Here is a 57,671-nt window from a genome sequence, read left to right on the forward strand (position 1 = left end):
CGCGTCAGCGGGAAGAGCGTCTCTCGTGGTCGAGGTGGCGGTCGTGATGCGGACGGTGTGGACGGGGCCGGTGCCACGACGCGTATGTGCCGGTGGTGCCGGCTCCGCGCCGGAGTCGGGTCCGGGACCGCGTGACCGACACCAGCCGGATCGGACCGTGCCGTGCGGCTACCGGCGGTGCATGGTTTCCAGGGCGGCGGCCAGTACGTGGGGGTCGTGGTGACCCTTGTAGACGGCAGGCGGCCTCTTGTCGAGGTGCAGGAGTTGAGCCACCGCCGTCCAGGCGGTGCGTACGGAGTACTCGACGGTGAAGACGACGTCGTCGGGCACCTCGGCGAACTGGCCGATGAAGGCGAGGTTGACCGACCCTTCGGGTACGACCTTGGGCCGGTCGTCGCGGCGGCGGGCCAGGAACTGGCTGGTGATGTACGGCATCAGGCAGGGCACGACGGTGGAGTCGGCCAGTACGCGGGCCGCGGTCTCCTCGTCGAGGTGCAGATGGTGGAGGACCTCTTCGAGGATCTCCCGGCCGGAGCACATCGTCATCGGTTTGGGCGTGTGGTTGCCCGCGCGGCCGGGGAAGAGGCCGTAGCCCCACCAGACCGAGACACCGTCGGGCTGGTCGCGGTAGACCGGCTGGCGGTTGGCGACGATGCTGAGGAGCCAGTTGGAGCCGGTGAACGTCATCAGGCCGCCCCTGCCGGTCTCGCGGCCACTGAACCTCTCCAGGGCGTCCAGGAAGGCGGGGTCCTTGGTGGTGACGGTGAACGACTCCCAGCGGGACTCCTTGACGTGCTTGTCGAAGGCGGCCGGGTCGCCGAAGTCGTCGCGGCCCCGGGCCAGGCGGTGCCAGAGCAGCCAGGCGTCCGAGCGGTGCGGAGCAGGTGGCGGAGCGGCGGTGTGCGAGCCGAGGCTCGATGCGTCGGTCATGGAGCCGTTGGTGACCAGGACCAGGTCCTCGGGGGACACCGCGATCTTCTCGTCGTGGCCGCCCCGGGAGAGACGGATGGTTTCCACCGTGGTGGTCCGGTGCCCGGGTGCGAGGTCGAGGTCGGTGACGTGGCAGCCGGTGTGGACGGTGACACCGCGCTCGCGGAGCCAGGCGGTCAGCGGTCGCACGATGGAGTCGTACTGGTTGTAGCGGGTCCGGTAGATGCCCGACATGGACGAGAACTCGGGGAAGAGGTGGATGAAGCGCCTCAGGTAACGCCGGAACTCGATCGCGCTGTGCCAGGGCTGGAACGCGAACGTGGTGCACCACATGAACCAGAAGTTCGTGGTGAAGAAGTGCTCGTCGAAGCAGTCCGTGATCCGCTTGCCGTCCAGGTGTCCCTCGGGGGTGGCCAGGCACCGCACCAGGGCCAGGCGGTCGTGTTCGGAGAACCCCATCGAGCGGGTTTCGACGATCTTGCCGTCGCCGTCGACGAGGCGTGCGATGTCGTCCCAGGCGAACTCCTCGTGTCCGGCCAGGATTTCCTGCGTCACGGACACCGAGGGGTCGTCGAGAGTGGGAATGCCGGCCAGCAGGTCGTACGTGCAGCGGAACTCGGCCTCGAACATCCGCCCGCCGCGCATGGTGTAGCCCGCGTCCGCCGTGCCGCCCGCGTCCAGGCTGCCACCGATGGTGCGCTGCCCTTCGAAGAGGTGGATGTCCGAACCCTGGAAACCGCCGTCGCGGATCAGGAACGTCGCCGCGGACAGTGCCGCGATCCCGCTGCCCACCAGATAAGCCTTCGCCATCACACAACTCCTCGTCCTCGCCCGTCGATCGGGAACCACGTCACCCACGGTCCCCTGTGTCGCGACGGCCGTCAGTGGGCCGATGGTCACCCCTCGCGGTCCGACCGGACCTGACCGCGGCGACCTGGACTCCGAGGCAGCCGCTCGCCGTACGCGCGCAGTGACGCGGAAGGGACCGCGGCCCGGGCCCCGGCGCGCGTGGAAGACGCGGCTGCCCGGCGTCGGGACCTCCGCCGCCGGACGGCCGATGCATGAGGGGCGGGTTCACCAGTGGCCGAGAATCTTCAGCCACACCGCGCCGACGCCCATCCAGATGACGATGTTGGCCGCGGCGGCGGCCAGTCCGGTGCGCCACCACTCTCCGAGGGTGACGTAGCCACCGCCGAACAGCACGGGTGCCGGGCCCGAGGCGTAGTGGGTCAGCCCTCCGTACAGGGAGCTGATGAAGCCCAGCACCAGCGCGGCCATCACCGGTGGCGCACCGGTGGCCACCGCAGCCGTGAGGAACGCGGCGTACATCGCGGCCACATGCGCGGTGTTGGAGGCGAACAGGTAGTGGGAGAACAGGTAGACCAGGGTCAGGGCCACGAAGGCGGCCTGCCAGCCCACGCCGGAGACGGCATCGGTGATCGAGTCGCTGAACCAGCCGATCACGCCGAGGTCCTGTAGCCGGCCGGCCATCATGACCAGGACCGAGAACCAGACCAGGGTGGTCCAGGCAGGCTTCTCGGCGACCAGGTCGTCCCAGGTCAGTACGCCGGTCACGAGCAGCAGGGCGACGCCGGTGAAGGCGGAGACGGTGGCCGACAGGTCCCAGGCCTGGCCGCCGACCGACCAGAGAAGGAGCAGCAGGACGAAGACCGCCGCCATGGTCCACTCGCTGCGGGACATCCGCCCGAGCTCGGCGAGTTGCTCGCGGGCCTGCCCCGGTGCCTCGGGAGTCCGGCGCAGTTCCGGCGGGAAGACGCGGTACAGCAGTGCGGGCAGGACGAGCAGGGCGACCAGGCCCGGGACGATCGCCGCGACGGCCCAGGAGGTCCACGTCAGGTGCACACCCTGGTCGGCGGCGAGCTTCTGCACCAGTGGGTTGGCGGCCATGGAGGTCAGGAACATGGCGCTGGTGACCGTGTTGACCTGCATCGCGGTCACGCTCAGGTAGGCGCCCAGCTTGCGGCGGCTCTCGTCGCCGGGGTGCGAGCCGGCGGTGGCGCTGAGCGAGCGGATGACGGGGTGGATGACACCGCCGGAGCGCGCCGTGTTGCTGGGCGTGGCCGGAGCCAGCACCAGGTCGGTCAGGGTGATGCCGTATGCCAGGCCCAGGCTGCTGCGGCCCAGTGCCCGGACGAACAGCAGCGCGATCCGGCGGCCCAGGCCGGTCTTGGTGAAGCCGAGGGAGATGAAGAACGCGGCCACGATCAACCAGATCGTGGGCTCGGAGAAGCCGCTGAGGGCGACGTCCGGCTCAAGTGTGCCCGTGATCATGGTGGCGGTGAGGCCGACCAGGGCGACGGCGCCCAGAGGCAGGGGCTGGAGGATCAGGCCGAGCACCGTCGCGGTGAAGATGGCCAGGACCGCCCACCCACCGGACCTGATCCCGTCGGGTTGCGGCAGCAGCCAGACGATCAGCCCGGCTGTGACGGGCGCGAGCCACTTCAGTGTCGTCCACGCGGTGTCCCTCCTGGATCTGGACCTGGACGTGGTGGGGTCCGGGGCGGACCCGGCGGGTGATCCTTCGGTATCCCGGAACGGGCTCATGTGTGTCTTCCCATGCGTAGGTCCCGGCACGCCTCGGAGTGCTCAGCCGGAACAGGTTCGGGCTTTCGCGTTCACGGTGACGGGCGGAGAGGAGTTCCGGCGCGAGGCGACCGGCCCCAGTCGCTGGGCCGAACGGCACTCCGGGGGACTCCCTGACGGCGCGGTGCACCGGGCCGCATGACGCCGGGTCGGCACAAGCACGGGAGCGTGCCGCGACGACCGTCGGCGTCGTCGTGTCGGCGTTCGCGGCCGGGAAGGTCGGCCGGTGACACCGGCGCAAGGGCCGACGGTTCCTGCTCGCGGGCGTGGTCCGGCGCAGGACCGGACGAGCCGATGGCCCGGCCGTCGGTGCCCGCCACCATGGTGCCGACCGGCTCCGGGAGCGCTCATCGACGACGTTCCCGGGCCGGTCGGGCGGCCTGTGGCCGTACGTCGGCGGAGCCGGGACGTCCGGTTCACCGGCAGCCGGTCCCCGATCTCATCGCCCGCAGGGCCCGTGCCTTCAGGAGGCCTTCTCCCCGGCGCGGGCACCGTTCCGGCGGGGACGGGGAACCGTACCGCCGCCACCGGCGGACCGGATGGTCTACCTGTCCGGTCATGTGAGTGTCCGGCAGTCGCACTACGGTGGTGGGTGACGGGTGTGTGAGGAGGGTGCGATGCCCCTGCGAGAGCTCGATCGGAAGACGGTGACCGCGCTGGTCGCCGCCGCCACGGCGGCTCCGTCCATGCACAACGCCCAGCCCTGGCGCTTCCGCTTCGTCGCCACCGAGCGACTGCTTCTGCTGCGCGGCGATCCCGAGCGGGCCATGCCCCGGTCCGATCCCGGCAACCGGGCGCTGCACATCGGCTGCGGGGCCGCGCTGTTCAACCTGCGCGTCGCCGCCGCGCACGCGGGCCTGATCCCGGAGGTCCGGCCGCTGCCCGAGCCGGGCGACCCGCTGCTGTTCGCCGCCGTCCAGTTGGCCGACCCGGCCGGGCGGCCGCGCGACGACGACCTGACGCGGCTGCACCAGGCGATCCGGCAGCGGCACACCAGCCGCCATCCCTTCGCCGACAAGGAACTGCCCCAGGAGGTGCGGGACGAGTTGAGAAGGGCCGCGACACGGGAGGGAGCCCAGCTGCTCTTCGCCGGTCCCTGGCATACCGAGACCGTGCTCGGCCTGGTGGACGACGCGGAGAGCCGGGATGTCCTGGACCCCGACCGCAGGGTCGATCTCGACCGCTGGACCCGGCTCGGCACGGAGGCGGACACCGCCGTGGACGGCGTCCCCGAATACGCTTTCGGCCCGCGCCGCCGCGACGGCAAGGCCCCGCAACGGGACTTCGCCGGCCGCCGACCAGTGGCCGACCGAGGCGCCACCACCTTCGAACACACCCCGCACCTGGGGCTGCTCAGCACCCCCGGCGACACGCCCGCGGACTGGCTGCGTGCCGGTCAGGCACTGGAGCGTGTCCTGCTGGAGGCCACTTCGGCCGACCTGGCCACCTCAGTCACTTCCCATCCGTTGGAGACCTCCGACCTTCGGCCGCTGGTCCGTGACCCGGTGGAGGGCAAGGGCCACGTACAGATGGTGCTGCGCCTCGGATACGGCCCCAGGGGCCCTGCCACGCCCCGCCGACCCGTCGGGGATGTTCTGGAGTTCGGGTAGTTCGGGCATGCTGACGCCACGTGTCCCGGCGCCAGCCGTGACGTCGTTCTCGACAAGCGTGACATCGGTCCTGCCAGGAACTGCTCCACCTGGTGCGGATGATCGGTGTCGGCCCGGCCCCGGACAGGATCTTGCGGAGGCCTCGGGTCCCGGCGTGGGGCGACCGTCCCTCTCGCCGCTCCGCCTCGGTCGAGGTCCGCAGGTGGGGACGGGTTGCGCTGCCGTATCGGAACGACCGGCGAGACGAAACGCGGGGGTTCCGGGCGTGGTCACGGCTCGTTGAGGTATCCGCATCCCCGGTCAGTGATGCGGGACGACCGCGACCGGTGCCGTGGCGTGGTGCAGTACTGCATGGGTCACGGGCCCGATACGAGCGCCGAGCGGGGCGTGGCGGATGCGCCGGCCGACGACGACCAGCGACGCGTCGGCCGAGGCGTCCACCAGGTGTCCGGCCGCGCTCCCGACCGCGGCCTGCTCGACGACCCCGACGCCGGGGAACTTCTCGCGCCACGGCGCCAGGACCGCCTCGACGGAGCCCTCCTCCTGGCGGTCCGGTCCACTGACCGGTCCCCGGTCCGTGGTGAGCCCGTGGGTGAAGTGAGGCGGCAGGCTCCAGCCGTGCACCACGCGCAGTCCCGCCCCGCGACGGGCCGCGGCCTCGAACGCGAAGGCGATGACTCCGTCGTCGGGGTTCTCGTGATCGAGCCCCAGTACGACGTCCCGGAAGGGTGTGGCGGTCGAGGGGTGGCCGTCCGCGTCCGGCAGGTGCTCGTGGTCTGCGCGTGCCCCGGAGCGTACGAGGACGACGGGCCGTTCGGTCTGCGCCAGGAGGCCGAGCCCGGTGGAGCCGACCAGGAAGCCGGTGACGCCGCTCAGGCCCCGGGAGCCGATGACCAGCGGGTCGGCGTCGCCGGACGCCGTCAGCAGCGCGGTCACGGGCGGCCGGCGGACCTGCTCCGACGTGATCTCCAGATCCGGGTGGCGTTCGTGCAGCCGCTCTGTCGCCTCCCGCAGGATGCGGCTGCCCCGGTGCCGGTGCGCCGCGTCGCCGGGCACCGGCTGGACGCGGGGCTGCCCGTCCCAGGCATGGATCAGGTGCAGGGCGAGGCCCCGCAGTTCCGCTTCGCGCGCGGCCCACTCCGCTGCGGCCAGGCTTTCGGGCGAGCCGTCCAGTCCGACAGTCACGGTACGGGGCATGGCGAGGACCTCCTTGGGGTGGACGGGGGCCCTGTGCGGCCCGGTGACACGGTGTCAGCCGGGGCTGCCGCGTCGGCAGGGCCGATCGGCCCGCTGTCCGGCGGCGTACGGCCCCGATGACCGGAAGGGAACGCACGGGCCGGATCTGCCGACGCGGCCGTCCCGCCCGTACGGCCGGGGTACCGGCCGGGCCGTCGCCCGGTGCGGGGACATCACCAGAGCCCCGGCCCACGAGGTCGGCTGCGACCGCACGCCGACCACGAAAACCCCGTCCGCCCGTCCCGGCGACACCTGCCGCCCTGACCACGCACAACCCGGCACCTGTCCGGCGGACCAGGTGACTGCGCCTGTCCTGGCTGTCCGACAGGCCCCGTGCAGGTGGCCGTTGCCCTCCCCGCGCCTGTCGGCCCACAGGGCCCACCGGCCCCGGTCGGGGACCTGTGGCCCCTGCACCGCAGACCCCCGCGACCACCAGGCTGGGTTCACATCCCCGTTCAGGAGGCAGAAACCATGGTCCGCAGTGTTGTCGTAGGTCTCGATGGTTCGGCCGAGAGCCGTGCCGCCGCCGAGTGGGCGGCCCGCGAGGCGAAGCGGCGTTTCCTTCCGCTCGAACTGGTCCACGTCTGGGAGGCGGTTCCCGCACCGATGGCCCTGGCGCCGCTCCTCGGTGTACCCCCGGCCGATGGGCGCGGGAGCATCCTGCGCGAGGCGGCCGAGGAAGTCCGGCTGCGGCACCCCGGGTTGGACGTGATCGTGGATCAGGTTCCCGGTCGGCCCGCCGAGGTGCTGACGAAGGCGGCGAAGGACGCCGCACTGATGGTCCTGGGCTCCCGAGGGCTGGGCGGTATCGGTGGATTCCTCGTCGGTTCCGTGGGCCAGGCCGTCGTGGCACAAGCCGAGCAGCCGGTGGTCCTGGTCCGTGCCGGGGAACGGCTCGCGGACGGGCATGCGACGGATCCGTCCGCGGTCCCGTTCGCCGGGACCCCGTTCGGGCCCGTGGTTCTCGGGCTCGACACCGACAGCCCTGACGACGCGGTGATCACCTTCGCCTTCGAGGCGGCGGCCCGTCGCGTCACACCCCTGCGGATCGTCCACGCCTGGAGCCTGCCGCCGTACTTCGCGTACGGTCTGCCCGCCGACCCCGAACTCGACGCCCTGCTGGCAAAGCAGGACGCTGCCGCGCTGGCCGAGGTGCTGCACCGCTGGAAGGAGAAGTACCCGGCCGTCACGGTCGTCGAGGAGTCCCGCGCCGGCAGTCCCGCCGTGCACCTGGTCGACGCCTCGCGGGAGGCATCCCTGGTCGTCGTGGGCCGACGGGTCCGCCGAAGCCCGCTCGGTGCACACATCGGCCCCGTCACGCACGCCGTCCTGCATCACGCCGCAGCCCCCGTCGCCGTCGTCGCGCACGACTGACACAGGGCCCCGAAGGTGTCCACCGGTGTGCCGCCGGAAATGCCGGAGTACGCGCTGGTGGGGGAGGGCCGGCACCCGGGCGCTCTTGCCCTGGGGACCCGTCACGACAACCGGGTGATGCCCGCGGTCCGCGGACACGTCGTCGTGGGTGTCGGCGACACCGGAACCGTCCGCGGCCGTGCGCTTCGCTTCGAGGAGGCGCGGGGCGTGGGGTTCCGCCGGCGGGCGTACGGGCCTGGCGGTGCCCCGCGCACCGGACCACCGGCCGTCCGCTGCCGGTAGGGAAACCCGCCCGAGCGTACGAGGAGCAGGCCACCGAGACGCCGGAGCGGCTGCGTGACACCCCCGCGAGCGTGGAAGTGCGGCGGCCCGCCATCAAGGGCCACGCCCCCGAAGGGCTGCCGGACGCCTCGTATGGGGCCCCGATCTGCTCGACGTCGGCGCCCGCCGCCGCGAGGCCACCTCGGGCTCCGGCCAGGCCGGGTCGCCCACGCGGTCCCGCACCATTCCGCCTGCCCGGTCGCCGTCGTACCCGAACCGGGGTGAGACCGGCGGCCGGCCGCACAGGGGCTACACGCGGGTTGAGATGTTCCGAGCCCCGTTCGGTGGCGCCGTCCTTGCCTGCCGTGTCCCGCCCCCGCGAAGACGACGACCGGGCGAGCGCCCTCCGCGCACACCCACACCCACTCCCGCGGTCCGACCAGGCGCAGTCGGCACGCGGGGCGCGCCGCCGCGCTCAGCGGGCGGCTGACAGGGTTCCTAGGCCCGCACCTGTTCTGCTGTCCTGCGCGGGGAAGGCGGTCCCTCCGGTCCGTATCCGAGGCGGAGCACCATCTGGGCGTGAGCGTGCCGGTCGCCGGGCGCGCGTCCGAGCCGGTCGCGCAGGTCGGGCCACTCCAGTGCCTGGTGCAGCAGGGATGCCCGTACACCGTGCGCGGTGGCCGTGAGCAGGACGCGTTCGAGCGCCTGGCCGGCTCGGAGCCAGTCGGCGCGCCGGTCGTGTCCCGTGGAGAGCACCATCAGGGTCGGCCGTGCCTCGAAGGGCCGGGCGGTCAGCACGGCCGGGTGCCGGTGGGCTCCGAAGTCCCGCATGGGGATCCGGTCCCGGAAGTCCTGCGGGCCCAGTGTCCCGGGCGGCATACCGAGGGCGGCACCGTTCGGTTCGTGCACCCAGCGGCGGCTCTCGGAGGCCCGGTCGGGGTCGGCCCTGTTGCGGTGCTCGGCCTCGCGGGTGAGCTGCAGCAGGTCGTCGGCCTCGCCCGGCCCGGGACGGCTCAACAGGGCGCCTTCGGCGTGCGCGGCCTCCGCGAGCTCGGTCAGGACGGCGCCGGGCAGCGGCCGCTCCGAATACGGGAAGCGGCTGCTGTGCCGACGCCACAGCGCGTCGTACAGGTGCGGTGTGGAGGAGGCGGCGGTGGGGCCGCCGAGCCGCACGGTCGCGAGCAGATCCGGCTCGTCGGGCCTGGGCAGCAGCCGGGTCACCGGTTCCCGCCCGAAGTGGGCCACCGCTACCCGGAGGTTGAGCACCGCGCAGCCCACGGAGAGGTGCAGGGCGCGCCCGGTCGGATCGATGTGCCGCAGCGCGCGCTCCGCTGCGGCACGGATCTCCAGCGTGACGGCGTCCGGAGCGAGTCGGAACCGCCAGGGCTGTGTGTTGTGGATCGAGGGGGCGGCCACGGCCGCGGAGACCAGGTCCTCCAGGTTCGGGACAGTGAGAACCGCAGAGCGCATCGGGAACTCCTCCCCGCCCTACGCCGACGGGGCGGCGGGGCTTGTCGTGAGCGGATCCCAGAGTGACCTCCACGTGCCTGGCATCAGGAGGGGCCGTACGGCCCTATCCGGTTCCGAAGGGCCCGACCTCACTTCGCGGGACGGCGCGGGCGGGCGCGTGGTCCGTCTGCGGACCCGAACGCAGGGCGAGGCCCGGCCGTCGGTCCGGTGGCCTTCCTGGTGTCCGGAGACGACGGGAGGCGATCCCGTGAGGCTGGTCAACTCCCGGGGTCAGGACGGCGGCCCGTTCTCGCTGACGCGGACGGCTGACGCCGGGGCGGGGAAGAGGTACGACACGACCTCCCGGCGGATTTCCTCCGCGATGTCCTCGTCCCTGCGAAGGAACACCTTCAGCAGGTCGGCGCGGCTGACGATGCCCGGCAGCACGCCCACGTCGTCGACGACGGGCAGTCGTCCGACCTTCGCGTGTGCCATGGTCCGTGCCTCCTCCTTGGGCAGCGGGTCCGCCTCGGAGACGGCCCCGACGACCCGTCCGTCGCCACCGCCGGCCTCGCGGCGGGCGGTGGCGACGGTCGTGCTCATGACGTCGCTCACGATGTGCGGGTTGCCGTGCATCGCCCCTCGCCGGGGATTCGGTTCCGGTGACGCGGTCACCGGAGACCGCCGCTGCCGAAGGGGGCGTACAGGTCCAGCAGTCGGGTCCGGGCCGAGCGCAGGCGGTGGGCGAGGATGTCCCCTGCCCACTGGGCGACGCTCTGACCGAGCGCGGGGTCGTCCTTGCACATCGACCGGATCGTGGTGGCGTCGAACTCGTATGCGCGTACCGGGCTGGTCGCCTCGGCACCCAGGTGCCAGGCGTGCGGAGAGAACAGCCAGGACCAGCCGATGAGTTCGTCGTGCCTGAGGGTCTCGATGACGGCCGCGCGGCGGCCGGGCACGTGCATGTCGAGGTCGACGGTGCCGCTGCGGATGATCCAGAACCGGTCCGCCCTGCCACCTTCCTCGAAGAGACGGGTGCCCTGGGAGAACGAGACCTCCCGGGCGAAGCGCATCAGCCGGTGCCGGTGCTCGGCGGGCAGCGCCCGCAGCATGCCGGCCGTGGCGGGAGCATTCACGACGTGCCTCCGATCGTGTGTACGAACCTGTCGGGTCCAGCGTCGTCTCGTGCCCCCTCACAGGCCATGGGCCACCCGGCCTTGGGGGGCCGGGACGCCCGGTACCCCGGCAGAGCCCTTGGGCCCCCTGTGCCGCAACGGGTCCCGCGGTTCGATGAAGTCGGGAGACAACCCGTCGGAAGGGGGTGTTCATCGTGGGTACGTCACTGACCCCGGAGTTCTGGAGGCTGTTCGCCGTCCTCCTGGTTACCTCCATGGCGGTCGCCTTCGTGCTCAGCGCCGCGCTCGACGCGCTGGTGGTACGGGCGCAGCGGCGCCGCATGCGTCGTCGGCAGACGGCCGCACGGACGGCCGAGGCGTCTCGTGAGCCTGTTCGGACCCTGGTCCGTCACTGAACCCTGGTCGTCCCTGAGCGGACGCCGGCACGCGTGTGAGCCCTCCGGACACGGGAGTGGGGCCGAAAGGGTCCTTGAAGGGCCTGTACGGCCCCTGCCCACAAGCCCGTTCCTGCGCAACGCTCGGACCGGAAGAGCAAGCAGGCTCGGACGGAGGAGGCAGGCGGCATGGTTCGGCAGGTCACCGCAGGAGTCGACGGTTCCACCGAAAGTCTCGCGGCCGCGCACTGGGCGGCCCGGGAAGCCCTGCGTCGCGGAGCCTCACTGAGGCTGGTGCACGCCTGGATGTGGCACCCCCACCCGTCCCCCTCCGTACCGGCGGACGCGAGTGAGGGCGATTGGGCCGAGAGGACCCTGGACCAGGCGGTGATGAGCGTCCGTGCCGCGCATCCCGGGCTGCGGATCGTCGACCGGCTGGTGTCCGGCTCCGCGGTCGCCGCTCTGCTCGAGGCGGCCGAGGAGTCGGAGTTGCTGGTGCTCGGCTCCCGCGGGCTCGGCGGGATCGCGGGGTTCCTGGTCGGCTCCGTGTCCCAGCGGGTCGTCGCAAGGTCCCCGCGGCCCGTGGTGCTCGTCCGTGCGGGCGAGGCCGCGGCCGATGAGCACCTGCCGGCCCCGGACGGTGTCTCGCCGGAGGAGATCCCGGGGATTCCGTACCGCGATGTCGTCCTCGGGCTGGACATCCGACGTCCCTGCGACGAACTGATCGAGTTCGCCTTCGAGGCGGCCCGCCGCTACGGCGCCGCCCTGCACGTCATCCACGCCTTCAGCGTTCCGTCGGCCGACGGCGCCGACCTTCGTGCGATCACGGACACCGGGCCGGAACTGCTCGCGGTCCAGGAACGCGCCGTCGTCGCGACGCTTCGTCCGTGGGCCGAGAAGTATCCCGGGGTCTCCGTGACCGAGACCGTCTCCGAAGGACGGGCGGCATCCACACTGGTGCGCGCGTCGTCCGGGGCCTCCCTGGTCGTGGTGGGGCGCCGTACACGGGACAGCCACCTCGGAACGCACATCGGGCCCGTGACGCACGCGGCCCTGCATCACGTCGGCTGCCCCGTCGCCGTCGTACCGCACGCCTGAACCGGCTCCCGAGGTGCAGCCGTCGGCGCCCGGCACCTGCCGGGCGCCTCGTGACCACCGAACCCGCCTGGACCGGGAACCGTTCGACACCCAGGGCCTCGACCGGCCGGAGATCACCGGCGAGGCCTTTCCACCGCCCACCCGAACCGTCTTCGACCAGGCGGAGAACCGGTTGCACACCATCGAAGCCGTGCTGGTCGCCACCCTGGAGGACTGAACCGTGCGCATCGTCATCGCCCTCGGCGGCAACGCCTTGCTGCGCCGGGGTGATCGTCCCGACACGGCAGTGCAGCAGGTGAACAGCGACCGGGTGGCCACCGCCGTCGCCGCCCTCGCCCTCGAACACGAGGTCGTCATCACCCATGGCAACGAGCGGCAGATCGGCCTGCTCGCCATGGAGAGCGCGGCGGACCCGGTCCTGACCGCCCCTCGTCCGCTGGACCTGCTCGGCGCCCAGACCGAGGGGCTGATCGGCTCGCTGCTGGCCCGGACCCTGCACGACGCGATTCCCGGCCGCAAGATCGTCGCGCTCGTCACCCACACCCTGGTGCGACCCGACGATCCGGCCTTCGCGCGGCCCACGAAACGCGTCGGTCCCGTGTACCCCGGGGATGTCGCCCGCTCCCTCGCGCGAAGGCGCGGCTGGCACATCGCCGAGGACGCAACCGGGTGGCGCCAGGTCGTCGCCTCCCCCTCACCCGAGGCCGTCGTGGAGACCGAGGCCATCCACGACCTGCTCACCTGCGGCGTGCTGGTCATCTGCGCCGGCGGCGGGGGAGTCCCCGTCACCGCCGACGACGACACGGGAGCGCTGCACGGAGTGGACGCGGTCATCGACAAGGACCTCACCGCGGCCCTGCTCGCCGAAGACCTCAAGGCCGACTTCCTGCTGATCCTCACCGACGTGCCGTACGTCTACGCCGGCTACGGCACCCGGCACCAACGGCCCATCCTGGACGCCACTCCGGCCGACCTGCGCCGTTGCGGCTTCCCCGACGACTCGATGGGCCCCAAGGCAGAGGCCGCGGCCCGGTTCGTCGAGCGGACCGGTGGCCTGGCCGCGATCGGTGCCCTCGACGCGGCATACGAGATCGTCCACGGGCGGTCGGGGACGCTCGTCCGTCCTGAACTGTCCATCGGCTGAAGCCCGTCGGGGCGGGGCCGGCGGGCCGAACGGCCCCATGGCCCAGGGACGGACGGCACCGTTCGCGGGCCCCCTCCGGCACTGCGCGCGAGCACGCCGGAAGACGAGCATCGGCAGTGAGAGACGCACGTGTGCGAATGACGCGCGTATGCGAACAGGGAGAGGACATCCGGCAATGACCACGACGGTGACAGCTGGCAGCCGAAGGACCGAGGCGTGGCGAGGCTTCGGCGGGACGCGCTGGCGCGACCGCATCGACGTTCGTGACTTCATCCAGACCAACTACACGCCGTACGAGGGCGACTCGGCGTTCCTGGCCGGTCCGACCGAGCGCACCCTCATGGTCTGGCGCAAGGTCAGCGTTCATTTCCCCGAGGAGAGGCGCAAGGGGATCTTCGACGTCGACCCGGGCCTGCCGTCCACCATCACCTCGCACCGGCCGGGATACATCGACCGCGACCGGGAGCTGATCGTCGGTCTGCAGACCGACGCCCCGCTCCGGCGGGCCATCATGCCGAACGGCGGGCTGCGCATGGTCGAGAACAGCCTGAAGGCATATGGCTACAAGGCGGATCCCTTCGTCACCCGCGTCTTCGGGACGTATCGCAAGACGCACAACGACGGTGTCTTCGACGCGTACACCCCCGAGATGCGCGCCGCCCGCAGGGCCGGGATCATCACCGGGCTGCCCGACGCCTACGGCCGCGGCCGGATCATCGGCGACTACCGGCGCGTCGCCCTGTACGGCACCGACCGGCTGATCGAGGCCAAGCGGGCCGAGAAGGCCCTGCTCGACTCCCGGCCGTCCACCGAGCACGTCATCCGGGACCGTGAGGAACTCGCCGAACAGATACGGGCGTTGGGCGAGCTGACGCGGATGGCGGCCTCGTACGGCTGTGACGTCTCCCGTCCGGCCGCCACCGCGCACGAGGCCGTGCAGTGGCTCTACCTGGGCTTCCTGGCCGCGGTGAAGGAGCAGAACGGCGCCGCGATGTCACTGGGCCGTACCTCCACCTTCCTGGACGTCTACGTGCAGCGGGATCTGGAGGAAGGCCTGATCGACGAGACGCGCGCCCAGGAGCTGATCGACGACTTCGTGATCAAGCTGCGGATCGTGCGGTTCCTGCGCACCCCCGAGTACGACGCCCTGTTCTCCGGCGACCCGACCTGGGTGACCGAGTCCATCGGCGGCATCGGCGAGGACGGCCGCACGCTGGTCACCCGCACGTCCTTCCGCTTCCTGCAGACGCTCTACAACCTCGGCCCGGCCCCCGAGCCCAACCTGACCGTCCTGTGGTCGCCCCGACTGCCGCCCGGGTTCAAGGAGTTCTGCGCCCAGGTGTCCATCGACACCAGCGCCGTGCAGTACGAGTGCGACGACCTGATGCGCCCGCGCACCGGCGACGACACCGCGATCGCCTGCTGCGTGTCGGCGATGGCGGTGGGCCGCCAGATGCAGTTCTTCGGGGCGCGGGTGAACCTTGCCAAGGCGCTGCTGTACGCGATCAACGGCGGTCGGGACGAGATGAGCGGTGAGCAGATCGCCCCCGAGTCCCGCCCGCTGACCGGCGAGTACCTGGAGTACGGGGAGCTGTCGGCCGCGTACGACCGCGTGCTGGACTGGCTGGCGCAGACGTACGTCAACACCCTCAACGTCATCCACTACATGCACGACAAGTACGCCTACGAGCGTATCGAGATGGCGCTGCACAACCACCCGGTGCACCGCTACATGGCCTGTGGCATCGCCGGACTGTCGGTGGCCGCCGACAGCCTCTCCGCCGTCAGGCACGCCCGGGTGAAGGTGATCCGGGACGCCACCGGGCTGGCCGTCGACTTCGAGACCGAGGGCGAGTTCCCGGCGTACGGCAACAACGACGACCGTGTCGACTCCATCGCGGTCGACCTCGTGAAGTCCTTCATGGCGAAGGTGCGCGAGTACCCCACCTACCGGAACGCCGAGCACACCCAGTCGGTGCTGACGATCACCTCGAACGTTGTCTACGGCAAGCACACCGGCAACACCCCCGACGGCCGGCGCGCCGGAGAGCCCTTCGCGCCCGGCGCCAACCCGATGAACGGCCGGGACCGGCACGGGGTGGCCGCCTCCGCCCTGTCGGTCGCCAAACTGCCGTACGAGCACGCCCGCGACGGCATCTCCCTGACCACGACCATCACCCCCGAGGGGCTCGGGCACAACCCGGGCGAGCGGCCGGGCCACCTTGTCGGCATCCTCGACGCCTACATGGCCTCCGGCGGCTTCCACATGAACGTCAACGTCCTGGACCGGGCGACCCTGGAGGACGCCATGGAACACCCGGAGAAGTACCCCGAGCTGACGATCCGGGTCTCCGGATACGCCGTCAACTTCGTCCGCCTGACCCGCGAGCAGCAGCTCGACGTGATCAGCCGCACCTTCCACGAATCGCTGTGAGCACCACAGTGTCGCCGGTGACGGGCCGGATCCACTCCTGGGACCTGTCCACGGGAGTGGACGGCCCCGGGACCCGGTTCGTCCTCTTCGTGAGCGGCTGCCCGCTGCGCTGTCTGTACTGCGCCAACCCCGACACCTGGCACATGCGGGACGGCCGGGAGGCCACGGTCGACGAGGTGACGGCGGAGATCGAGAAGTACCGGGGCTTCATCACCACGGCCGGGGGAGGAGTGACCGTCACGGGTGGCGAGCCGCTCCTCCAGCCGGCCTTCACCGCCGCGGTACTGCGCCGCTGCAAGGAGGCCGGGCTGCACACGGCCCTGGACACGTCCGGCTTCCTCGGCGCCCGCGCCACCGACGAACTCCTCGCCGACACCGACCTGGTCCTGCTCGACATCAAGTCCTTCGACGTCCGCGCCTACCGCGAGCTGACCGGCGGGGAACTCGCCCCGACCCTGAACTTCGCCACCCGCCTGGACCGGCTCGGCAGCAGGACGTGGATCCGCTACGTCCTGGTCCCCGGCCGGACCGACGACCCGGAAGCCGTCGACGGCCTCGCCGGTTTCCTCGCCGGCCTCGGCAACATCGACCGCGTGGAGGTCCTGCCGTTCCACAGACTCGGCACCGCGAAATACGACGCTCTCGGCCTGCCCTTCCCCCTCCGGGACACCCCGAGCCCGGGGCCCGAGCTGGTCCAGCGGGTCCGGGAACAGTTCCGGGAGCGGGGCCTGACCGCGTTCTGACGCCGACATCGCCGCCTGCGCCCGGCCGGGACCCACCGTGGGAACCGGTCGGGCCGACTGGTGGCCGGCTCGCCACCGTTCTCGGTCCTCTTCCGCCGGACATCCGGCACCCGAACACGGAACAGTAGGGAAGAGCACCAGGACGCTCCGCTGCGTGGCCGTCGGAGTGGACGGCTCACCGGTCGCCGTACGGGCGTTGGACCAGGCCTCGGACGAGGCGGCGCGGCGTGGTGTCGCGCTCCACGTCGTGTACGCCGGGTCCGACCACGACGAGGCGGGACCCGTCCTGGCATCGGCCGCTTCCACGGTCCGACAGCGTCACCCCGGCCCTGCCGGTGGTGGTGTCCGCCGCGCAGGGCGGCGCTGTGGAGGCGCCGGCGCGAGCGAGTGACGGCGCCGCGCTCACTGTCGTCGGCGCCCGCGGACCGGGCGGGCCCGCCCGGTCCGCTGCTCGGTTCGGTGAGCCGGCGTCCGGCCGTGGACGCGCCCGGTCCGCTGCCGGTCGTACGCGGTGATCACCCGTGCGGGGACGGCGGCGGAGTGCGGCCGGGCCTGGCCGACGACACCGACGCGGACGTGGCTGCGTACGCCTTCCGCAAGACGGAGCGTCGCGGCGCCCGACTGCGCGTCCTGCACTCCCGGACCCACCGGCACATCACCCCCGAACCGCCCTCGCCCATGCCCGCGACAAGCCCGGGTCGGCGGACTCCGGTGCCGCCGCCCGGGTCCTGCGCAGGGACGGGAGGTGGAATCCCGAGTGCCGTTGCCGTTGCCGGTGGTTGTGGACTGTCATGACGCTCGTCCCGGCCTGCGGCTCGCGGCCGTCGCCGGGACCGCGACGACGGCGCTGATGTGGATCGCGGAGTGGTCGGCCCGCCGAGCACCTGTCCGAGGGTGTGGCGAGCATGTCGATGAATCAGTTCATCGACCACCACCTGATCTGCGCCGTCGTCCTTGTCGCCCTCGCCCTCGCGGGAGCCGGCGCCACCTGGGGCCTGGGCAGGGTCTGGGCGCGGCTGCCGTTCGGGATGCCCGCCCAGGCAGCCGCCCGACGACCGCTCCTACTCGCCAGGCACGTCGGCGGGGCCGTAGTAGGCCGCCTTCATGAGCTGCTGCATGTCGTCGAGCATCGGCATGCGTGGATTGGCCGGCGCGCACTGGTCCTCGAAGGCGTTGAGGGCCTGTCGGGGCAGGGCGTCGAGGAAGGCGCGTTCGTCGACGCCGAGGGCCTGGAAGGAGGGCTCGATGCCGACGGCGGTCCGCAGCCGTTCCACCGCGGCGGCGAGGGACTCGACGCTCTCGGCGGGGGTGGCGGCGGGCAGGCCGAGGGTGCGGGCGATGTCCTGGAAGCGTTCGGGGGCGCGGTAGCTCTCGTACTTGGGCCAGCCGGTCAGCTTCGTGGGGACGGTGCCGTTGTAGCGGATGACGTGCGGCAGGAGCACGGCGTTGGTACGTCCGTGGGCGATGCGGAAGGTGGCGCCGAGAGTGTGGGACATGGCGTGGACGATGCCGAGGAAGGCGTTGCCGAAGGCCATACCGGCGATGGTGCCGGCGTTGTGAATCCTCTCCTGCGCCTCGACACTGCCCGCGCGGTCGTTCACCGCGGCGTCCAGGTTGTCGAATATGAGCCTGATGGCGTGCAGGGCGGGTCCGTCGGTGAAGTCGTTCGCGTACACGGACACATACGCCTCGATGGCGTGTGTGAGGGCGTCGAAGCCGCTGTCCGCCGCGAGAGCCGGGGGCAGGTCGGCGGTGAGCAGCGGGTCGACGATGGCGACGCTCGGGGTGAGCGAGTAGTCGGCCAGTGGGTACTTCTTTCCGGTGGCGGGGTCGGAGATGACGGCGAACGGGGTGACCTCCGCGCCTGTGCCGGAGGTGGTGGGGATGCACACCAGACGGGCCAGCCTGCCCAGGACGGGGAAGCGGAAGGCCCTCTTGCGGATGTCGGAGAACTTGTGCCGCATGTCGGCGAAGTCGACGTCCTTGCCCTCGGCCTGCTGCTCGTACAGCAGCCACATGACCTTGGCCGCGTCCATGGGGGAGCCGCCACCGAGAGCGATGACGGTGTCGGGGCGGAAGTCGCCCATGAGGCGGGCGCCGCGCCGGACGGAGTCGATGCTCGGCTCGGGTTCGACGTTGTCGATGACCTGGATGGTGACCGGCTCACGGCGTCGCCGCAGCACACGCTCGATCCGGTCCACGAATCCGAGGCGGGTCATGGTCGCGTCGGTGACGACGGTGACACGGTGCACGTCCGGCATCGAGGTGAGGTACCGGATGGATCCCGGCTCGAAGTAGATCTTCGGCGGGACCTTGAACCACTGCAGGTTGTTGTGGCGGGTGGTGACCCGCTTGATGTTCAGCAGCTGGGCGGCCGAGACGTTGTTCGACACCGACGTGCTTCCCCAGGAGCCGCAGCCGAGCGTCAGTGACGGCAGCAGACTGTTGTAGATGCCGCCGATGGCACCCTGCGAGGAGGGCGCGTTGACGATGACCCGTACTGCCTTCATACGGGTGCCGTACGCCTCGGCCAGCGCCTCGTCCCCGGTGTGGACGACAGCGGTGTGGCCCTGGCCGTGGAACGCCACCATGTCGGCGGCCAGGTCGAAGCCCTGCTGCTCGGAGCCCGCTCGCAGCACGGCGAGGACCGGGCAGAGCTTCTCGCGGGTCAACGGCTCGTGCGGGCCGACCCGTTCGGCCTCGACGAGGATGATCGAGGTGCCCTCCGGCACGCTGAAGCCGGCCTGTTCGGCGATCCACGACGGGCTCTGCCCGACGGCCGCCGCGTTGACCTTGGGCTCGCAGCCCTTGCCCGCGGCCTTGTCGGCCGGGAAGAGGAACGCCTCCAGCTTCGCCTTCTCCTCGGCCGTCGCCAGGTGGGCGTGCAGCGTACGGAACTCGGCCAGGGCCGCGTCGTAGATCTCACTGTCCAGGATGACGGCCTGCTCGGAGGCACAGATCATGCCGTTGTCGAACGACTTGGACAGCACCAGGTCGTTGACGGCCCGGCGCAGCTTGGCGCTCTTGTGCACGTACGCCGGGACATTGCCCGCGCCGACGCCGAGTGCGGGCTTCCCCGCCGAGTACGCGGCCTTCACCATCGCGTTGCCGCCGGTCGCCAGGATCAGCGAGACCCCGGGGTGGTGCATCAGCTGACCGGTCGCCTCGATCGACGGTGACTTGATCCACTGCACGCAGTGCTTCGGGGCTCCCGCGGCGACGGCCGCGTCGCGCACGATGCGGGCCGCCTCGGCACTGCACCGCTGGGCGGAGGGGTGGAAGGCGAAAACGACGGGGTTGCGGGTCTTGAGCGCCATGAGCGCTTTGAAGATCGTGGTGGAGGTCGGGTTGGTGACGGGAGTGACCGCGCACACGACGCCGACCGGTTCGGCGATCTCGATCATGTCGTCGATGTCGTCGCGGGCGATGACGCCGACGGTCTTCATGGGGCCCATGCTGTGCGTGACGTGCTCGCAGGCGAACATGTTCTTGGCGGCCTTGTCCTCGAAGAGGCCGCGGCCGGTCTCCTCCACGGCGAGCAGGGCCAACGCGGTGTGCTGGTCGAGGGCGGCGACCGATGCCTTCTTCACGATGTGGTCGATCTGTTCCTGCGTCAGTGCCTCGTAGTCGGAGAGCGCCTTGAGCCCGTTGGTGACCAGTCGGTCCACCGCGACGGCGGTCTCGGAGGGCGCGCCGTCAGGGGCGGCGGCTCGGGTTCGGGCGTCCTGTCGGGTCATGGGGATTGTGCCTCCGTTGTCGAGGTCAGGGGCCGGAAGACCGGCGACTTGCCGTACGGGAGGGGCATCGCGGGGGATCGGCACTGTGCGCCGCGGCGGCGCCAGGGACTAACGCTCGGGGAGCCAGTGGTGGGCGATCCGCCGCGACGGGTGCTTCTCGGGCGGGCGGGTGTCGTCCATGCGGAAGGTGAGGCTGTTCATCACGCCCACCACGCCGTCCACCCGCCAGACCAGCTGGACCACCAGCGGGATGTCGCTGCGGCGCTCCAGGCGTCCCTCCAGAGTGACCGTACCGTCGTGGACGGAGACGATGACCGTGTGGGGCGGCAGGCACATGGAGCGCGTCAGGACCTCGTCGATGATCTCCTGGCCGATCTCGTCGTCGGTGCGCAGGAAGACCCGCAACAGGTCGCGACGGGTGGCGATGCCGATCAGGCGGTCCTCCTCGTCCACCACCGGCAGCCGTTCGATGTGGTGGCGCTCCATGACCCGTGCGGCGTCCGCGACGGGCTGTTCCGGATGGACGGTGATCGCGGGTGTCGACATCAGCTGTCCGGCGGTCATGGCACGGGCCTTGGCGGCTGCGAACCGCACCTTCCGGCGCAGCGCCGGAAGCCGGAACCGGCGTCCCGGGTGGCCCTGTTCGGCCTGAGCCGCCTGCCGGCGTATCAGGTCCGTCTCGGAGATCACGCCGAGAACCTTGTCGTCGGCGTCCACCACCGGCAGGCCACTGATCCGGTGCCGGGCCAGCAGCTGCGCCACATCCTTGAACGGCGTCTCCCGGCGTGCTCCGACGACATCGGACGTCATCACCTCGCCGACTTTGGAGGTCTTCATGGAAGTTCCCTTCGCCGGTGGTGCGCACGGAGCGCAACCGGGTCCATTGCCTACGGCCCCTGCGGGCCGGCGGGTCCCCGCGGGGCTTCCTGCTCCTGCGGGTGGGCATCGGGGGCCGGTACTCGCGGGGTGAGTACGGCCGGTCCGACCGTTGCTGTCCCGTTGGACGGTCCCGGGTGGCCGTCCCCCCGATGCCCTTTCAGCCTCCCGCGTGCCGGCCTGACGGCGCAGGGGCCAACCGGTCCTTCGTCCCGGGCCGACCCGCCCTCTTCCCGGCCGCACCGGATCGGGGCACCGAACCGCCGCACAGCAGGTCAGGCGGTCGGCCCATCGTGCCGTGGGGCGACGAGAAGCGCGGCGTCGAGCGGGGAAGGACAGTCGCCTCGCCCACGGGCACGAGGGCGGCGGCAGCCACGCGAAGCGCGGTGGTTCCGCAGGTACGGGCGCGGTGCGCCGCCGCCGTGGTCGGGACCGGGGCGCCGTTCCAACGGTGGGGCGGTCCTGGCGCTGCCTGGATCCCCGCCCGGCAGGTCACACCGAGCCGGTGTCCCGCTGTCCCGCGTCGAGTCCGGCGGGGCCTTCGGTCGGCTGCCCGCCCCGCCACGGCGGGCTGACCGGCCGGTGGGCGTCGATGGCCCCGTGGGCCGCTCGCTCCACCTGACGGCGCAGCCGGTCCTGCAACTGGTCGGTGACTTCCTGGCTGGTGGCCTCCCGCGCGTGAACGACCACGACGGTGCGGCCCACCCGGAGGTCGGCCACGGCCGACCACGGGTGCTCGGCGTGATGGGCCGCGGCCTTGGCGATCCTCACCTCGCCGGTGACCGCCGGCAGCCCCGGCCGGTTCACGACAGCGCCGATCTTGGTCCGGGCGTACGCGAGGGCTTCCTCGCCGACCTCGCCTTCGGCCCGTACCAGGACAACGGCGGCGGTATCACGGGTTCCAGTGACCTTGCCGGTCATGCCGACCACTCCTTCTTGTTCTCGTTCTCAGTGGCCCCAGCCTTTCGCCCGGACCGGCCGCGGTCCCAGGGCCGATCGGCCCCGGCGGACGGGCCGTGAGTCCCGTCGTGATCACGGCCGGTCCGCTCGCGGGGCGGGCGCGCACAGGGGCGACTCGTCGTCTCGCTGCGCTGACGGGAGACGACGAGTCCTTGAGGACCGGCACCCCGAACGCGCGGGGGCACGGATGACGGGCGATACCGGTGACAGGCCTGTCGGCAGACCTTGACCGGCGGCCTGCCCGGAGGGCCGAGACCGGGCTTGCGGCTTCGGCCCTCCCGGGAGGTGTCACCTGCTGTCGCTGGCCTCCGTCCCGGTGAGCGTGGCCCGGCCCGCTTCCAGGCGGGCGACGGGGACCCGGAACGGTGAGCAGGAGACGTAGTCGAGGCCCGTGCCATGGAAGAAGCGCACGGATTCGGGGTCGCCTCCGTGCTCGCCGCAGACGCCGATCTTCAGGTCGGGGCGTGCGGCGCGGCCCTCGGCGACCGCGATCTCGACCAGGCGGCCCACGCCGTCGCGGTCGATCGTCTCGAACGGGGACACCTTGAAGATGCCCTTGTCGAGGTAGGTGGAGAAGAACGCAGCCTCGACGTCGTCGCGGGAGAAGCCCCAGGTGGTCTGGGTGAGGTCGTTGGTGCCGAAGGAGAAGAACTCGGCCTCCTCTGCGATCCGGCCCGCTGTGAGGGCGGCTCGGGGCAGCTCGATCATCGTGCCGACCGGGCACTCGACGAGGACACCTGATGCCTTGGAAACCTCGGCCAGTACTTGCTCCACCTCTTCGCGGACCAGCCGCAGCTCCTCGACCGTGTCGATCAGCGGCACCATGATCTCCGCCCGCGGGTCGCCGCCCGCCCGCTTGCGTTCGACGACCGCCTCCGCGATGGCCCGTACCTGCATGGCGACCAGACCAGGCGCCACCAGGCCCAGACGCACACCGCGCAGGCCGAGCATCGGGTTCTCCTCGTGCATGCGGTTCACGGCCTCCAGCAGCTCGGCGTCGTGCGCGCTGGGCGGGTTGCCGTGTGCCTCGGCGGCGGCGAGCCGTACGGCGAGTTCGGTGCGGTCGGGCAGGAACTCGTGGAGCGGCGGGTCGAGCAGACGGATGGTGACCGGCAGGCCGTCCATCGCCTCCAGGATCCCGATGAAGTCCTGCCGCTGGAGCGGCAGCAGCGAGTCCAGTGCCCGTTCACGTTCGGCGTCGGTGCGGGCCAGGATCATCGCCTCGACCAGTTGCCGACGGTCGCCGAGGAACATGTGCTCGGTGCGGCACAGCCCGATGCCCTCGGCTCCGAAGCGGCGTGCGCGGGCGGCGTCCTCGGGCGTGTCCGCGTTGGCCCGCACACCCAGCCGCCGTACACCGTCGGCCTGTCGCATGGCCCGGGCGACGGCGTCGACCAGGCCGGCGGAGTGCTCGCCCGTCTCGAAGTACCGCATCACTGCGGAGTCGACCAGGGGAGCGGGGCCCGGATAGACGGTGCCTTCGGAGCCGTCCACGGAGATGACCGCGCCCTCCTCGACGGTGGTGTCGCCCACGGTGAAGCGGCGTCCCTGCGGATCCACGGTGATCTCCTCGGCACCGCACACGCAGACCTTGCCCATGCCGCGGGCGACGACCGCGGCATGGCTGGTCTTTCCGCCGCGGCTGGTCAGCACCGCCTGGGCGGCGATCATGCCGGGCAGGTCGTCGGGGTTGGTCTCCTGCCGTACGAGGACGACCTTCTCCCCGGCGGCGGCACGGCGGACCGCCTCGGCGGAGTCGAACACCGCGGCGCCGACGGCGGCGCCCGGTGAGGCCGGGATGCCGTGGGTGAGCGGGGCTCCGAAGGCCGAGGTGTCGAAGCGGGGGAACATCAGCCGGGCGAGGCCGTCCCCACTGACGCGGGCCAGTCCTTCGTCCGCGCTGATGAGCCCCTCGTCGACCAGTTCGGCGGCGAGGGCGAACGCGGCCTCGGCGGTGCGCTTGCCGACCCGGGTCTGTAGCATCCACAGCCTGCCGTGTTCGATGGTGAACTCGATGTCGCACAGATCCCGGTAATGGGCCTCCAACGCCTCCATGTGTTCGCACAGTTGAGTGAACGCCGCCGGGTTCAGACGGCTCAGTTCGTCCAGCGGCACGGTGTTGCGGATGCCGGCGACGACATCCTCGCCCTGTGCGTTGGACAGGTAGTCGCCGTACACGCCCCGGGCGCCGGTGGCCGGGTCGCGGGTGAAGGCGACGCCGCTGCCGGAGTCGGCGCCGAGGTTGCCGAAGACCATGGTCTGCACGTTGACCGCGGTGCCCAGGTCGTCCGGAATGTGCTCGCGACGGCGGTAGAGCCGGGCGCGCTCGCCGTTCCACGACTCGAAGACCGCCAGAACCGCCCGGCGCAGCTGCTCCGCGGGGAGCTGCGGGAAGTCCTCCCCGGTTTCGTACTTGATCAGGCCCTTGTACGTCTCCACCAGCTGGGCGAGGTCGCCGGCGTCCAGGTGCAGATCGTCCGGGGCGCCGCGCAGGTCCTTGAGCAGCGTCATGGCCTGCTCGAACAGCGCCGGATCGACGCCCATCACGGTGCTGCCGAACATCTGTACGAGGCGGCGGTAGGAATCCCAGGCGAAGCGCTCGTTCCCGGAGGTCTTCGCGAGGCCGAGCACGGACGCGTCGTTGAGACCGATGTCGAGGATCGTGTCCATCATGCCGGGCATGGAGAAACGGGCGCCGGAGCGGACGGACAGCAGCAGCGGATCCTCCGCCTGCCCCAGCCGCCGCCCGGCGGCCTCCTCCAGGGCGGTCAGGTGGCCGGAGATCTCGTGGGCCAGCCCGGGTGGCTCGGCGCCCGTGGCGAGGAAGGCACGGCACGCTTCCGTGGAGACGGTGAACCCGGGCGGCACCGGTAGGCCCATCCGGGTCATCTCGGCCAGATTGGCGCCCTTGCCGCCGAGCAGGCCGGCCATGTCCCGGCTGCCCTCGGTGAACTCGTACACGTAGCGGACCATGACGTGTGCTCTCCTTTCCGATATCCGACGATGTCCGGTTGGACCCGCCGTACGAGGCCCGCCCGCCGCCTGTGGTCCCCTTCGGGACCCGGCGTGCGGCGGACAGGGCGGGTGTCTCACATCTCGAAGACGATGCGTGCCTTGATCCGGCCGTCCAGCACCTGGGCGCTGGACTCGTCGACCGAGTCCAGCAGGCGGGTCTCGTAGACCACCTTGGTGCGTCCGGTGGCGTGCGGCTGGAAGACCTCGTCGAGGTCCTGGCGGGTGCCGACGACGGAGCCGATGACGGAGGTGCCGTTCAGGACGGTGTCGAAGATCGGCACGCTGACGGTTCCGCCGGCCGGCAGGGCGACCATGTGTGCGGCGTGGATGTCGGTGTGGCACAGCCCGGACGCCTCCACCCGCACCCGGACCTGGCCGGGGCCGGGCTCGGGGTCCGGGCGCTCCTCGATCACCAGCGGCCGGCCGAAGGACCGGACGACTGCTGCCTCCATGTGACACTCCTCGGTTCTGTCTGATCGGTGCGGTTCCAGCGTCGAACGGGCCCTGGCGAGGCGGGCAGGTCCTGGACGTCCCCGCCTGTGGGGCCGCTCGGCCCTCGAGCCGTGCGGAAACCGGCCCTCAGTCGTGCGGGACGACGGCGACCGGGGCGGCGGCGTGGTGCAGGACGGCATGGGCGACCGGCCCGATGCGCATACCGAGAGCGGGCCGGTGCACCCTGCGGCCGACCACCACGAGACCGGCCTGGGCGGCGGCCTGTAGAACGACGCCTGACGCGCGGGCGAGATCGACCGTGCGGGCGACCGGGACCTGCGGGTACCTGTCGCGCCACGGCTTGAGGGCATGGGACAGCGCCTTCTCCGCCTGTTCCGTGGCCCCGTCCTCCCGGCCGGCAGGGAGCCCGACCGCGGGGCCGTATCCGTACAGCGGCGGCAGGCTCGGCGCGTGCACGGCGTGCAGTGTGGCCCCGCGGGCGGCGGCCGCGCGGAAGGCGAACTCCAGCAGCGGTCCGGCCGGGTCGCCGAGGTCCTGGAGTCCGACCACGACCTCCCTTCCGTCGTGTTCGGCGGCCGAGCGGGCGTTCGGCCGCACCATGACCACGGGGCTCTTCGCCCGGGCGAGGACATGCTGGCCGACGGAGCCGAGGAGGAACCCGGCGACGGCGCTGTGACCGCTGGAGCCCAGCACCAGCAGGTCCGACTTCTCCGCCCGGTCCAGCAGCACCTCGTACGCGGTGTCGGACAACTGCTCGGTGGTGACCGTCAGTTCCGGGTGCCGACCGCGCAGTTCCTCCTCGGCATCCCGCAGAACGCGCTGGGCCCAGCGCCTCTGCGTGGCCATGTCCTCGGCGGCGGGTACGTCGTGCGGCTGCCAGATCCAGGCGTGCACGAGATGCAGCGGCAGCTCGCGGCGCTGTGCCTCGCGGGCCGCCCAGTCGGCTGCGGCCAGGCTCTCGGGGGAACCGTCCAGGCCGACGGTGATGGGGCGAATCATGGGAAGGGACCTCCGTGTCCGTGACGGGACCAGCGGGCCGCGGACGGTTCCGCCGACCCTTGTCCTGAGCTTCTCGACAGGGCGGTCGCGGACTCCAGGGGCCGATGGTCCCGATCCGGACTGACCGGCCCTGTGGGCCGCATCCCCCTGTCCCGCACGGCGTTCGGCACCGCAGGAGGGGAAGGGGCGGACCGGCCCTGGCCCTTCGGCCCGGAATCACGGAGGATCTCTCACACGGAGGGACCGGTCCCGCCCACCGGGCGGATTCCGGCGCGCGACACCAGACGACGCAGGACAGGAGCCGTCGATGACGGGCAGTGAGCAGACCACCCCCAGGCCCCCGATTCGGGTCTTCCTGCTGGACGACCACGAGGTCGTACGGCGAGGGGTGCACGACCTGCTGAACGACGAACCCGACATCACCGTGGTCGGCGAGGCGGCCAACGTCGAACAGGCCCTGGCACGCGTCCCCGCCCTGCGCCCGGACGTCGCCGTCCTCGATGTCCGCCTCCCCGACGGCGACGGCATCTCCGTGTGCCGGGACCTGCGCTCGCGCATGCCGGAACTGGCCTGCCTGATGCTGACCTCGTTCGACGACGAGGAGGCACTTCTCGACTCGATCATGGCCGGAGCCTCCGGATACGTGCTCAAGCAGATCCAGGGATCGGACCTGGTCTCCGCCGTACGCACGGTCGCCACGGGCCAGTCCCTGCTCGACCCGAGCGCCACCACGAGACTGCTGGCCCGCCTGCGCAACGATCAGCAGAAGGAGGAGGAGCCGGACGCGCTGCCCGGCCTGACCGGCCGGGAGCAGGAGATCCTCGTCCTGATCGGTGAGGGACTGACCAACCGCCAGATCGGCCAGCGGCTCTTCCTCGCCGAGAAGACCGTGAAGAACCACATCTCCCGACTGCTGGCGAAACTCGGCGTGGAGCGGCGCATCCAGGCCGCGGTCATCGCCACCCAGGTCCAGGAGAGGCTCAAGCACGACGGGCCCTGACAGTCCGCACAGCATGGAGGTCCGCCGGGCCGAACGTCCCTCACCTGGTCCCCGGTCGGCCCAAGCCCGAACCGATCCCCTGCCACCAGGCTGGCAGCACACACCAGAAGCGGATCGATCGGGAGGACAACGGACATGAGCGTGCGCGTGGGCATCAACGGCTTCGGCCGTATCGGCCGCAACTACCTGCGCTGCGTGCTGGAGCGCGCGGAGGCCGGGGCGAGCACGCCTGTCGAGGTGGTGGCCGTCAACGACATCACTTCGCCGGCGGCCCTGGCCCACCTCCTGGCGTACGACTCGACGTACGGCCGCCTCGGCCGCACCGTCGAGCACGACGACGACTCGATCACCGTGGACGGGCACCGCATCGCCGTCACCGCCGAACGCGACCCCGCCGCCCTGGCCTGGGGCGAACTCGGTGTGGACGTCGTCATCGAGTCCACCGGCCGCTTCCGCACCCGCGAGGCCGCCGGACAGCACCTGAGGGCCGGCGCGCGCAAGGTGCTGCTGTCGGTGCCGGGCAAGGACGTCGACGCCACGATCGTCATGGGCGTCAACGAGGGAACGTACGCCCCCGACCGGGACCACGTGGTGTCCAACGCCTCCTGCACCACGAACTGCGTGGCTCCGATGGTGAAAGTGCTCGACGAGCGATTCGGTATCGACAAGGGGCTGATGACCACCATCCATGGCTACACCAACGACCAGGTGGTCCTGGACGGCCCCCACAAGGACCTGCGCCGTGGCCGCACCGCCGCGGTGAACATCATCCCGACCAGCACCGGAGCGGCCCGCGCGGTCGGACTCGTCCTGCCGGAGCTGTCCGGCACCCTGGACGGCATCGCCGTGCGCGTGCCCGTCGAGGACGGCTCCCTCACCGACCTGACCCTCGTGCTCGACCGGGAGGTGACCGTCGACGAGATCAACTCCGCGTTCCTGGAGGCCGCAGCCGGGCCCCTGAAGGGCGTCCTGCGGGTGTCCGACGCCCCGATCGTCTCGCGCGACGTCGTCGGCGACCCCGCCTCCTGCGTCTTCGACGCCCCGCTCACCCAGGCCCACGGAAACCTGGTCAAGGTCTTCGGCTGGTACGACAACGAGTGGGGCTACACCAACCGGCTCCTCGACCTCACCGAGTACGTCGCCGCCCGGCTCCCGTAGAGCTGACGGACCGAGAGGCGGCACGGGGCCGTCGGGGCGGACACCGAAGCCGGCGCCGCGCTCGGTGGGGCGCCCGTGAGCCCGGGCCGGAGTCACAAGCAACCCTGGTGCAGGGGCCGTTCGGACCCTGCACCCTGTCGCCGCACGCGGCGCCGTGTGGTCCCGATGCGTGGCCCGTGGGCGGGGACCGGACCTGGCACGCCGGAAAACCGGCCTTCCTTCGAGGGCCGATCGGCCCGCCTTGTGACCCGCACAGCCCATGGGGCTCCGCCCCGTTCCGCTGGACGCTCCGAGTGTCAAGGGACCTGGAGGAAACCCGCGACGAGGGACGACGCGTGCGGAGTCAGTGCGCTCGGTGGCGCGTACGCCTGCTGCCGCACGGGCCCCAGGACCACTCTCCGCGCAGGCTCCGCCGAGGAGGAACAGCCATGAAGCACAACAAGGTCGGCACCGTGATGACCACCGAGGTCGTCCGCGCCACATACGGCACCCCGTTCAAGGAGGTGGCACGACTTCTCGCCGAGCACCGCATCAGCGGGCTGCCGGTGGTCGATGAGGACGAGAAGGTCATCGGCGTCGTCTCCGAGACGGACCTGATGCTCCGGCAGGCGGCGACCCCCGACCCCTACGAGCCGAAGCGCCGTTTCCGCCTCGCCGGTCTGACGCGCCACGCGAAGAGGCAGGCGGAGAAGGCCGAAGCCCGCACCGCCGGCCGGCTCATGACCGAGCCGCCCGTCACGGTCCACGCCGACGACACCATTGTCGAGGCCGCCCGGACCATGGCCCGGCGCCGCATAGAACGGCTTCCCGTTCTCGACGAGGAACAGCGGCTCGTCGGCATCGTCACCCGGCGCGACCTGCTCCAGGTGTTCCTGCGGCCGGACGCCGAGATCCGCGACGTGGTCATCGACGAGGTCCTCGTCCGGGCGCTGTGGCTGCCGCCACGCGGCACAGACGTCTTCGTCACGGAGGGCGTGGTCACGCTGTCCGGCCAAATGGAACGCAAGAGCGAGACGGAGATCGCCGTCTCCATGACACGCCAGATCGACGGCGTGGTCGCGGTGGTCGACAAACTCACCTACCGGCTGGATGACACACACATCAAGCCCGACAGGCAGGCTCTGCACGGCGTCGCCGACTGATGGCCGCGCAGCGCCCCGGCTCGTGCCTGGTCCTCCCATGCGATCAACGGCGGAGGAGGCGATCACGGGAATGTGCGTCCGAAAAACGCCTCAGAGGGTGAGGAGAAGCGTCCCCGCACCGATGTCCCACCCTTGGGCATCGCGGGGCCGGTCCCGGCCCCGGCCGGAGACCCGCTGCTCACCGCGAAGCTCTCGATCCCGGCGACCGCTCCCCGCCGCGTACGGCGTGAGCGCCTGCTGAGCAAGCTCACGACAGGGGTGAACGGGCCGCTGACTCTCGTCACCGGCCCGGCGGGCGCCGACAGGACGACGCTCGTCGCGACGTGGGCGCGTGCGGGAACGGTGCCCGGCCCTGTCGTACGGCTGTCGCCGGACGGCGACGACACTCCTGGCGTGTTCTGGCCGTACGTGCTTGCGGCCTACCGGCACGCTCTTGTCGTTCCGGCCGGCGACATCGGTGCGCCGACCTGTGCCGACCGCGTCGACCATTCGCTGCTCGTGCGGCCCGGGGCACTGGAGCGCAAGCCCGGGCCGCTTGTGCTGGTACTCGACGGCCTGGACAAGGCGCCGGGCCGAGAGGTGGCTTCGGGCCTGGAATTCCTGCTCGACCGTGCCGGGACGTGTCTGCGGCTGCTCGTGATCAGCCGCACGGACCCGCTGCTGCCACTCCACCGCTTCCGGGCCGAGGACCGGCTGCACGAGGTCCGTGGCGCCGATCTGGCGTTCACCGAGCCCGAGGCCGCCGCTCTGCTGAGCGAGCACGGGCTGAAGCCGGGGACGGAAGCCGTCGCCGCATTCGGCAGACTCACCCACGTGGTCGACGGTGTACGACGGATCGCCCCTGACCCGCCCCTGCTCACACCCGTCGCCGACCTGATGCCCGGCGCCGGACGCGAGGAACTCGAACGAAGCCTGCGCGCGCTGATCGAAGGCTACGGGCACAGCCTCACCACCGAACGCCGACACCTTCTCGAACGCTTCCTACTGGTCGACATGGCGCGCAAGGTGGTCGGGGTCGGCAGCGTCGGAACCCGCTGCTGGATCGCCCTCATGCTGGGCCGGGACGAAGACGATCCGCTGCTGCTCCAGGCCAAGGAGGCCGGAGAGTCGGTCCTCGCTCCGTACCGGGCAGCCGGCGGGTACGACCACCAGGGGCAGCGGGGCGTCGTCGGGCAGCGGCTCATGCAGGCGAACAGCGACATACTCCTCGGCTGGGAACGCGTCACCGGCCTCGACGGGCAGCAACGTGACTTCTGTGTCAGGCAGCTGCGCGACTGGAAGCGGACACCCCAGCCCGAAACCATGGCGCCCGACATGCTGCGCGTCCACGGGGGCGTGTGCGGCGGCTCGCCGGCCCGTGCCCACGCACGCTCCGGCGATCCGGTCGCCATCGCCGCCTACCTCGGCACCGGCGGCTCCTTCGACCGGGCCATGGCGGAGTTCGCCGAGGCGTACGCCGAACAGAACCAACGCGACCACGAGACTGTGACCGAGGCCGCACAGGCGGACCGGATCACGGCCCGGGCTGCCCGAGATGCCGTCGCCCACCACCATCGATCACCCTTCCGGGGTGAGGACGGACCGGCCGGCCAGGCGGAAACTCGATCAGGAGTGGCCGTCGGCCGCGGCCGCACGAGAACCGGAGGTTCGCCATGGCCACCACTACCCATCACCACCGCTCAGCACGCTCTGAGGCGGTTGCCGGAGGCCTGACGGTCTTCGCGGCCGTCATGCTGTTCATCGCCGGGGTCCTCGACCTCTTCCGCGGCATCATGGCGATCGCCGAGGACGACGTCTTCGTCAGCACCCCCAACTACGTGTTCAAGTTCGACCTGACGAGCTGGGGCTGGATCCAGCTGGCGCTCGGGGTGATCGCCATGGTCGTGAGCATCGGACTGTTCTCGGCGGCCACCTGGGCGAGGGTCCTCGGGGTGGGCATCGCAGGGCTGCTGATCATCGCCAACTTCCTCTCCATCCCGTACTACCCCGTCTGGTCGCTCACGCTGATCGCCCTGTACGGGTTCGTCATCTGGGCACTGTGCGTGGTCAAGCGGGATTCCCCGACCGCATAGGGAGGCGGCAGAGGGAGCTCCGGACACCGCCGAGTGTCTGGTCCGCTCCCTCCGCTCCCTCCGCCGGCCATCACCGTGATGGCCGGACCCCAGATCATGTCGGCGATCATCTGCGTCACCACCCCGCGTCCTGTACGCGTGTCGCTGGCCTTTCTCCTTGGTGTCCTCATCGGGGCCTCGTCCGGTGTGGCGAGCTCAAGAACCCCCGACCGTGATGTCACGAGCGCGCCAAGGAGAAGGTGCTCGCCGGCTGACGGAGTCCGAGGAAGGGACCGCGTGCCGACACGCGCATGAGGAAAGGACCCGTGATGTTCCGCCGTTCGGTCGCCACCCAGGACAACCGCAAGCCTCTGCTCGCCGCGGTGGCCGGTGCCGTCGTTGCCGTCGGCACGGCGACCGCCGTTTTCAGGCCGGGCCGCCAGGCACCGAGCCGCGGAGACGGCCGCCGAGCAGTTGGCCGCCTGGCGCAACGACGTACATGCCGCGATCCAGGCAGAGCCGGTGCCTGCCCGCGTCGAAGAGGAGATTTCCCATCCCGAGCGTCTCCCACATCATGGCGAGCTGACCGCTGACCAGGATGCGGGCGCGCCTACGAGTGATCGGGCCGGGACGGCCCGAGCCACCGTACGAACGGCATCGAAACGGCAGCCAACTGGCCGAGGGCGATGCCCGCGACGATCACGCAACAGTCCGCGATCAGCCACGAGAGCAGGGCGAAGACGTAGCCCAGGGATCCGAACTGTGCCATGCTGCGCTCCATTGCCGCGGGCATGAACACACCCGACGCATACACGAACGTCACCATTCCGACGCCCGCGAGAACGCCTCCGGGCAGCAGGGGCATCCAGCCGACGCGACCACTGAGCAGCAGATGCTGGGTCCACCACCACAGCAGAACGGCGATCGGCAGCGAGAGCAGCACGCCGAGCCAGGTGCCGCCTCCGAATCCGTGCCGCAAGGGAGCCTGCAACAGCACCGCGGCCACCCACCCCGCCAGCCACGCCAGCCACCGCCAGGCGGTCAACCGCGCGCCGGCCCTGGGCAGATCCCAGCAGCGTTCGCAGACCCGCTGCAGCGCCCGACTCAGTGCGGTCGCCGAAATGAGCGTGACGACGACCCCGACAGCTCCGAAGGCGTCCTTCGTCACGCCCTGCGCGGTGAACGTCTCCTCGATGTTGTCGACCGGCGCGTCCTCACCGAACAGAGCGCGAACGGAATCGACCAGCACGTCCTTGACACCCTGCGGCGCGAATGCGGCCAGGACGATGAGCAGTGGCAGCGCGGCGAGGAACGTCTGGGCCGCCAGCCGCGCGCTGGCTTCCATCCAGTTCACGCTGATCAGTCGGCCGAGCATCCGCCCGACCACCGGCGTCCGCCGCGGGATCTCGCGCGCCGCCCTGGTCCAGTCCCCGAGCTGTTTACGAATCACAGTCCACTCCTCGCAATCCGAGCATGCAGCGCTCGACCGACCAGCTCGCCGGAGTTGCCGCGCGGCGCTTCGCGCGCCACGGGGGTCGGGTGCGCCGCCTGCGGACGGCCCGGCGGGGCAGCGTGCCGTTCTGTGCTGTCACCGCGATCGCCTCGCTCGTGCGGTACCTGCGCCGCCGCTGACTCATCCGCGTGACAACGCCAGGTCACGCAGTCGCCGCCAGTCCAGGCGCGACCGCGGCCGGGACACCCCGGGGGCGGTGACGCGGGACCCGCACGCGCAGCGCTCGGGGGCTGATCACGCAGCGCACGGGAGTCCGGAAGGAGAGTGCTTCGCCGTCGACGCCGGCCTGCACTTCGGGCCTGTCGGCGTCGATGACGACCTCGTGGGCGGTCAGAGCGGTGAGTCCGGACGCGTGCCTGCCGCGGAGCAGTTCGGCCGCCTGCACCGCGTTGTCGACCTTGATGCTCACCACCCCGAGGACGCCGCCGTCGAGTCCGTCCCGGAGTCCGAGGCCGGCCAGGTCGCCCATGCGGTAGGGATTGTTGCTCACGAGTACCGCCTGGGGGAGCTGATCCGGACTCCCGCGCCCTGAACGGTCAGGCGGGAGCCGAGGTGATGGGTCAGGACGTCCGGCAACATGCGAAGGATGGTGTGGATCTTGTCGCCGCGGTAGGCGGGGCTCTGTACCACCTCCGCGTGGGCGCCGAACGACACGTTGTCGACGAAGGTCCGCTCTCCGATGCGGCCGAGGTCGATGTGGAGTTCGACGCCGTCCGTGAGTGCGTGCAGACACCTGGACGGGTCCTCGCGGTCGAGTCCGAGATCGAGGGCGAAGTGATTCCGGGTTCCGGCCGAGATCGCCATGAAGGGGACTCCGTGCTCCGCCGCCACACCGGCGACGAGGGCCTGCGTGCCGTCTTCGCCGGCCACGCCGAGGAGATCCGCGCCGTCCGCCACAGCGGCGCGTGCGAGCGAGGCAACGTCCTGCGGACGCGCGGGGTCGAGCAACACGACCTGGGCACCCAGCGCTTCGGCCCGCTCCGCCCACCCGAACCTTCCGACCTTCCGGCCGCCCGAGCTCGGATTCATGATCAAGAACGGGCGCTCGGGCGGCGGGGTGCGGTATTCGCCCACAGCGGCCTGTCCGGTGTTCTCACCGAGTGCGGCCCAGCCGGCGAAACACACCACGGCCCACAGCGCCAGCATGACGATCACGACCCAGGGCAGGCCGACGGCGACGAACAGCGCGATCACTGCGGCCTGTGCGGCCACTGCCGGAGCCACCGCGAGCCACCTGATCAGGCCTCTGTGGCTGAGAGCCCACCACGCCCCGGCCGTGTTGACGACAAGCCCGGCCAGGCCCACGGCGGCCGGCCCCAGGCTCTTGAGACCGGCGACCACCAGCGGGAGAGCCACTGCGGTGCCCACCGCGGTGATCGCCGGTCGGGCCGCCCACCGTTGCGTCGTACGACCGTTGTACCTGGCGACGTCGTCGCCCATGATTCCTCCCTGGCTCGTCCGTGCACTATCGCGCGGTGGATGGGTGCCCGGCGTCTCTCTCCTCGGGCGCGCCCTCCCGTAGGCCAGCGGCCTTCCTGTGCCAGGCGCCGTACCGTTCGGACACAACGGCGGCAGACATTCCGTGCAGCAGGATGCTCAGCGCGACGGTGACCGCGATCACCCGGTCGAGGAGCTGGACCCCCGGGTCGTGTTCCTTCACCACGAGAAGCCCGAGGACGACGGAGGCGAGTCCGCGCGGTCCGAACCACCCGAAGCGGCCGACCGTGGGAAGGGCCAGACTGCTCCCGGTCAGGGAGAGGACGACCGGCAGCATCCGGACCACGGTGAGGCTCAGCACGGCATACGTGACGTTGCGCCGGTCGAGGTGCTCCAGCGCCGGACCGAGCAGGACGGCCCCGAAGGCCAGGAAGCTCAGGCACGCGAGCAACTCCGCCAGACGCTCCGCGAAGCGGGCGGTGTCCTCGCCGCCGGGCGAGAACCAGTCCGCACACCACTCCCAGACGTTGCCCCACATGTTGTTGAGGCCGTAGTCGTTCGGGGGATACGCGGTGACGGGAGCCGTGCCGTACCAGCCGTCCTCGGCGGTGTTGTGGTCGGGAAAGCCGCCTTGCCACTCGGCCTCGGTCGGCAACCGCTTCCCCGCCCAGGCGGCATAAGCCGTGGCGTCGTTCCACGAGACGTGGACGACCGGGTGGTCGGCGCGGTCGCGTACATCGGACGCGGGACCCTCGGGGTGGCGCCGGCACGCCCCGAGGACCTGGGCCACGAGGGGGCCTCGGCGACCGCCCGGGTTTCGGGGAAACCGGTCGCGATCCAGAAGGGTGTGAGCCCTACCGGGTGAACAGGCCGCTCTCCGCCGCCGATCACGACCCACTCGTCCTCCGCCCCCATCAGGAACAGACCGCCGGGCACGCGCACCATGCCGTCCGCTCGCGCGCCCGCCGAGGGTGTGAACGGCGCGGGCGCGGTCACGTGTTGTGTCGGCTCATCCCGGGACGGAGCACAACACCTCCCGAATGACCTATTTTCTGACATTAACTACCAATCAGGATCAAATCTGCCAAATCTCCATGATCGGACCTTGATACGTCCACGCCCGGCACCGACACGACGCGCCGCGGTCGACCGGGACTCTTCGGCCGCTGCGGCTCCTTGCCGTTCGCAGGGTGGGCACTCCGGAGGGCCCACACCGGGGTGCCGCATCCGCTCCGATCGGGAGGAATGGATACCGACGGCAGGCGGACAGCCGCGCCGCACTCCTGGAGGACGGATGACCAGCCCGCTCGGCCCCGCCCCGGAGGGTTCACCGTCGAGTGGCGGGTGGCACGTTGCCGGTGCGGGGAGACTCGCGCGGAAGACGGTCTCGGCGGTACTGCTCGTCCTCGCCTGTGTCCTCATCCCCGTGTCCGTATTGACGGTGTGGGTGCACGACATCGTCCTCGACACGGACCGTTACGTCGAGACGGTCGAGCCGCTCGCCTCCGACCCCGCGATCGAGGCCGCCGTACGTGGTCACATCGTCCGGGCCGTCGAGGTACGCGTCGATGCCAAGCGGGTCACCGCCGAACTCGCGACCTGGCTGGAGTCGCGGGGCCTGCCGCCGACGGCGGCCGGAGCGGTCGAGGGGCTGGCCCCGCAGCTGAACGCGGCCGTGACCGGTGCCGCGGACAGGGCGGCGAAGCGCCTCGTCGGGAGCGACAGCTTCGGGAAGGTGTGGGCCTCGGCCAACCGGGTCGCCCACTCGACCGTGGTGCACGCCCTGACCGGACGGGGCCGGGGGGCGGTCGGCGTGCACGAGGACACCGTGACCCTCGATGTCGGTACCGCTGTCGACCGGGTCAGGAAGGAACTCGTCGACTCCGGTGTGACGCCGGCCGCCGACATCCCGGACGTCGACAAGCAGATGGTGCTGTTCACGTCCGGCAAACTGGAGCGCATGCGGGGCGCCGCGCACGCCCTCGACGTGATCGGTACCTGGATGCCGGCGACGACGGTGCTCGTCGCGACAGCGGGAGTACTCCTCGCCCACCGGCGCAGACGCGCCCTGGCCAGGGCCGCCCTGGGCGCCGTCACCGCGTGCCTGATCGTCGCCGTCGGTCTTGCCGTAGCCCGCCGCTACTACCTGGATCACCTGCCCCCGCGGGTTCTGTCGGAGGCCGCCGCGGCAGCGGTCTTCGACCATCTCCTGCGCTTCGTACGGGCCACGTTGCGTACCGTGATCGTGCTCGGTGTGGTGGTCGCTGTCGGCGCCTGTGCCGTCGGTCCCGGGCGAGGGGCGCGCGCCCTGCGAGCCGCTTCCGAGCGCACCGCCGACTCCGCCGCCCGCTGGGCGGACGCCCACGACATGCACGCCGGGCGGGTGGGGACGTGGACGGCGGACCATCGACACCGGCTCACCGTCGGTGTCCTGCTCGCGGTGGCCCTGCTGTTCGCCCTCTGGAATCACCCCACTGTCCTGACGGTGCTTCTGCTGGTGCTCGTCCTGCTGGCGGTGCCGGCGTTGATCGCCCTGGTGGCGGCGACCGGCCCCAGGACACAGGCGTCAGGGTCCGCCTCGTCGGCGGACTCGGGACCGGCGGGTAGACGGCCTGCACTGTGAGGTCCGGGGCTGTCGGCGAGCGGGGCATGCATGTCCGGCCGGCGCTCGACGGGTCCCGTGCCGCATCCCGCACGCCTTCAGGGTGAGAGCTGAGCGCGACGCGGGGAGTCGGCGTCCGTGGTCGTGCTTCCGCTGTCGTCGACCTTGAAATCCAGGTGCTCGGAGACGTCGACCACCCCGTCCACACCGTGGCACAGCCGCAGGGCGACCGGTATGGCGCTCTTGCGTTCGACGACGCCGCGCAGGGTGACCCGTCCGTCGACGACATGCGCCGTCACAGTGGTGGGCGGGATGCCCAGCGTGCGCATCAGCACGTCACCGGTGATCTCCTCGCGGATGGCGCGGTCCCCACGGAGGAACACCCGCAGCAGGTCGGCGCGGCTGATCACGCCGACCAGCCGACCGGAATCGTCCACCACCGGCAGGCGCTTGACGCGGTTCTGCTCCATCGCCCGGGCCGCCTCGACCACCGTCCAGTCGGGGCGGGCGACGACGGCCGGACTGGTCATGAGCCCTGCCGCCGTCGTTGCGTCCGCCTTGGTGCGCTCTGCGGATTCCGGGTTCGGAGTGGGCAGGCGTCCCGTCGTTCGGAGTCGGCTCGTCTCTTTGCGCAACAGGTCCGCTTCGGAGACCACTCCGAGGGGCCTGTCGGTGTCGTCCACGACCGGAACGGCCGTGATGCCGTGCTCCGCGAGCAGTTTGGCGATCTCCGTGAAGGTCGCGTCCTGCCGCACGTTCACGACGTCCGTCGTCATCAGCTCGCTCACGATGCGGTGCCGCATGGCTGCTGCCTCCTTCGGTGTTGCCCTTCTCCACTTTTCCGGCAGCTTGGGCCGATCCCGTAGGGGCCAGTGGGCCCCACCTGTGGCCGACCGGCCCCGCTCGGCCTGGTCATGGGGACCGAGTGGCCCATGCGGCTGGCTGAGAGAACAGGGCAGGGAAGAGGCATCGTCATGCAAGCGCTGGTCCTTCGCGGCCCTGGACGGGCGGCGCGGGAGGAACGTCCCGGACCCTGGGATCGAGGGCGCGATCGGCCGTGCCGACGCCGTTACCGTCTGCGGTACGGACCTGTACGTCCGCAAGGGCGCTGTGCCGGAGGTACGCCCCGGCACAGCAAGGACGCCGGGCTGTCGGCCGACATCTCCCCACCGCTTATGAGGTGGGCGTGCTCAACGGGCGCGTACGGCGCGGAGACACGGTCGCAGTGGTCGGGGCGGGGCCTGTCGGGCTCGCTGCGATCGCCGCGGCATAGCTCTGCACACCACAGTGGATCACCGCAGTGGACCCCGCCCCGGCTGGACGCGGCCGGACAGCTCGGCGCGGACGCCGTGGCCGCCGCGGGCGAAGAAGCCGAACAACTGGTCGCCGCCCCACCGAAGGACTCGGCGCCGACGTCGTGATCGAGGCGATAGGGGTGCCGGAGAGCTTTGAGATGCGCGCGCGTACGGTGCGCCCCGGCGGGCATGCGGCCAGCGTCGGTACGCACGGCAAGCCCGCCGTTCCGCACCTCGAGAACCTGCTGGCGCACAGCGATCCTTGGGTGGGCGGCGAGCGCGCTCCATGGGTGCGCATCGACACCTGTGGGCATCACCGGGCGAGAGATCACCGTGCGTTGAATCCATGAGTGGGCCGGGTGAGGCAGGACGAGGTGACAAGGTTGTGTGCCAGCCCGAGGCCGCGGCTCTGGCCTGGTCCACGTGGAGTTGCCCGTAAAAGATCTAAGACGCCGCCACCGGCAGGGCGATCACGGCAGCACCTCCGGCTCGCTCGTTTCCGTCCCTCCCATGTCGAGTCGGAACGGCGGGTAGGCGTCGGTCAGCAGGGCGGCGTAGGCGGCGACCCGCAGCACCCATCGGTTGAGGCCGAGGATCAGGTCGAACAGGCTCTGGGGGTACTTCCCCGTGACGGTCATCGCCAGGGCGGCGATGACCGTCAGCACCGCGACGAGTCCGCCGTCCCACCATCCGAGGTGGTAACCGCCCAGGAAGAAACCGACGACGATGTAGTGCGGGACGGCCAGCAGCCACCACTTCACGAGCACCAGGCCGCGGGAGAGGCGTTCGGGATAGGCGATGTCCAGCCGCGCGGGGTAGTCCGGTTCCTCACCCAGGCTGAACGGTGGATACCGGTCGGTGCCCAGGGCGCCGTACGAGTAGTATGCGACCCGCCAACTCCAGCGCAGCACACCGAGGTTGAAGTCGAACAGGGTGCGTGGATAGCGCTCGGTGAACAGGATGCTGAAGAACGCGGCCACGCTGACCAGGGTGAATGCCACCCAGAGGAAGAACAGCACCACGTAGTGGGGGAAGGCCAGGATCCACTTCGCCAGCCACACCCACCGCGACAGCGGCGCGTCCAGAATCGCGTTCACCCGGACCGGGCTGTCCGGTGTTCCCGCCAGGGTTGTCATGGCGATCAACTCCTTCGACCCCGGCGGGTGCCCGCCGGTGGGGCCTGCTCGCCAGCGTGGCCGCCGACCGGGCATCGTCAGGAGGGCCGTGTGGGGTCGTTCCGGAGGCCATCGGTCCCGGCTGTGCCTCAATCGGTCGTTTCGAACGCACCGTGGCCGACGAGCTGAGCAGCCTGCTGCCGCAGTGTGATGTCACCTCTCCCGCGGACCTGGTCGCACCCGCGACGGATGGGCACTGCGTCAGATGCGGCCTCACGACGTCGGCACTCGAATGTTGATGAGCGGGATGCTCGCCGTCCATGCCACGTCATCGCCCCTCTTCAGCCCCGGCGTGCTGTCGCCCCAGGCCCGCTGCGAGCATCTGCCGGCAAATCCGACGACGATCACGCGAAATTACTAGAACGATTTAGCGTTCTTCCTGTAACATCGCCGCTTAATCGATCTGGCATTCGTTCCCCTGGCGGGGTGTGGGGTCAAGGAGGTTGCCGCAGATGTCAACCGTGCAGGGCGCCGCCGTAGGGCGGTCGAGAACACCCATGGGGCTGGAGGGGCTGGCGTGGCCGGGTCGACGCCTGTTCATGGGGATTCTCAACGCCACGCCCGACTTCTTCTCCGGCGGTGGTCTGTACGAGGGCGACCGGTGCGCCGTCGATCGGGGTCTGGAACTGACCGCTCAGGTTGCGGACATCGTGCACGTGGGCGGCGAGTCCACTCGGTCGGGTGTGCGACCCGCGGGCCCGGAGGAGGAGTTGGCCCGGACCGTACCGGTGGTGCGTGAACTCGCCCGTGCCGACGTGTGCGTGAACGTCGACACCATGCATGCGTCCGTGGCCCGAGCCGCCGTCGAGGCGGGAGCGTCTCTGGTCAACGACGTCAGTGGCGACCTGGTCGACCCGGCGGTGGCGTCGACCGTCGCCGCGGTCGGCGCTCCGTATGCCGCCATGCACTGGCGTGCGCCGAGCCCGGAGACGGACCGGCATGCGGACCACCGGGATGTCGTCGCCGAGGTCGGGGCCGAACTCGGCCGACATCTGAAGGAGTTGACGGAACGGAGAGTCGGCCCGTTCGTCGACGCGGCCCTCGCGGGTGTGTTCTGCGTGCGCGTGAACGATGTCCCCTCCACCGCCGATGCCGTGCGCATGGCATCCGCGCGCCTCGGCCACTGCAACCGCGACACCGGCCAGGTCCGCGCGGCCCCGGCCGGTGCGGGGTGTGGGCTGTACCCGTAAGTAGTCCGCAACCCGGCACTCGCTCGGGATCGGACCGCTCTGACAGCTTTCGCTAGATCGTTTTAGCAAATACTAGATCGATTTAGTTTTCTTGGGACAGATCGCGTGAACCGTGTGGATCACACAGATCCCTATGGGCAAAGGAACAAGGAGCCCCACATGACAACCCCCTCCCTCCAGGACGCCATCGACAAGGCCGGATCGCCGATCCAGCTGCTGTGGCGGCCGGGTGCAGAGCCGTGGACCCCCGAGGTCGTGGAGCGCGAGTACGCCGGCTGGAGCCGGGAGCAGGCCGCGTGGCACGAGGGCGTGGCGCTGCTCAACCTCTCGCACCACATGTACGACATGTGGATCGAAGGCCCGGACGCCACCCGGGTGTTGGCCGACCACGGCGTCAACAACTTCGAGAAGTTCGCGATCGGGCAGGCCAAGCAGTACGTGCCGGTGACCCGGAACGGCCACATCGTCACCGACGGGATCCTCGCCCGCGAGGGCGAGAACAAGTACTTGCTCAGCGGGATCCCGGCCGCCCAGCACTGGGTGCAGTACCACGCGGAGCAGGGCGGCTACGACGTCGGCTTCGTCACCGACCCGTCCTCCGCGTTCCGTCCGGGCGGCGGCGATCCGAAGCTGTTCCGGTACCAGATCCAGGGGCCGCTGGCGACGGAGCTCGTCGAGCGGGTCTTCGGCGGGCCGCTGCCGGAGACGAAGTTCTTCCACTCCAGCGCCGTCTCCCTCGACGGCCGCGCCTTCCGCGCCCTGCGCCACGGCATGGCCGGCCAGGCCGGATTCGAGTTCATCGGGCCCTGGGAGCACGCCGCGTACGTCCACGAGGCGTTCCTGAAGGCGGGCGAGCCGCTCGGTCTGGTCCAGGTCGGAGCCCTCGCGTACGCCACGCCGAGCGTGGAGAGCGGCTGGATCCCCTCGCCGGTGCCCGGCATCTACACCGACCCGGACCTGCTGGAATACCGCAGGTACCTGCCCCTGTTCGGCATCGAGGGCAAGCGCCCGCTGAACGGCAGTTACTTCTCGGAGGACATCGAGGACTACTACGTGTCCCCGTACGAACTCGGCTACGGGAAACTGATCCACTTCGGCCATGACTTCGTGGGCCGGGACGCCCTGGTGAAGGCCAAGGACGAGGTGCCGCGCGCCAAGGTCACCCTCGTCCTCGACCCCGACGACGTCCGCACCGTCATCGGACAGGGCGCGGACCCCGGCTTCGTCCTCAGCTACGCCCGGCACCGGGTGGAGAACGTGACCGGCATGGTCGGCATGACCATGCAGACGGCGTCCATCGACCCCGTCGGTGCGCTCCTGTCACTGACATTGATCGACAAGGAGTGCGCGGAGCCCGGCACCGAGGTCTGGGTGGTGTGGGGCGAGCACCCCGGTGCCGGTACCGACCCCGAGGCCGACCTCGGACTCCCGCGCATCCGCGCCACCGTCCGGCCCGCGCCGTTCGACCAGCACGCCCGCACCCAGTACCGCCGCGACCGCTGACGTGGGTCCCAGGACTCGGCCCCCGCAGACGAGAAAGCGAGACGCAAGACGATGAACCCCGCGAGCACGGTACGAACAGCGGTCAGTACGTCGCTGCTCGATGACTTCTCCCTGGAGATGACCGGGAAGGACGTCCCCAAACTGGAGGAGGCCCGCGACTCCATTCCGCAGGGCACCCGGATCAACGTCACCTTCCTCGGCAACGAGGACCTCTCGATGCGGCTGGACGCGGCCCGCGCGGTCAAGCGGCTCGGCTTCGTCCCCGTACCGCACATATCCGCCCGGCGCCTCGGGTCGCGCGACGACTTCGAAAGGTTCCTGGCCGGTCTGCACGCCGACGGCACGTCCGACAACGTGTTCGTCGTCGGCGGGGATCCGGCGCATCCCGAGGGGCCCTACGCCGACTCCCTGTCCCTGATCGACACGGGGCTGCTTCAGGAGCACGGCGTCCGCCACGTCGGCATCAGCGGTTACCCGGAAGGCCACCCCGCGATCGACGGCACCGCCCTGTGGTCCGCGCTGCGGGACAAGCACACAGCCCTCACCGCCCACTCCCTGGAGGGCGGCGTCATCACGCAGTTCGGCTTCGACGTCGACCCGGTGCTCACCTGGGTGGCAGAGGTACGGCGGCGGGGAATCGGGCTCCCTATCAGGATCGGGGTGCCCGGCCCGGCCGGAGCGCGCCGGCTCATGGCGTACGCCGCCCGGTTCGGCGTGGGGACGAGCGCGTCCGTCGTCAGGAAGTACGGGTTCTCCCTGACGAACCTGATGGGCACCGCGGGCCCCGACCGGTTCCTGCGTGACCTCGCCGCGGGCCATGACCCGGCCCGGCACGGCGAGTTGAAGATTCACTTCTATACGTTCGGCGGGCTCAGGGCCACCTCCGAGTGGGCCGCCCGCTTCCGCGAGGAGAGCCTGGCATGACCCTCACCCAAGACGCCCCGGCGCACACCACCACGGGCAGGCCGTCCGCCCCGCAGGCTTCGCTCATCGTGCAGGGCGCCGACGCCACGGGCATCGTCGCCGCCGTGACGTCGGTCCTCGGCGGCCACGGCGCGAACATCGTCTCCCTCGACCAGTACTCCGACAACCCGCAGGGCGGCGCCTTCTTCCAGCGCACCGTCTTCGGTCTCGACGGCCTCCAGGCCGCGCTGCCCGCCCTGCGGGCCGACCTGGACAAGCACCTGGTGGACGCGTACGGGCTGAGCTACACCCTGCGTGACCTGTCCGTGCCCAAGCGGGTCGCGATCTTCGCCTCGAAGTCCGACCACTGTCTGCTCGACCTGCTGTGGCGGCACCGGCAGGGCCAACTGCCCGTCACCGTCGCCATGGTGATCTCCAACCATCCCGATGTGGCCGAGGAGGTACGCGGCTTCGGCATTCCCTTCTTCCATGTCCCCTGCCAGGGCGCGGACAAGTCCGCCGCGGAGGCGGAACACCTGCGGTTGCTGAAGGGCAACGTCGACTTCGTCGTCCTGGCGCGCTACATGCAGATCCTCTCCGGCGACTTCATCGCGGACGTCGGCGTCCCGATCATCAACATCCACCACTCCTTCCTGCCCGCCTTCATCGGCGCGGGCCCCTACGCCAAGGCCAAGGAACGGGGCGTGAAGCTGGTGGGCGCCACCGCGCACTACGTCACCGAGGACCTCGACGAGGGCCCGATCATCGAGCAGGACGTCGTCCGCGTCACCCACGCCCACACCGCGACCGACCTCACCCGCCGCGGCGCCGACGTGGAACGCGCGGTGCTCTCCCGCGCCGTGCTGTGGCACGCCGAGGACCGGGTCATCCGCGACGGCAACCACACCATCGTCTTCGCCTGAGGCCAGACGGCGAGGCGGGGCCCATCGACTCCCACCGACAGGAAGACCGCCCGGTGCAGGGATGGCAGGGACAGCCGGTCCTGTCGTGCGCCACATCCCCGAACGACCGAGCCGGCCGTCCCGCCCCCAGGACGACCGGCTCGGTCCCGGCGCCGTACAGCACGCCCCCTCTCACCCGGGCGAGTCGTTCCCCATCACACGAAGGCGGTCCGCCACCATGACAACCAGGATCGACGGCACCGGGATCGCCCGGCGGATCCGTTCGCAGGTCGCCGAGGAGGTCGCCGCGGCCGCCGGTTCGGGACGCGCTCCCGGGCTGGCGACCGTCCTCGTCGGCGACGACCCGGCCAGCGTCGTGTACGTCGCCGCGAAACGACGCGCCATCAAGGAAGCCGGCATGCGCGACTTCCACCGCCATCTGCCCGAGCACGCGACGCACGACCACGTGGCCGCCGTACTCGACGAACTGGCCGCGGACCCAAGGGTGTCCGGCATCCTGCTCCAACTCCCGCTGCCCCGGCAGCTCGACGCGGCCACGCTCATCGACCGTATTCCGGTCAGCAAGGACGTCGACGGTCTCACCACCGCCAGCCTCGGCCTCCTCGCCCGCGGGGAGCGGGGGTTGCGCCCCTGCACGCCCAGCGGCGTCATCGAACTCCTCGACGCCGAGGGCGTTCCGCTCAAGGGCGCGAACGTCGCGGTGGTCGGCTGGGGCGAACTCGTCGGCAAGCCCCTGACCCAGCTGCTGCTGCGGCGCGGGGCGACCGTGTCGGTGGCCCACGAGTTCACCACCGACCTCGCGGCGGTCACCCGGCCCGCCGACATCGTCGTGGTCGCCACCGGTGTCCGCGGGCTCATCGGTCCCGAACACGTCGGGCCCGGCGCCGTCGTCATCGACGTCGGCATCCACCGGACGCCCTCGGGCCTGGCCGGAGACGTCCGCTCCGCCGAACTCGACGGCATCGCGGGTCGCATCACGCCCGTCCCCGGCGGGGTGGGCCCCATGACCATCGCGATGCTGCTGGTCAACACCCTGCGTGCCGCCCGATGGAACGCCGAACTCGAGGCCGTCGCGGCCTGAGGACCCGATCGACGGGGAGCCGCCCCCACCGAAGGAGGCCGGAAATGGGCCAGTTCCCTCCCATGGCTCTGCTCGGCGGACACCTCGCCACCGGCCTCGCGGACGTCACCGGCGACCCCTCGGCACTGGACTCCGCGGGCTTCTGGGCCGTGGCCGCGGACTTCGAGGGACACCTGACGTGCGCCCGCTTCCGCGACGTACGACAGATCGAGGACCGACGCGTCTCCACGACGTCCTGGCGCGGCCCGCGCCCCGACGCGTGGACCACCTCGCTGGACCGCCTCACCTACACGAACGGAGTGACACGCATCCGCGAGCACATCGCCGCCGGCGAGGTCTACCAGGCCAACCTCTGCCGGGTGCTGTCCGCCCCGGTCACGCCGGATGCCGATGTGACGGCGCTCGGCGGGCTCCTGGCACGGCACAACCCGGCGCCGTACGCGGGCGTCATCCGTCTCCCTCGGCAGGGGGTGGAGGTGGCCACCGCCTCCCCCGAACTCTTCCTGCGGCGCGACGGGAGCGAGGTGACGTCGGGTCCCATCAAGGGAACCGGCCGCACCGAGGCGGACCTGCTGGAGAAGGATCACGCGGAGAACGTGATGATCGTCGACCTGGTCCGCAACGACCTCGGCCGGGTCTGCGTCCCCGGTTCCGTCACCGTGCCCGACCTGTGCTCCGTGGAGAAGCACCCGGGGCTCGTCCACCTCGTGTCCACGGTGTCGGGGCGACTGCGTGCCGGCGTGGGCTGGCCCGGGCTGCTGGCGGCGACGTTCCCGCCCGGCTCGGTCACCGGGGCGCCCAAGGAGAGCGCCCTGCGGATCATCGAGGCGTTGGAGACCTCGCCCCGCGGCCCCTACTGCGGCGGCATCGGCTGGGTCGACGCCGATCGCGGACGCGGTGAACTGGCGGTCGGCATCCGCACGTTCTGGATCGACCGTGCCGAAGGGCTCCTGAAGTTCGGCACGGGAGCGGGCATCACCTGGGGCTCGGAGCCCGAACGGGAGTGGCGGGAGACCGAGTTGAAGGCACGTCGGCTGCTGGCCATCGCGAGCGGAGGCCCGACGTACCGGTAGACGGGGGAACGTCCCTGCCGTCGGATCGGAGTGCGCACCACGTGAGTGCCGGGAAGGGCTCGCAGACCGCACGGGTTCCGCGGGCCGATCGAGGCGCGTCCTCGTCCGGAGAGGTGAAACGATCTAGCGCGTAGAGTGAACTCCACGTGCTCGGACGTTCCACAGGCCGGCAGCCGGTCCCGGCCGACGGGGCGTGGAGCGTGCGGGGCTGACGGATGGGAGTGTGCCGACATGGGCCGTTCGGGCCGGGTGACGTTGAGCGACGTGGCCAAGGCGTCCGGCGTGTCGCGGGCGACGGTGAGTTTCGTGCTGAACGACGACCCACGGCAGACGATCTCCGCGGCCACCCGGGAGCGGGTCGTGGGGGCCGCCCAGGAACTGGGATACGTCCCGCACGGCATCGCCCGCGCCCTGCGCGAGGGCTCTTCGCGGATCGTCGTCCTCAACGTCGACTGGGGCATGGAGGGCAACTTCTCCCGCAGCTACGTCCGGGGCCTGGACGAGGAGTTGGCCGAACACGACCACATCCTGCTGGTCCGGCACGGCCACTCGATCCCGGAAGCCACACAGAAGGTGCTGGACACCATCGTGCCCCGGGCGGTGCTGCGCCTCGGCGAGGTCTACATGCAGGGCGACGAACCGCCCGAGCAGGACTGGGAGAACGGGTTCGCCGCCAACGCCGCGATGCAGATCGGCTACCTCGCCGAACGCGGGCACACCCGGATCGCGATGGCCATGCCCGACCACGAGTTCCCGCTCACCGAGGCCCGGCTGGGATTCGCCCAGGAGGCCGCCCGGCGCCTGGGACTGCCTCCGCTGGAACGCTTCGTCGTGCCGGGACCCCGGGAGGCCGGCGCGGCCGCCGTCGAGACCTTCCTGGCAGCCCACGCGGACGTGACGGCCCTGGCCGCCTTCGACGACGACATCGCGCTGCGCAGCCTCACGGCTCTGCGTGATCTCGGGCGGCGGGTCCCCGAGGACGTGGCGGTGATCGGCTTCGACGAGACCGAGTACGGCTCCCTGTCCACCCCCGCGCTCACCACCGTCCACATCGACGCCGAAGTCCTCGGACGGATCGCCGCCCGCAACGCCCTGGGAATCGACACCGGGGCGCTGGCGCCCGCGTCCGGCCGGATCGTCGTACGCGATTCGGCGTGACCGCCGCGCACCCGTGAACGGGTGAACGGCGGGCGGACCGCCGGGGTGACGCTGTCACGGACAGCAGCCGCACGCCCGTGCGCGGAACGGTCATGGCATATCCCTTTGTGACGTTTTGGGTTTCCGGGCCTCGCGGCTCCGGGCGGTCTCTGTTAACTTTGCTAGAACGATTTAGTAATGCTGGGTGTGCCGTACCACCCCATGTTCGACGCGGCCCGCAGGGACACCGGAGCCGTTGACGACCGGAGGACCCCCATGGACCGTCTGCTTCTCATGCGCAGCTTTGTCACCGTCGCCAACATCGGCAGCTTCAACGGCGCTGCCAAGGCGCTGAGTTCGTCGGGGTCGCTCGTCTCACGTCATGTCGCGGAGCTGGAACGGCAGATCGGCGTGCGCCTCGTCAATCGCACGGCCCGTTCGGTGAACCTCACGGAACAGGGTCTGCGCTATGCCGAGTTCGCCTCGCGCATCCTCAAGGAGATCGAGGCGGAGGACTCGAGTATCGCCCATCTGCACGACCGGGCCGAAGGCGCACTCAACATCATCTGCCCTAAATGGATAGGGAGCTATGATCTCGGCGACGCCATCGCCGCCTTCTCCGCCGCCCATGCGAAAATCCATGTGCGGTTCGAACTGGGAGGGCTGTCCGACCGGACCTATGACTTCATCGACGGTGGATTCGATGTCGCATTCCACACGCGCGATCTGAGGGATTCGAGTGTCCGCCTCAGGAAGATCGCCTCACTGCCCTTCGTCCTGTGCGCGTCGAAAAAGTACATCGACCGGTGCGGCCCCGTCTCCCATCCGAATGACCTGACCGCCCACGACTGCCTCGTGCACGTCAACGACCCGGTGTGGCGCCTCGGCCACGGACCCGCCAGCACGCTGCACAAGGTGCGCAACGTCGCTTTCTCGTCCAACTCCTATATCGCCCTCCAGAAAGCGGCCGTTCACGGGCGTGGCGTCGCCATGCTGCCGCAGCGGCTGGCTTACGACGAACTCGTGTCCGGCGCTCTGCGGGTCCTGCTGCCCCATGTGGCGGCACCCGACCGCCCCCTCTACGCGATCTACGGGCCCGATCGGAACACCCCGCGAAAGATCGCCGTTTTTCTGGAATTCCTTACCGAATGGTTCACGGAGAATCCGATTCCCACCATCGGGTACTGAATCATGTGCAGAAAATGATTTCGGTCACGGCCGGCTCGGCTCGGGCTGCGGCGGGGCGGCAGCCGAGACATACGGGAGCTTCTTCTTTGCTTGCAGAGCGCGTATCAACAGAGTCGTTGCACGGCTGTCGCTGAGGTCGGCACGATCTGTTAGCGTCCACTGAATCGATCTAGTGCGCTTGGTCGAGGATCAGTGGAAGGGCGACAGGAGGATCCGTCGCCTCGCAGAGTGGGAGTACGAAATGGATTTGGTCGCACAACAGCGCAGCACCTACGAAGCGGTCCTCCGACAGAACGACGCGCCGTTCATCACCGAGCGCCCGGCGTTGTTCAGCCCGGCCGCGGCTGCCCAGGACAAGGGCAACACACGGGGCACGTTCGGCCGCTTCGCGCAGATCCTGCTCCCCGAGGAGTATTCGGACTGGGTGGAGGAGAGCGTCGCCCACGTCGGGTCGTGCTACATCGGCGACTGGACCTCGCTGCACAAGGTGAAGGTGCACGGCCCGCAGGCGCTCGAGTTTCTCGACAGGCTGGGGATGCGGGATCTCTCGCGCTTCGAGACCGGGCAGGTCAAGCACCATGTGCAGCTCGACGAGAACGGCTGGATCGCGTCCGAGGGCGTGCTGTGCCGACTCGGCCCGCAGGAGTTCGTCTACACCGCGGGCAGTTGCGACTGGCTGCTGTGGCAGCTCGGCCGGGGCGGATGGGACGCGGCGGCGACCGACATCAGCCCCGAGGTGTTCATCTTCGGCGTCCAGGGGCCGGCGTCCCTGGCCACGCTGGAGAAGCTGACCGGGGACGACCTGCGCGACATCGGCTTCAGCCGCAGCAGGATGTCGACGGTCGGCGGGGTCCCGGTACGGGTCCTGCGCACCGGTATCTCGGGTGAACTCGGCTACGAGCTGCACGGGCCGACCGAACACGCCAACGAGGTCTGGGCGGCGGCCGTGGCGAGCGGGCAGGACGTCGGCATCCGCCAACTCGGCTTCCGCGCCCAGCCCGTTCAGCACATAGAGGCCGGTATCGCGACCAACGGGCTCGACTACCTGCCGGCGTCGATCCTCACGCCGGGTGCGCCGAGGCAGTTCCGCAAGGGTGCGCCCACGGGCAGTTTCGTCCCCGCAGGCGGGGTGACCGACTACTTCCGCAAGCCGGGCGAACTGGGCTGGGGGTTCCGCAAGGGCGTCCCCGATCGGGACTTCATCGGCCGGGACGCCCTCGTCAAGGACGCCGAAAGCGGTGTCCCCGCACGCAGGTTGGTGGGTCTGCGGTGGAGCGAACAGGATGTCACCGGCGTCCTCACGTCGCTCCTGAGCGGCGCCGAGCTGCCCGACCAGATGGAGATCCCTCGCTCGCGCGGTCCCCACTTCGACCATGTCCTGATCGAGGGCGACCCGGTGGGCGTGGCCACGGGCCGGACCGTGAGTCCGACCCTGCGGGCGATGATCTCGCTCTGTGTGATCGCCCCTGAACACGCGACACCCGGCAAGGAGGTCGTCGTCCTCTGGGGCCGTCCGGGCACCCCGCAGCGGGAGATCCGGGCGACGGTCACCACGCTGCCGTTCAAGCCGGACAACCGGCGAGCCGAGACCGCCAGGCTGTGACGGTCCCTCTCCCGGCTCCGCGCCGACCGGCCAGGTGACCACCGGCCGACGGGGGTCCGGAAACCTCCCCGCCGGAAGACGCGCCGGACATGCCCATGAGCGTCCAGCCCCGTCATGTGCAGTTCCCCTGTTCAGGGGGATGAGAACCTTGAGGGCTTCACGCAGGCAAAGGCTGCCACACTGAGGGACGTGGCCCGTGAGCAGCAGGCAAGAAACAACGGCACCGAACTCGGGCGCTTCCTGCGCGCCCGACGGGCGGAGATCGGTCCCGAAGAGGTCGGCATCACGGTGGGTCCGGGACCGCGCCGGACACCCGGGCTGCGGCGGGAGGAGCTGGCCACCCTCGCCGGGGTGAGCATCGACTACTACGCCCGCCTGGAACGCGGCCGGGAGATCCACCCCAGCCCGGCCGTCCTCGACGCCCTGGCCCAGGCGTTGCGGCTGGGGGAGGTCGACCACAAGCACCTGCACGACCTCGGTCTGCGTGCCGCCCGCAGACCGTCCCCGGACCGGAGCGCGCCCAGCCGCACCGTGGACCCCGGTACCGAGCTGCTGCTGGAGCGGCTGCGGCCCTTCCCCGCCCGGGTGCTCAGCCGCACCATGGATCTGCTCGCCGCCAACCCCGGAGGGCTGCGGACACTGGTCGGGATCGAACGCTGGCCCGCCGGGCGACGCAACATCGCGAAGTACGTCTTCCTGCACCCCGCGGCCCGCGAACTCTTCCCCGACTGGGAGGTGATGACCCGTGGCTGCGTCGCCCGGCTGCGCGCCCTGGCGGGCACCGACCCGGACGCTCCCGACCTCGCCGAACTCGTCGACGAACTGCTCCTCAAGAGCCCGGAGTTCGCGCGACAGTGGGAGTCCTACGACGTACGGGCGTTCGCCCAGGGCCAGAAGACCCTGCACCACCCCGACGTCGGCGCTCTCACCCTCCGCTACCAGTCCCTGCTGATCGAGGGCACCCCCGGCCATCGCCTGGTGGCGTACTACGCCCTTCCGGGCACTGAGGACCACGACGCCCTGGTCCGCCTCGACCAGATGGACCAGGGCAGCCACGGCGCACGACCCCCTGCCGAGCGGTTTCCGGGCTGAGGAGGGGGAGCGTGCCTCCGGGTCGCATCGATGGGCAACGTTTTCCAGAGGCGGGATCCAAGGTTCAGTCGAATGGTTCAACGATCCCGTCGTGACTCGCCCCTCGGGCCTACTCCGGTGGCGGGGCCGTGGTCCGGCGCGGTACCAGAGTCGGGGACAGGCGGACCTGCCCCGTGGGCTTGTGCCGGTCGGCGATCCGTTCCAGGAGGAGGCGGGCGGCGTTCCTGCCGATCTCCCGGCCCGCCTGGTCGACGCTGGTCAGCGAGATCGGGCCCAGCGCGGCGAAGGTGGTGTTGTCGTAGCCGGCCACGGAGATGTCGCCGGGAACGGAGAGCCCGGCCTCGCCCACCGCCTCCAGTACCCCCAGGGCCACGACGTCCGCACCGGCGAAGACGGCCGTGGGAACCCGGGGACGGGCCAGCAGCTCCTTCGCGCCCTCGTAGCCGCCTTCCTGGGTGTAGCTGGTGGAGACCACGTCGATCCACTCCGCGAGCCCCAGCCTCCGCATGGCCTCCCGATACCCCTCGGCGCGCCGGGCGTTGGGCATCTCCGCGAGGCGTGTCGGGTCGGTCTCGTGGTGCTCGATGTGGGCGATGCGGCGATGCCCGAGACCCGCGAGGTGGCCGACGGCCAAGGACGCCCCCTCGGTGTCGTCGTCGACCACCGTGTCGTACACCGGCGACGACCCGTGCCGTCCGACGACGACGGTCGGCACGGAGGAGGCGACGTGTTCGAGATGGGCGCGCGATGAGACGGGCGCGACCAGGACGAGGCCGTCCATGCCACGGTCCAGCATCGCCGCGGTGACCCGGGCCTCCTCCTTCTCCCCGTTGCAGCCCGGCCCCAGCAGCACCTGGTACTCCGTGTCCCCCAGCCATCCGGTGATGCCGTCGAGCACGTCGGGGAAGAAGGGATTGCGGATGTCGGGCAGCATCACGCCGATGGTGTACGTCTGCCCGCGCAGGCCCCTTGCCCCCGCGTGCGGCCGGTAGCCCAACTCGTCGATCGCGCGGCGGACCTTGGCGCGCATCTCGGGGCTGGCCCCGTACGCGTTGCGCAGCACCTTGGACACGGCGGTGGTGGACACCTGGGCGTGGCGTGCGACATCGACGATCGTGACGCGACGGCGCGGCGCGGGCTGCTCCATCCGATTCCTTTTCCCCTGGGGAACGCTGGCGCCGAGTCTACGGACGGGCCGGTGGCCCGGCGGACGTCCTGTGCTGCCGCGCGGTGCCGCCGTCGTAACAACCGTGCAGCGTGCGCGGCATCTTGACGTCACGCGTGACGCTCTCTAGGGTCTGGCCACACCCCGTGGGTAACGTTACCCACGATGTTGCCCACGACCTCCACGGCGCCATCGGCGGGCTTCGCCCCACCGCGACCCGGCGTTCGCCCCTCCATCCACCCGCTGACCGCGACCACCGCCCGCCAAGCCCCATTGAAACGATTCATGAAAGGAGGTGTGCCGGTGGCCCTCGCCCCGCACGAGCCGCATCCCGACCAGGACCGGCTGCCGGATGCCGCATCCGTCCCGGGCATCCGACGGGCGCGAACCACCCCGCCCTGGTGGTTCGCGCTGCCCGCGGCGCTGCTGTTCGCCTTCGTCGTCCTGGTGCCGAGCGTGCGCGGTGTCCACTACGCCTTCACCGACTGGGACGGCCTGGATCCCCACTTCTCCTTCGTGGGGCTCGCCAACTTCTCCGAGCTGCTCCACGATCCCGACGCGACACAGGCCATCCGGCACACCCTGCTGATCGCCGTGTCGATCACGGTCGTCCAGAACGCGCTGGGCTTGCTGCTCGCCCTCGGGGTCAACACGGCCATCAGGTCCCGCAACGTGCTCAGGGTCCTGCTGTTCGCCCCGGCCGTGATCACCCCGATCGTCACCGCCTACCTCTGGCGCAATCTGCTCGGCCCCGACGGCGCCGTCAACAGCCTGCTGGGCGCGGTCGGTCTGGACGGGCTGCGGCAGGACTGGCTGGGCAGTCCACGGCTCGCCCTGTGGGCGGTGGTCGGGGTGATCGTCTGGCAGTTCGCGGGCTACTCCATGGTGATCTTCCTGGCGGGACTCCAGTCCGTGCCCAAGGAGGTCCATGAGGCCGCGGCCATCGACGGGGCGGGGCCTGTCCGGCGCTTCTGGTCGATCACCCGGCCGCTGCTCGCGCCGGCCCTCACCATCAACCTGATGCTGTCGGTCATCGGCGGGATCAAACTCTTCGACCAGGTCTACGCGTTGACCGGCGGCGGCCCCGGCCACGCCACCGACACCCTCTCGACGCTCATCTACAAGGACGCCTTCACGCTGGGGGAGTTCGGCTACAGCATCGCGCTCGCGGTCGTCCTCACGATCATCGTGGCGGTCGTCTCGACCGGACAGTACGCCGTGCTGTCCCGCAGTGAGAGGGCCGCGTCGTGAACCGTTACCGCCGTCGGACGTTCGCCCTGGAACTCTCGATGATCGCCGTCGCCCTGATCGTCGGCTTCCCGGTGTACGTCCTGGTCAACCTGGCCGTGCGGCCGGCGTCGGACACCTCGTCACCGATCGGCCCGACCACCTCGCCCACCCTCGACAACTTCTCGCAGGCGTGGCAACAGGGCGCGCTCGGCGGGGCGTTGTTCAACAGCGCGCTGGTGACGGTGTGCAGCGTCGCGATCGTGCTGGCCGTCTCGTCGCTCGCGGCCTTCCCGCTGGCCCGCGTCACGGCCCGCTGGTCCCGGGGAACGTACCTGGGCTTCCTTCTCGGCCTGGTCCTCCCCTTCCAGCTCGCCGCGCTGCCGCTGTACCAGACCATGCGTGACCTGGGCCTGCTCGGCACACCATGGGCGCTGGTCCTCTTCTACTCCGGCCTCCAGGTGCCGTTCACCGTCTTCCTCTACGTCGGCTTCCTGCGCGCCCTGCCCCGGGACTTCGAGGACGCGGCACTGATCGACGGCTGCACACCGTTGCAGGGCTTCCGGCACGTGGTGCTGCCGATGCTCAAACCGGTCACGGTGACCGCCCTGGTGCTCAACGCCGTGGCCGTGTGGAACGACTTCTTCACCCCGCTGCTGTACCTCAGCGGCAGTGACCGGCAGACCATGCCGGTCGCGATCGCCGGATTCGTCGGCCAGTACGTCACCGACTGGAACCTCATCTTCGCCGCGCTGGTGATCAGCGTCCTGCCCGTCCTGCTCGTCTACTTCCTGCTGCAGCGCAGCATCATCAACGGCTTCGCGGGAGGGCTGCGCGGATGAACACGTGGCGCTTCCCCGAGGGGGACATCATGAAGGCACAACAACTCCCGGTCCTGATCGCGACGTTGACGTCCGTTGCCGTGCTGGCCGCGTGCAGCGGCGGTACGAAGGCGGGCTCCGAAGGCGGTTCGGGCGGGTCGAAGACGCTGACGCTCGCCTCGGTCGACCAAGGGTCGGTGGAGGACGTCGTGAAGGCGTTCGAGAAGGCGAACCCGGGCGTCAAGGTCCGCTACACCACCAGCGGCGCCGACCAGTACCAGCAGCAGATCCGCACCCAGCTGTCCTCGGGCACCGCACCCGACGTGATGTCGGTCTGGCCCGGCAACGGCAACCCGGCCGCCACCCACGTCCTGGCCGAACCCGGCTATCTGCGCGACCTCTCGGACCAGCCGTGGGCCGCCAAGATGCCCGACGCGATCAAAAGCGTCGCTCAGTACGACGGGAAGACCTACAACGCGATCTTCGGGCAGAACGGCATCGGCGCCGTCTACAACGAGCAGGCCATGACGAAGGCCGGACTCACCCCGCCGGAGACGTGGACCGACCTGCTCGCCTTCTGCCGGGCCGCGAAGGCCAAGGGCACCCCCGCCTTCGCCCTGGGCAACCAGGACAACTGGGTGACGCAGCTCGTCCTGTACGCGCTGGTCGCCACGACCGTCTACGGCGACGACCGCGACTTCGACCAGAAGATGCAGGCGGGACAGGCCACCTTCGCGAAGTCGCCGTGGACCACCGCCCTGGACAAGTACCTGACGATGGAGAAGACCGGCTGCTTCCAGAAGAACCCCCTGGGCACCAACTACGAGGCCAGCCAGCAACTCGCCGCCACCGGCAGGACGCTCGGCATCGTGCAGGGCAACTGGGTCATCGCCCTCCTCAAGGGCAAGAACCCGAAGGGCACGTTCACGCTCAAGGCACTGCCCGCCACCGACACCCCGTCCGAGACGCTCGTCCCGGCGGCGGCCGGGGCCGGCTACGGCGTCAACGCCAAGGCGAAGAACGAGGAACTCGCCCTGAAGTTCGTGAACTTCGTGATGTCGCCCGAGGGCATGAACCTGTTCGTCGGGAAGCAGGGCGGACTGCCCTCCCTGCCCGACACGGGCTTCAAGGCGGACCCCTCGCTCGCCGAACTCTCCACGTTCATCGGCTCGGACCGCACCGTGCCGTTCATGGACCAGCTCTGGCCCGACGCGAAGGTCCAGCAGACCATGCTCAGCGGCCTCCAGGAGATCTTCAGCGGTCAGTCCACCCCCAAACGGCTGCTCGACGAGATGGACGCCGACTACAGGGCCGGGAGCTGACTCTCCCGGCCCGCCGGAACCGAAAGGACGAATGCGTGAGCCATGAAGCGCGCAGTACGGATGGCGCCGACCGCGAGGCCGGTGAGGGGATTCCGCCCCGCGGGGACGGCACGGCGCTGCGGCGTCGGACCGTGCTCGCCGCGACCGCCGGTGCCGTGTCGCTGGGGGCCGGTGTCGTCGGAGGCGGAACGAGCGCGGCGGCGCAGGCGTCCCGCGGTGAGAGGGGCGGAGCAGTGCTCGGACTGACCGTGGAACACCGCGCGAATCCCCTGGGCGTGGACGCCGGCCGGCCCCGCTTCGGCTGGCGCATGCGGTCCACGACTCGTGGGCGGAGCCAGGGGGCGTACCGGATCCTCGTCGCGAGTTCCCCGGACAAGCTGACCGACGGCCGGGCGGACGTCTGGAACAGCGGGCGGGTCCGTACCGCCGATTCGGTGGCCGTCCGCTACGCGGGCGAACCCCTGCGCGCCTCGACCCGCTACCACTGGACCGTCACGGTCTGGGACGCCGAAGGCCGGTCGGTCGGTACCGCGGACCCCGCGTTCTTCGAGACGGGCCTGATGAGCACCGACGGTGTGGCCGGATGGGAGGGCGCGCGGTGGATCGGGATGAAGGGCAAGGCTCCCGACTCGGCCGGTGCGCCGATGCTGCGGAGGGAGGCAGCCCTCGAGAAGCGGACCCAGGTCAGTGCGGCGCGGCTGTACGTCTCGGCCCTCGGCGTGTACGACGCCTATGTCAACGGACGACACGTGACCGTGGAGCAGGACGGCGGCACCACGATCGAACTGCTGCCGCCGGGCTGGACCAACTACGACGTGCGCGTCAACTACCTGACCTACGACGTCACGGACCTCGTCGCGCGAAAGCCGGACGTCACGCTCGCGGTCGTCCTGGGGAACGGCTGGTACAACGGCCGTATATCCGAAGGCAGTACGTACTGGTCACCGGACGGCAACGCCCTGGCGGTCAAGGCCAAGCTGCTGGTCAGATACGCCGACGGGACGTCACAGACGGTCGTCACCAGGCCGGACGGAGGCTGGAAGGCCACCGACACCGGCCCCTACCGGGCCGACGACATCTACGACGGCCAGACCTACGACGCCCGGAGGGAACTGCCGGGCTGGACCTCGCACGGGTACGACGACTCGGCCTGGTCGGACGCGGAGCGCGTCGCCTTCGAGGACAGGTACCCGGGCGTGGAACTCCTCGCCTACCCGGCCGAGACCGCGCGCCTGATGGCGAAGTGGGACCGGCGGCCGATGTCGATCACCGTGGCCAGCGGTGTCACGGGACAGGACGACAGCGCCAACGGCCGGGGCCGGATCGTCGTGGACCCGGTCCGCACGGTGACCGACCCGGCGAAGGCGGCCACCGCCCCGGTCACCATCGGAGCGGGCGAGACAGCCGTCTTCGACCTCGGCCAGAACATGGTCGGGGTACCCCGCTACAGCCTGCGCGGCCCGGCCGGGACTCAGGTCGAACTACGGTTCGGGGAGATGCTCAACGACGACAGCGCGGGCGCGGACGGTCCCGAGGGCTCGGTCTACCGGGCCAACCTCCGCAGCGCCAGGGCCACCAGCACATACATCCTCAAGGGCGACCCGCACGGTGAGACCCACCAGGACTCCCTGACCTTC

Annotated in this window: 50 protein-coding genes and 3 pseudogenes (1 of these 53 cut by a window edge); 33 read left to right on the forward strand and 20 right to left on the reverse strand. The window is 70.7% G+C overall.

All coding sequences use genetic code 11. The annotated features are described in order from the left end of the window. Positions 1-168: 168 nt before the first annotated feature. Both OG787_RS47870 and OG787_RS47875 read right to left on the reverse strand, forming a co-directional pair. The gene (locus OG787_RS47870) at positions 169-1,743 is read right to left on the reverse strand and encodes an oleate hydratase (RefSeq protein ID WP_369029718.1); all 1,575 of its coding nucleotides are present in this window, start codon (positions 1,741-1,743) and stop codon (positions 169-171) included. A gap of 261 nt (positions 1,744-2,004) precedes the next feature. Then, the gene (locus tag OG787_RS47875; RefSeq protein WP_405539776.1) at positions 2,005-3,495 is read right to left on the reverse strand and encodes an anion permease; all 1,491 of its coding nucleotides are present in this window, start codon (positions 3,493-3,495) and stop codon (positions 2,005-2,007) included. A 656-nt stretch (positions 3,496-4,151) separates the two neighbouring features. Between OG787_RS47875 and OG787_RS47880 the strand changes: the two genes are divergently transcribed. Next, complete coding sequence (locus tag OG787_RS47880; RefSeq protein WP_405539777.1) at positions 4,152-5,144, forward strand: Acg family FMN-binding oxidoreductase; 993 nt, start codon at positions 4,152-4,154, stop codon at positions 5,142-5,144. Between the two features lie 300 nt (positions 5,145-5,444). Here the strand turns inward: OG787_RS47880 and OG787_RS47885 are convergent, their stop codons facing one another. Then, a complete protein-coding gene (locus OG787_RS47885) occupies positions 5,445-6,341 on the reverse strand; it encodes a universal stress protein (protein WP_369029715.1) in 897 nt (298 codons plus the stop codon). Positions 6,342-6,851: 510 nt separating this feature from the next. Between OG787_RS47885 and OG787_RS47890 the strand changes: the two genes are divergently transcribed. Both OG787_RS47890 and OG787_RS47895 read left to right on the forward strand, forming a co-directional pair. Further along, on the forward strand, positions 6,852-7,754 hold the full coding sequence (locus OG787_RS47890; RefSeq protein ID WP_405539778.1) for a universal stress protein: 903 nt from the start codon (positions 6,852-6,854) through the stop codon (positions 7,752-7,754). Positions 7,755-7,781: 27 nt separating this feature from the next. Beyond that, positions 7,782-8,036 carry a hypothetical protein gene (locus tag OG787_RS47895; protein WP_369029713.1) on the forward strand — a complete coding sequence of 85 codons (255 nt, stop codon included), beginning with the start codon at positions 7,782-7,784 and terminating at the stop codon, positions 8,034-8,036. Between the two features lie 477 nt (positions 8,037-8,513). Here the strand turns inward: OG787_RS47895 and OG787_RS47900 are convergent, their stop codons facing one another. The 3 genes and pseudogenes from OG787_RS47900 to OG787_RS47910 all read right to left on the reverse strand — a co-directional run bounded on the left by OG787_RS47900 (position 8,514) and on the right by OG787_RS47910 (position 10,600). Next, positions 8,514-9,485: an Acg family FMN-binding oxidoreductase gene (locus OG787_RS47900; protein ID WP_405539779.1), complete on the reverse strand. Its 972-nt coding sequence runs from the start codon at positions 9,483-9,485 to the stop codon at positions 8,514-8,516. A 294-nt stretch (positions 9,486-9,779) separates the two neighbouring features. Further along, positions 9,780-10,100, reverse strand: a pseudogene (locus tag OG787_RS47905) (CBS domain-containing protein); the annotation flags it as partial. Between the two features lie 35 nt (positions 10,101-10,135). Beyond that, positions 10,136-10,600, reverse strand: coding sequence for a Crp/Fnr family transcriptional regulator (locus tag OG787_RS47910; RefSeq protein WP_369029711.1), 465 nt, complete (start codon positions 10,598-10,600; stop codon positions 10,136-10,138). Between the two features lie 194 nt (positions 10,601-10,794). Here OG787_RS47910 and OG787_RS47915 point away from each other — a divergent pair, with 194 nt between their 5' ends. From OG787_RS47915 to OG787_RS47945, 7 genes are all read left to right on the forward strand, one after another. After that, positions 10,795-10,995 carry a hypothetical protein gene (locus OG787_RS47915; RefSeq protein ID WP_369029710.1) on the forward strand — a complete coding sequence of 67 codons (201 nt, stop codon included), beginning with the start codon at positions 10,795-10,797 and terminating at the stop codon, positions 10,993-10,995. Positions 10,996-11,163: 168 nt separating this feature from the next. Continuing rightward, positions 11,164-12,072 (forward strand): universal stress protein, encoded by a 909-nt coding sequence (locus OG787_RS47920; protein ID WP_369029709.1) that lies wholly within the window; start codon positions 11,164-11,166, stop codon positions 12,070-12,072. Between the two features lie 13 nt (positions 12,073-12,085). After that, positions 12,086-12,289 (forward strand): hypothetical protein, encoded by a 204-nt coding sequence (locus OG787_RS47925; protein ID WP_369029708.1) that lies wholly within the window; start codon positions 12,086-12,088, stop codon positions 12,287-12,289. A 3-nt stretch (positions 12,290-12,292) separates the two neighbouring features. After that, on the forward strand, positions 12,293-13,216 hold the full coding sequence (locus tag OG787_RS47930; protein ID WP_405539780.1) for a carbamate kinase: 924 nt from the start codon (positions 12,293-12,295) through the stop codon (positions 13,214-13,216). A gap of 175 nt (positions 13,217-13,391) precedes the next feature. Then, positions 13,392-15,650: a formate C-acetyltransferase gene (gene pflB, locus OG787_RS47935; RefSeq protein ID WP_405539781.1), complete on the forward strand. Its 2,259-nt coding sequence runs from the start codon at positions 13,392-13,394 to the stop codon at positions 15,648-15,650. Continuing rightward, a complete protein-coding gene (gene pflA, locus OG787_RS47940; protein WP_369029705.1) occupies positions 15,647-16,393 on the forward strand; it encodes a pyruvate formate-lyase-activating protein in 747 nt (248 codons plus the stop codon). Before pflB ends, pflA begins: the two co-directional genes overlap by 4 nt. Before the next feature lie 154 nt (positions 16,394-16,547). Beyond that, positions 16,548-16,784: a universal stress protein gene (locus tag OG787_RS47945; protein WP_405539782.1), complete on the forward strand. Its 237-nt coding sequence runs from the start codon at positions 16,548-16,550 to the stop codon at positions 16,782-16,784. Between the two features lie 11 nt (positions 16,785-16,795). On the opposite strand, the gene OG787_RS47950 is transcribed toward OG787_RS47945, so the two are convergent. Continuing rightward, entirely contained in the window at positions 16,796-17,041 is a 246-nt protein-coding gene (locus OG787_RS47950; protein ID WP_405539783.1) for a hypothetical protein, read from the reverse strand. Positions 17,042-17,201: 160 nt separating this feature from the next. Between OG787_RS47950 and OG787_RS47955 the strand changes: the two are divergent. Further along, a pseudogene (locus tag OG787_RS47955) lies at positions 17,202-17,415 on the forward strand (hypothetical protein); the annotation flags it as partial. Positions 17,416-17,454: 39 nt separating this feature from the next. Here the strand turns inward: OG787_RS47955 and adhE are convergent. From adhE to OG787_RS47985, 6 genes are all read right to left on the reverse strand, one after another. Then, positions 17,455-20,130, reverse strand: a complete 2,676-nt coding sequence (gene adhE / locus OG787_RS47960; RefSeq protein WP_405539784.1) for a bifunctional acetaldehyde-CoA/alcohol dehydrogenase — start codon at positions 20,128-20,130, stop codon at positions 17,455-17,457. A 108-nt stretch (positions 20,131-20,238) separates the two neighbouring features. After that, on the reverse strand, positions 20,239-20,967 hold the full coding sequence (locus tag OG787_RS47965) for a CBS domain-containing protein (RefSeq protein ID WP_369029703.1): 729 nt from the start codon (positions 20,965-20,967) through the stop codon (positions 20,239-20,241). Positions 20,968-21,498: 531 nt separating this feature from the next. Further along, a complete protein-coding gene (locus tag OG787_RS47970; protein ID WP_405539785.1) occupies positions 21,499-21,927 on the reverse strand; it encodes a hypothetical protein in 429 nt (142 codons plus the stop codon). 327 nt (positions 21,928-22,254) lie between these two features. After that, positions 22,255-24,939, reverse strand: a complete 2,685-nt coding sequence (gene ppdK / locus OG787_RS47975) for a pyruvate, phosphate dikinase (protein ID WP_405539787.1) — start codon at positions 24,937-24,939, stop codon at positions 22,255-22,257. 116 nt (positions 24,940-25,055) lie between these two features. Then, positions 25,056-25,433: an alcohol dehydrogenase catalytic domain-containing protein gene (locus OG787_RS47980; protein WP_405539789.1), complete on the reverse strand. Its 378-nt coding sequence runs from the start codon at positions 25,431-25,433 to the stop codon at positions 25,056-25,058. 127 nt (positions 25,434-25,560) lie between these two features. After that, positions 25,561-26,433 carry a universal stress protein gene (locus tag OG787_RS47985; protein ID WP_405539790.1) on the reverse strand — a complete coding sequence of 291 codons (873 nt, stop codon included), beginning with the start codon at positions 26,431-26,433 and terminating at the stop codon, positions 25,561-25,563. A gap of 307 nt (positions 26,434-26,740) precedes the next feature. On the opposite strand from OG787_RS47985, the gene OG787_RS47990 reads away from it, so the two are divergent. From OG787_RS47990 to OG787_RS48010, 5 genes are all read left to right on the forward strand, one after another. Next, complete coding sequence (locus OG787_RS47990; RefSeq protein ID WP_369029698.1) at positions 26,741-27,433, forward strand: response regulator; 693 nt, start codon at positions 26,741-26,743, stop codon at positions 27,431-27,433. 135 nt (positions 27,434-27,568) lie between these two features. Beyond that, entirely contained in the window at positions 27,569-28,591 is a 1,023-nt protein-coding gene (gene gap, locus OG787_RS47995; RefSeq protein ID WP_369029697.1) for a type I glyceraldehyde-3-phosphate dehydrogenase, read from the forward strand. Between the two features lie 428 nt (positions 28,592-29,019). Beyond that, positions 29,020-29,733 carry a CBS domain-containing protein gene (locus OG787_RS48000; protein WP_369029696.1) on the forward strand — a complete coding sequence of 238 codons (714 nt, stop codon included), beginning with the start codon at positions 29,020-29,022 and terminating at the stop codon, positions 29,731-29,733. Positions 29,734-29,865: 132 nt separating this feature from the next. Beyond that, positions 29,866-31,446, forward strand: coding sequence for a DUF2252 family protein (locus OG787_RS48005; RefSeq protein ID WP_405539792.1), 1,581 nt, complete (start codon positions 29,866-29,868; stop codon positions 31,444-31,446). Then, the gene (locus OG787_RS48010; RefSeq protein WP_369029694.1) at positions 31,386-31,805 is read left to right on the forward strand and encodes a hypothetical protein; all 420 of its coding nucleotides are present in this window, start codon (positions 31,386-31,388) and stop codon (positions 31,803-31,805) included. The genes OG787_RS48005 and OG787_RS48010 overlap by 61 nt, the downstream gene beginning before the upstream one ends. 589 nt (positions 31,806-32,394) lie before the next feature. Here OG787_RS48010 and OG787_RS48015 read toward each other — a convergent pair. Next, positions 32,395-33,159 carry a YhjD/YihY/BrkB family envelope integrity protein gene (locus OG787_RS48015; protein WP_405539794.1) on the reverse strand — a complete coding sequence of 255 codons (765 nt, stop codon included), beginning with the start codon at positions 33,157-33,159 and terminating at the stop codon, positions 32,395-32,397. 98 nt (positions 33,160-33,257) lie between these two features. Between OG787_RS48015 and OG787_RS48020 the strand changes: the two genes are divergently transcribed. Beyond that, positions 33,258-33,416 carry a hypothetical protein gene (locus OG787_RS48020; RefSeq protein WP_405539796.1) on the forward strand — a complete coding sequence of 53 codons (159 nt, stop codon included), beginning with the start codon at positions 33,258-33,260 and terminating at the stop codon, positions 33,414-33,416. A 23-nt stretch (positions 33,417-33,439) separates the two neighbouring features. Here OG787_RS48020 and OG787_RS48025 read toward each other — a convergent pair whose 3' ends face one another. From OG787_RS48025 to OG787_RS48035, 3 genes are read right to left on the reverse strand one after another with little or no spacing between them, the layout of a single operon-like run. Further along, entirely contained in the window at positions 33,440-33,787 is a 348-nt protein-coding gene (locus OG787_RS48025; RefSeq protein WP_405539797.1) for a hypothetical protein, read from the reverse strand. Next, positions 33,784-34,737 (reverse strand): diacylglycerol/lipid kinase family protein, encoded by a 954-nt coding sequence (locus OG787_RS48030; RefSeq protein ID WP_405539798.1) that lies wholly within the window; start codon positions 34,735-34,737, stop codon positions 33,784-33,786. The genes OG787_RS48025 and OG787_RS48030 overlap by 4 nt, the downstream gene beginning before the upstream one ends. A 25-nt stretch (positions 34,738-34,762) precedes the next feature. Next, positions 34,763-35,524 carry an SUMF1/EgtB/PvdO family nonheme iron enzyme gene (locus OG787_RS48035; RefSeq protein WP_405539799.1) on the reverse strand — a complete coding sequence of 254 codons (762 nt, stop codon included), beginning with the start codon at positions 35,522-35,524 and terminating at the stop codon, positions 34,763-34,765. Between the two features lie 504 nt (positions 35,525-36,028). Here OG787_RS48035 and OG787_RS48040 point away from each other — a divergent pair. Beyond that, positions 36,029-37,357 carry a hypothetical protein gene (locus OG787_RS48040; protein WP_405539801.1) on the forward strand — a complete coding sequence of 443 codons (1,329 nt, stop codon included), beginning with the start codon at positions 36,029-36,031 and terminating at the stop codon, positions 37,355-37,357. A gap of 77 nt (positions 37,358-37,434) precedes the next feature. On the opposite strand, the gene OG787_RS48045 is transcribed toward OG787_RS48040, so the two are convergent. Then, complete coding sequence (locus tag OG787_RS48045) at positions 37,435-38,139, reverse strand: CBS domain-containing protein (protein ID WP_405539802.1); 705 nt, start codon at positions 38,137-38,139, stop codon at positions 37,435-37,437. A 171-nt stretch (positions 38,140-38,310) separates the two neighbouring features. Between OG787_RS48045 and OG787_RS48050 the strand changes: the two are divergent. Further along, a pseudogene (locus OG787_RS48050) lies at positions 38,311-38,876 on the forward strand (zinc-binding dehydrogenase); the annotation flags it as partial. Positions 38,877-39,101: 225 nt separating this feature from the next. Here OG787_RS48050 and OG787_RS48055 read toward each other — a convergent pair. After that, the gene (locus OG787_RS48055; RefSeq protein WP_405539804.1) at positions 39,102-39,767 is read right to left on the reverse strand and encodes a DUF4389 domain-containing protein; all 666 of its coding nucleotides are present in this window, start codon (positions 39,765-39,767) and stop codon (positions 39,102-39,104) included. Positions 39,768-40,258: 491 nt separating this feature from the next. Here OG787_RS48055 and OG787_RS48060 point away from each other — a divergent pair, with 491 nt between their 5' ends. The 10 genes from OG787_RS48060 to OG787_RS48105 all read left to right on the forward strand — a co-directional run bounded on the left by OG787_RS48060 (position 40,259) and on the right by OG787_RS48105 (position 51,499). Further along, positions 40,259-40,996 (forward strand): dihydropteroate synthase, encoded by a 738-nt coding sequence (locus OG787_RS48060; protein WP_405539805.1) that lies wholly within the window; start codon positions 40,259-40,261, stop codon positions 40,994-40,996. A 159-nt stretch (positions 40,997-41,155) separates the two neighbouring features. Then, positions 41,156-42,499, forward strand: a complete 1,344-nt coding sequence (locus OG787_RS48065; RefSeq protein WP_405539806.1) for an aminomethyl transferase family protein — start codon at positions 41,156-41,158, stop codon at positions 42,497-42,499. Between the two features lie 51 nt (positions 42,500-42,550). Then, positions 42,551-43,423, forward strand: a complete 873-nt coding sequence (locus OG787_RS48070; protein WP_405539808.1) for a methylenetetrahydrofolate reductase — start codon at positions 42,551-42,553, stop codon at positions 43,421-43,423. Continuing rightward, positions 43,420-44,325: a formyltetrahydrofolate deformylase gene (gene purU / locus OG787_RS48075; RefSeq protein WP_405539809.1), complete on the forward strand. Its 906-nt coding sequence runs from the start codon at positions 43,420-43,422 to the stop codon at positions 44,323-44,325. Before OG787_RS48070 ends, purU begins: the two co-directional genes overlap by 4 nt. A gap of 217 nt (positions 44,326-44,542) precedes the next feature. Beyond that, on the forward strand, positions 44,543-45,406 hold the full coding sequence (locus OG787_RS48080) for a bifunctional 5,10-methylenetetrahydrofolate dehydrogenase/5,10-methenyltetrahydrofolate cyclohydrolase (RefSeq protein WP_405539810.1): 864 nt from the start codon (positions 44,543-44,545) through the stop codon (positions 45,404-45,406). Between the two features lie 44 nt (positions 45,407-45,450). After that, entirely contained in the window at positions 45,451-46,479 is a 1,029-nt protein-coding gene (locus OG787_RS48085) for a chorismate-binding protein (RefSeq protein WP_405539811.1), read from the forward strand. A 231-nt stretch (positions 46,480-46,710) separates the two neighbouring features. After that, positions 46,711-47,637 carry a LacI family DNA-binding transcriptional regulator gene (locus OG787_RS48090; RefSeq protein ID WP_405539812.1) on the forward strand — a complete coding sequence of 309 codons (927 nt, stop codon included), beginning with the start codon at positions 46,711-46,713 and terminating at the stop codon, positions 47,635-47,637. A gap of 255 nt (positions 47,638-47,892) precedes the next feature. Next, positions 47,893-48,804: a LysR family transcriptional regulator gene (locus OG787_RS48095; RefSeq protein ID WP_405539813.1), complete on the forward strand. Its 912-nt coding sequence runs from the start codon at positions 47,893-47,895 to the stop codon at positions 48,802-48,804. A 241-nt stretch (positions 48,805-49,045) separates the two neighbouring features. Next, the gene (locus OG787_RS48100; protein ID WP_405539814.1) at positions 49,046-50,407 is read left to right on the forward strand and encodes an aminomethyl transferase family protein; all 1,362 of its coding nucleotides are present in this window, start codon (positions 49,046-49,048) and stop codon (positions 50,405-50,407) included. 189 nt (positions 50,408-50,596) lie between these two features. Next, positions 50,597-51,499: a helix-turn-helix transcriptional regulator gene (locus OG787_RS48105; protein WP_405539816.1), complete on the forward strand. Its 903-nt coding sequence runs from the start codon at positions 50,597-50,599 to the stop codon at positions 51,497-51,499. 109 nt (positions 51,500-51,608) lie between these two features. Here the strand turns inward: OG787_RS48105 and OG787_RS48110 are convergent, their stop codons facing one another. Beyond that, a complete protein-coding gene (locus OG787_RS48110; protein ID WP_369029676.1) occupies positions 51,609-52,646 on the reverse strand; it encodes a LacI family DNA-binding transcriptional regulator in 1,038 nt (345 codons plus the stop codon). Between the two features lie 321 nt (positions 52,647-52,967). Here OG787_RS48110 and OG787_RS48115 point away from each other — a divergent pair, with 321 nt between their 5' ends. The 4 genes in view from OG787_RS48115 to OG787_RS48130 are tightly spaced (at most 35 nt apart) and all read left to right on the forward strand, a layout consistent with a single transcriptional unit that may run on beyond the window. After that, the gene (locus OG787_RS48115) at positions 52,968-53,915 is read left to right on the forward strand and encodes a carbohydrate ABC transporter permease (RefSeq protein WP_405539817.1); all 948 of its coding nucleotides are present in this window, start codon (positions 52,968-52,970) and stop codon (positions 53,913-53,915) included. Next, positions 53,912-54,733 (forward strand): carbohydrate ABC transporter permease, encoded by an 822-nt coding sequence (locus OG787_RS48120; RefSeq protein WP_369029674.1) that lies wholly within the window; start codon positions 53,912-53,914, stop codon positions 54,731-54,733. The genes OG787_RS48115 and OG787_RS48120 overlap by 4 nt, the downstream gene beginning before the upstream one ends. Next, positions 54,730-56,034: an ABC transporter substrate-binding protein gene (locus tag OG787_RS48125; RefSeq protein WP_405539818.1), complete on the forward strand. Its 1,305-nt coding sequence runs from the start codon at positions 54,730-54,732 to the stop codon at positions 56,032-56,034. Before OG787_RS48120 ends, OG787_RS48125 begins: the two co-directional genes overlap by 4 nt. 35 nt (positions 56,035-56,069) lie before the next feature. Beyond that, positions 56,070-57,671: the 5' portion of a family 78 glycoside hydrolase catalytic domain gene (locus tag OG787_RS48130; protein ID WP_405539820.1), read on the forward strand. Its footprint extends 1,581 nt past the window's final position; the window shows 1,602 of its 3,183 coding nt (coding positions 1-1,602); its start codon is at positions 56,070-56,072; the stop codon falls past the right edge of the window.

Origin of the sequence: Streptomyces sp. NBC_00075, from assembly GCF_045041225.1 — a bacterium.
Lineage (GTDB): Bacteria > Actinomycetota > Actinomycetes > Streptomycetales > Streptomycetaceae > Streptomyces > Streptomyces adonidis.

Coding starts and splice junctions, on each gene's coding strand:
- OG787_RS47875 (WP_405539776.1), bottom strand. CDS start 3,495: ATGAGCCCGTTCCGGGATACCGAAGGATCACCCGCCGGGTCCGCCCCG.
- OG787_RS47880 (WP_405539777.1), top strand. CDS start 4,152: ATGCCCCTGCGAGAGCTCGATCGGAAGACGGTGACCGCGCTGGTCGCC.
- OG787_RS47885 (WP_369029715.1), bottom strand. CDS start 6,341: ATGCCCCGTACCGTGACTGTCGGACTGGACGGCTCGCCCGAAAGCCTG.
- OG787_RS47890 (WP_405539778.1), top strand. CDS start 6,852: ATGGTCCGCAGTGTTGTCGTAGGTCTCGATGGTTCGGCCGAGAGCCGT.
- OG787_RS47900 (WP_405539779.1), bottom strand. CDS start 9,485: ATGCGCTCTGCGGTTCTCACTGTCCCGAACCTGGAGGACCTGGTCTCC.
- OG787_RS47920 (WP_369029709.1), top strand. CDS start 11,164: ATGGTTCGGCAGGTCACCGCAGGAGTCGACGGTTCCACCGAAAGTCTC.
- pflB (WP_405539781.1), top strand. CDS start 13,392: ATGACCACGACGGTGACAGCTGGCAGCCGAAGGACCGAGGCGTGGCGA.
- adhE (WP_405539784.1), bottom strand. CDS start 20,130: ATGACCCGACAGGACGCCCGAACCCGAGCCGCCGCCCCTGACGGCGCG.
- OG787_RS47965 (WP_369029703.1), bottom strand. CDS start 20,967: ATGAAGACCTCCAAAGTCGGCGAGGTGATGACGTCCGATGTCGTCGGA.
- OG787_RS47970 (WP_405539785.1), bottom strand. CDS start 21,927: ATGACCGGCAAGGTCACTGGAACCCGTGATACCGCCGCCGTTGTCCTG.
- ppdK (WP_405539787.1), bottom strand. CDS start 24,939: ATGGTCCGCTACGTGTACGAGTTCACCGAGGGCAGCCGGGACATGGCC.
- OG787_RS47980 (WP_405539789.1), bottom strand. CDS start 25,433: ATGGAGGCAGCAGTCGTCCGGTCCTTCGGCCGGCCGCTGGTGATCGAG.
- OG787_RS47985 (WP_405539790.1), bottom strand. CDS start 26,433: ATGATTCGCCCCATCACCGTCGGCCTGGACGGTTCCCCCGAGAGCCTG.
- OG787_RS47990 (WP_369029698.1), top strand. CDS start 26,741: ATGACGGGCAGTGAGCAGACCACCCCCAGGCCCCCGATTCGGGTCTTC.
- gap (WP_369029697.1), top strand. CDS start 27,569: ATGAGCGTGCGCGTGGGCATCAACGGCTTCGGCCGTATCGGCCGCAAC.
- OG787_RS48000 (WP_369029696.1), top strand. CDS start 29,020: ATGAAGCACAACAAGGTCGGCACCGTGATGACCACCGAGGTCGTCCGC.
- OG787_RS48010 (WP_369029694.1), top strand. CDS start 31,386: ATGGCCACCACTACCCATCACCACCGCTCAGCACGCTCTGAGGCGGTT.
- OG787_RS48015 (WP_405539794.1), bottom strand. CDS start 33,159: ATGCTCGGCCGACTGATCAGCGTGAACTGGATGGAAGCCAGCGCGCGG.
- OG787_RS48020 (WP_405539796.1), top strand. CDS start 33,258: ATGCAGCGCTCGACCGACCAGCTCGCCGGAGTTGCCGCGCGGCGCTTC.
- OG787_RS48030 (WP_405539798.1), bottom strand. CDS start 34,737: ATGGGCGACGACGTCGCCAGGTACAACGGTCGTACGACGCAACGGTGG.
- OG787_RS48040 (WP_405539801.1), top strand. CDS start 36,029: ATGACCAGCCCGCTCGGCCCCGCCCCGGAGGGTTCACCGTCGAGTGGC.
- OG787_RS48045 (WP_405539802.1), bottom strand. CDS start 38,139: ATGCGGCACCGCATCGTGAGCGAGCTGATGACGACGGACGTCGTGAAC.
- OG787_RS48055 (WP_405539804.1), bottom strand. CDS start 39,767: ATGACAACCCTGGCGGGAACACCGGACAGCCCGGTCCGGGTGAACGCG.
- OG787_RS48060 (WP_405539805.1), top strand. CDS start 40,259: ATGTCAACCGTGCAGGGCGCCGCCGTAGGGCGGTCGAGAACACCCATG.
- OG787_RS48065 (WP_405539806.1), top strand. CDS start 41,156: ATGACAACCCCCTCCCTCCAGGACGCCATCGACAAGGCCGGATCGCCG.
- OG787_RS48070 (WP_405539808.1), top strand. CDS start 42,551: ATGAACCCCGCGAGCACGGTACGAACAGCGGTCAGTACGTCGCTGCTC.
- purU (WP_405539809.1), top strand. CDS start 43,420: ATGACCCTCACCCAAGACGCCCCGGCGCACACCACCACGGGCAGGCCG.
- OG787_RS48080 (WP_405539810.1), top strand. CDS start 44,543: ATGACAACCAGGATCGACGGCACCGGGATCGCCCGGCGGATCCGTTCG.
- OG787_RS48085 (WP_405539811.1), top strand. CDS start 45,451: ATGGGCCAGTTCCCTCCCATGGCTCTGCTCGGCGGACACCTCGCCACC.
- OG787_RS48090 (WP_405539812.1), top strand. CDS start 46,711: ATGGGCCGTTCGGGCCGGGTGACGTTGAGCGACGTGGCCAAGGCGTCC.
- OG787_RS48095 (WP_405539813.1), top strand. CDS start 47,893: ATGGACCGTCTGCTTCTCATGCGCAGCTTTGTCACCGTCGCCAACATC.
- OG787_RS48100 (WP_405539814.1), top strand. CDS start 49,046: ATGGATTTGGTCGCACAACAGCGCAGCACCTACGAAGCGGTCCTCCGA.
- OG787_RS48110 (WP_369029676.1), bottom strand. CDS start 52,646: ATGGAGCAGCCCGCGCCGCGCCGTCGCGTCACGATCGTCGATGTCGCA.
- OG787_RS48125 (WP_405539818.1), top strand. CDS start 54,730: ATGAACACGTGGCGCTTCCCCGAGGGGGACATCATGAAGGCACAACAA.